Annotated in this window: 55 protein-coding genes and 1 tRNA gene; 32 read left to right on the plus strand and 24 right to left on the minus strand. The window is 31.5% G+C overall.

Annotation, left to right across the window (positions count from 1 at the left end):
• Window positions 1–298 precede the first annotated feature (298 nt).
• From OB7_RS07705 to OB7_RS07725, 5 genes are read right to left on the minus strand one after another with little or no spacing between them, the layout of a single operon-like run.
• Window positions 299–1,054: a hypothetical protein gene (locus tag OB7_RS07705; RefSeq protein ID WP_004100267.1), complete on the minus strand. Its 756-nt coding sequence runs from the start codon at window positions 1,052–1,054 to the stop codon at window positions 299–301.
• On the minus strand, window positions 1,041–1,976 hold the full coding sequence (locus OB7_RS07710; RefSeq protein WP_004100270.1) for an ABC transporter ATP-binding protein: 936 nt from the start codon (window positions 1,974–1,976) through the stop codon (window positions 1,041–1,043). Before OB7_RS07710 ends, OB7_RS07705 begins: the two co-directional genes overlap by 14 nt.
• Window positions 1,963–3,255: an MFS transporter gene (locus tag OB7_RS07715; RefSeq protein ID WP_114702951.1), complete on the minus strand. Its 1,293-nt coding sequence runs from the start codon at window positions 3,253–3,255 to the stop codon at window positions 1,963–1,965. Before OB7_RS07715 ends, OB7_RS07710 begins: the two co-directional genes overlap by 14 nt.
• Window positions 3,230–4,132 carry an SHOCT-like domain-containing protein gene (locus tag OB7_RS07720; RefSeq protein WP_114702952.1) on the minus strand — a complete coding sequence of 301 codons (903 nt, stop codon included), beginning with the start codon at window positions 4,130–4,132 and terminating at the stop codon, window positions 3,230–3,232. Before OB7_RS07720 ends, OB7_RS07715 begins: the two co-directional genes overlap by 26 nt.
• Entirely contained in the window at window positions 4,125–4,499 is a 375-nt protein-coding gene (locus OB7_RS07725; protein ID WP_012579780.1) for a DUF2089 domain-containing protein, read from the minus strand. The genes OB7_RS07720 and OB7_RS07725 overlap by 8 nt, the downstream gene beginning before the upstream one ends.
• 268 nt (window positions 4,500–4,767) lie before the next feature.
• On the opposite strand from OB7_RS07725, the gene OB7_RS07730 reads away from it, so the two are divergent.
• The 21 genes from OB7_RS07730 to ndk all read left to right on the plus strand — a co-directional run bounded on the left by OB7_RS07730 (window position 4,768) and on the right by ndk (window position 25,117).
• Window positions 4,768–4,843: transfer RNA gene (locus OB7_RS07730), tRNA-Thr, on the plus strand.
• A 56-nt stretch (window positions 4,844–4,899) separates the two neighbouring features.
• Complete coding sequence (gene obgE, locus OB7_RS07735) at window positions 4,900–6,204, plus strand: GTPase ObgE (RefSeq protein ID WP_004100287.1); 1,305 nt, start codon at window positions 4,900–4,902, stop codon at window positions 6,202–6,204.
• Window positions 6,155–6,781, plus strand: coding sequence for a nicotinate (nicotinamide) nucleotide adenylyltransferase (gene nadD, locus OB7_RS07740; RefSeq protein ID WP_012579781.1), 627 nt, complete (start codon window positions 6,155–6,157; stop codon window positions 6,779–6,781). The genes obgE and nadD overlap by 50 nt, the downstream gene beginning before the upstream one ends.
• Window positions 6,771–7,661, plus strand: a complete 891-nt coding sequence (locus OB7_RS07745) for a tRNA dihydrouridine synthase (RefSeq protein WP_012579782.1) — start codon at window positions 6,771–6,773, stop codon at window positions 7,659–7,661. Before nadD ends, OB7_RS07745 begins: the two co-directional genes overlap by 11 nt.
• 73 nt (window positions 7,662–7,734) lie before the next feature.
• Window positions 7,735–8,712: a polysaccharide deacetylase family protein gene (locus OB7_RS07750; protein ID WP_004100298.1), complete on the plus strand. Its 978-nt coding sequence runs from the start codon at window positions 7,735–7,737 to the stop codon at window positions 8,710–8,712.
• Between the two features lie 13 nt (window positions 8,713–8,725).
• On the plus strand, window positions 8,726–9,847 hold the full coding sequence (aspC, locus tag OB7_RS07755; protein ID WP_114702953.1) for an aspartate aminotransferase: 1,122 nt from the start codon (window positions 8,726–8,728) through the stop codon (window positions 9,845–9,847).
• A gap of 42 nt (window positions 9,848–9,889) precedes the next feature.
• Window positions 9,890–10,579 carry a 2-phosphosulfolactate phosphatase gene (locus OB7_RS07760; RefSeq protein ID WP_249031065.1) on the plus strand — a complete coding sequence of 230 codons (690 nt, stop codon included), beginning with the start codon at window positions 9,890–9,892 and terminating at the stop codon, window positions 10,577–10,579.
• 5 nt (window positions 10,580–10,584) lie between these two features.
• Window positions 10,585–11,481: a FecR domain-containing protein gene (locus OB7_RS07765; protein ID WP_114702955.1), complete on the plus strand. Its 897-nt coding sequence runs from the start codon at window positions 10,585–10,587 to the stop codon at window positions 11,479–11,481.
• Complete coding sequence (locus tag OB7_RS07770) at window positions 11,462–12,037, plus strand: MBL fold metallo-hydrolase (RefSeq protein WP_114702956.1); 576 nt, start codon at window positions 11,462–11,464, stop codon at window positions 12,035–12,037. Before OB7_RS07765 ends, OB7_RS07770 begins: the two co-directional genes overlap by 20 nt.
• 3 nt (window positions 12,038–12,040) lie before the next feature.
• A complete protein-coding gene (locus OB7_RS07775) occupies window positions 12,041–13,948 on the plus strand; it encodes a transglycosylase domain-containing protein (protein ID WP_114702957.1) in 1,908 nt (635 codons plus the stop codon).
• Window positions 13,941–14,489, plus strand: coding sequence for a hypothetical protein (locus OB7_RS07780; RefSeq protein WP_249031066.1), 549 nt, complete (start codon window positions 13,941–13,943; stop codon window positions 14,487–14,489). Before OB7_RS07775 ends, OB7_RS07780 begins: the two co-directional genes overlap by 8 nt.
• A 230-nt stretch (window positions 14,490–14,719) precedes the next feature.
• A complete protein-coding gene (locus tag OB7_RS07785; RefSeq protein WP_114702959.1) occupies window positions 14,720–16,402 on the plus strand; it encodes an ABC transporter substrate-binding protein in 1,683 nt (560 codons plus the stop codon).
• Window positions 16,403–16,420: 18 nt separating this feature from the next.
• Complete coding sequence (locus OB7_RS07790) at window positions 16,421–17,410, plus strand: ABC transporter permease (RefSeq protein WP_004100322.1); 990 nt, start codon at window positions 16,421–16,423, stop codon at window positions 17,408–17,410.
• The gene (locus tag OB7_RS07795) at window positions 17,410–18,252 is read left to right on the plus strand and encodes an ABC transporter permease (protein ID WP_114702960.1); all 843 of its coding nucleotides are present in this window, start codon (window positions 17,410–17,412) and stop codon (window positions 18,250–18,252) included. Before OB7_RS07790 ends, OB7_RS07795 begins: the two co-directional genes overlap by 1 nt.
• A gap of 22 nt (window positions 18,253–18,274) precedes the next feature.
• On the plus strand, window positions 18,275–19,231 hold the full coding sequence (locus tag OB7_RS07800) for an ABC transporter ATP-binding protein (protein ID WP_114702961.1): 957 nt from the start codon (window positions 18,275–18,277) through the stop codon (window positions 19,229–19,231).
• Window positions 19,224–20,141, plus strand: coding sequence for an ABC transporter ATP-binding protein (locus tag OB7_RS07805; RefSeq protein ID WP_114702962.1), 918 nt, complete (start codon window positions 19,224–19,226; stop codon window positions 20,139–20,141). The genes OB7_RS07800 and OB7_RS07805 overlap by 8 nt, the downstream gene beginning before the upstream one ends.
• Before the next feature lie 19 nt (window positions 20,142–20,160).
• The gene (locus OB7_RS07810) at window positions 20,161–21,135 is read left to right on the plus strand and encodes a glycoside hydrolase family 130 protein (RefSeq protein WP_114702963.1); all 975 of its coding nucleotides are present in this window, start codon (window positions 20,161–20,163) and stop codon (window positions 21,133–21,135) included.
• Window positions 21,136–21,157: 22 nt separating this feature from the next.
• Window positions 21,158–22,555 carry a beta-galactosidase BgaS gene (gene bgaS / locus OB7_RS07815; protein ID WP_114702964.1) on the plus strand — a complete coding sequence of 466 codons (1,398 nt, stop codon included), beginning with the start codon at window positions 21,158–21,160 and terminating at the stop codon, window positions 22,553–22,555.
• Window positions 22,556–22,574: 19 nt separating this feature from the next.
• The gene (locus OB7_RS07820) at window positions 22,575–23,579 is read left to right on the plus strand and encodes a LacI family DNA-binding transcriptional regulator (protein ID WP_114702965.1); all 1,005 of its coding nucleotides are present in this window, start codon (window positions 22,575–22,577) and stop codon (window positions 23,577–23,579) included.
• A gap of 47 nt (window positions 23,580–23,626) precedes the next feature.
• The gene (locus OB7_RS07825; RefSeq protein ID WP_249031069.1) at window positions 23,627–24,583 is read left to right on the plus strand and encodes a glycoside hydrolase family 5 protein; all 957 of its coding nucleotides are present in this window, start codon (window positions 23,627–23,629) and stop codon (window positions 24,581–24,583) included.
• 90 nt (window positions 24,584–24,673) lie between these two features.
• Complete coding sequence (gene ndk / locus OB7_RS07830) at window positions 24,674–25,117, plus strand: nucleoside-diphosphate kinase (RefSeq protein WP_114702967.1); 444 nt, start codon at window positions 24,674–24,676, stop codon at window positions 25,115–25,117.
• Window positions 25,118–25,137: 20 nt separating this feature from the next.
• On the opposite strand, the gene OB7_RS07835 is transcribed toward ndk, so the two are convergent.
• From OB7_RS07835 to OB7_RS07845, 3 genes are read right to left on the minus strand one after another with little or no spacing between them, the layout of a single operon-like run.
• Window positions 25,138–26,235 carry an ABC transporter permease gene (locus tag OB7_RS07835; protein ID WP_114702968.1) on the minus strand — a complete coding sequence of 366 codons (1,098 nt, stop codon included), beginning with the start codon at window positions 26,233–26,235 and terminating at the stop codon, window positions 25,138–25,140.
• Window positions 26,236–26,251: 16 nt separating this feature from the next.
• Window positions 26,252–27,409, minus strand: coding sequence for a vWA domain-containing protein (locus OB7_RS07840; RefSeq protein WP_012579793.1), 1,158 nt, complete (start codon window positions 27,407–27,409; stop codon window positions 26,252–26,254).
• Window positions 27,399–28,031, minus strand: a complete 633-nt coding sequence (locus tag OB7_RS07845; protein WP_004100347.1) for a hypothetical protein — start codon at window positions 28,029–28,031, stop codon at window positions 27,399–27,401. Before OB7_RS07845 ends, OB7_RS07840 begins: the two co-directional genes overlap by 11 nt.
• Window positions 28,032–28,667: 636 nt before the next feature.
• Between OB7_RS07845 and OB7_RS07850 the strand changes: the two genes are divergently transcribed.
• From OB7_RS07850 to OB7_RS07880, 7 genes are read left to right on the plus strand one after another with little or no spacing between them, the layout of a single operon-like run.
• A complete protein-coding gene (locus OB7_RS07850; protein WP_258167446.1) occupies window positions 28,668–28,925 on the plus strand; it encodes an NAD(P)H-dependent oxidoreductase subunit E in 258 nt (85 codons plus the stop codon).
• A 1-nt stretch (window position 28,926) separates the two neighbouring features.
• On the plus strand, window positions 28,927–30,531 hold the full coding sequence (locus tag OB7_RS07855; protein WP_114702969.1) for a [Fe-Fe] hydrogenase large subunit C-terminal domain-containing protein: 1,605 nt from the start codon (window positions 28,927–28,929) through the stop codon (window positions 30,529–30,531).
• Window positions 30,518–31,657, plus strand: coding sequence for a SpoIIE family protein phosphatase (locus OB7_RS07860; protein ID WP_114702970.1), 1,140 nt, complete (start codon window positions 30,518–30,520; stop codon window positions 31,655–31,657). The genes OB7_RS07855 and OB7_RS07860 overlap by 14 nt, the downstream gene beginning before the upstream one ends.
• A gap of 11 nt (window positions 31,658–31,668) precedes the next feature.
• Window positions 31,669–32,142 carry an NADH-quinone oxidoreductase subunit NuoE family protein gene (locus OB7_RS07865; protein ID WP_004100354.1) on the plus strand — a complete coding sequence of 158 codons (474 nt, stop codon included), beginning with the start codon at window positions 31,669–31,671 and terminating at the stop codon, window positions 32,140–32,142.
• 1 nt (window position 32,143) lies between these two features.
• Window positions 32,144–34,021: an NADH-ubiquinone oxidoreductase-F iron-sulfur binding region domain-containing protein gene (locus OB7_RS07870; RefSeq protein WP_004100355.1), complete on the plus strand. Its 1,878-nt coding sequence runs from the start codon at window positions 32,144–32,146 to the stop codon at window positions 34,019–34,021.
• A 15-nt stretch (window positions 34,022–34,036) separates the two neighbouring features.
• Complete coding sequence (locus tag OB7_RS07875; RefSeq protein ID WP_012579795.1) at window positions 34,037–36,013, plus strand: [Fe-Fe] hydrogenase large subunit C-terminal domain-containing protein; 1,977 nt, start codon at window positions 34,037–34,039, stop codon at window positions 36,011–36,013.
• Entirely contained in the window at window positions 35,991–36,635 is a 645-nt protein-coding gene (locus tag OB7_RS07880) for a redox-sensing transcriptional repressor Rex (RefSeq protein ID WP_012579796.1), read from the plus strand. The genes OB7_RS07875 and OB7_RS07880 overlap by 23 nt, the downstream gene beginning before the upstream one ends.
• 68 nt (window positions 36,636–36,703) lie before the next feature.
• Here OB7_RS07880 and OB7_RS07885 read toward each other — a convergent pair whose 3' ends face one another.
• From OB7_RS07885 to OB7_RS07950, 14 genes are read right to left on the minus strand one after another with little or no spacing between them, the layout of a single operon-like run.
• The gene (locus OB7_RS07885) at window positions 36,704–38,248 is read right to left on the minus strand and encodes a Mur ligase family protein (RefSeq protein WP_114702971.1); all 1,545 of its coding nucleotides are present in this window, start codon (window positions 38,246–38,248) and stop codon (window positions 36,704–36,706) included.
• Window positions 38,241–38,999 carry an alpha/beta fold hydrolase gene (locus tag OB7_RS07890; protein ID WP_114702972.1) on the minus strand — a complete coding sequence of 253 codons (759 nt, stop codon included), beginning with the start codon at window positions 38,997–38,999 and terminating at the stop codon, window positions 38,241–38,243. Before OB7_RS07890 ends, OB7_RS07885 begins: the two co-directional genes overlap by 8 nt.
• Complete coding sequence (locus tag OB7_RS07895) at window positions 38,996–40,099, minus strand: D-alanine--D-alanine ligase family protein (protein ID WP_114702973.1); 1,104 nt, start codon at window positions 40,097–40,099, stop codon at window positions 38,996–38,998. Before OB7_RS07895 ends, OB7_RS07890 begins: the two co-directional genes overlap by 4 nt.
• A gap of 12 nt (window positions 40,100–40,111) precedes the next feature.
• Entirely contained in the window at window positions 40,112–40,765 is a 654-nt protein-coding gene (locus OB7_RS07900; protein ID WP_004100365.1) for a 5'-methylthioadenosine/S-adenosylhomocysteine nucleosidase, read from the minus strand.
• Window positions 40,765–41,232 carry a chemotaxis protein CheX gene (locus tag OB7_RS07905; protein ID WP_114702974.1) on the minus strand — a complete coding sequence of 156 codons (468 nt, stop codon included), beginning with the start codon at window positions 41,230–41,232 and terminating at the stop codon, window positions 40,765–40,767. The genes OB7_RS07900 and OB7_RS07905 overlap by 1 nt, the downstream gene beginning before the upstream one ends.
• Window positions 41,217–41,993 (minus strand): ribosome biogenesis GTPase YlqF, encoded by a 777-nt coding sequence (gene ylqF, locus OB7_RS07910; protein ID WP_012579801.1) that lies wholly within the window; start codon window positions 41,991–41,993, stop codon window positions 41,217–41,219. Before ylqF ends, OB7_RS07905 begins: the two co-directional genes overlap by 16 nt.
• Window positions 41,994–42,695, minus strand: a complete 702-nt coding sequence (gene pyrH, locus OB7_RS07915) for a UMP kinase (protein ID WP_004100371.1) — start codon at window positions 42,693–42,695, stop codon at window positions 41,994–41,996.
• Between the two features lie 3 nt (window positions 42,696–42,698).
• Window positions 42,699–45,155, minus strand: coding sequence for an ATP-binding protein (locus OB7_RS07920; RefSeq protein ID WP_114702975.1), 2,457 nt, complete (start codon window positions 45,153–45,155; stop codon window positions 42,699–42,701).
• The gene (locus OB7_RS07925; RefSeq protein ID WP_114702976.1) at window positions 45,149–45,706 is read right to left on the minus strand and encodes a hypothetical protein; all 558 of its coding nucleotides are present in this window, start codon (window positions 45,704–45,706) and stop codon (window positions 45,149–45,151) included. The genes OB7_RS07920 and OB7_RS07925 overlap by 7 nt, the downstream gene beginning before the upstream one ends.
• A gap of 15 nt (window positions 45,707–45,721) precedes the next feature.
• Complete coding sequence (locus tag OB7_RS07930; protein WP_114702977.1) at window positions 45,722–46,954, minus strand: PhoH family protein; 1,233 nt, start codon at window positions 46,952–46,954, stop codon at window positions 45,722–45,724.
• Window positions 46,954–47,514, minus strand: a complete 561-nt coding sequence (locus OB7_RS07935; RefSeq protein WP_004100377.1) for a 3'-5' exonuclease — start codon at window positions 47,512–47,514, stop codon at window positions 46,954–46,956. The genes OB7_RS07930 and OB7_RS07935 overlap by 1 nt, the downstream gene beginning before the upstream one ends.
• A gap of 11 nt (window positions 47,515–47,525) precedes the next feature.
• Window positions 47,526–48,536, minus strand: a complete 1,011-nt coding sequence (fliG, locus tag OB7_RS07940; protein WP_004100379.1) for a flagellar motor switch protein FliG — start codon at window positions 48,534–48,536, stop codon at window positions 47,526–47,528.
• Between the two features lie 4 nt (window positions 48,537–48,540).
• Entirely contained in the window at window positions 48,541–50,145 is a 1,605-nt protein-coding gene (fliF, locus tag OB7_RS07945) for a flagellar basal-body MS-ring/collar protein FliF (protein WP_114702978.1), read from the minus strand.
• Window positions 50,146–50,156: 11 nt separating this feature from the next.
• Window positions 50,157–51,131: a lytic transglycosylase domain-containing protein gene (locus OB7_RS07950; protein WP_114702979.1), complete on the minus strand. Its 975-nt coding sequence runs from the start codon at window positions 51,129–51,131 to the stop codon at window positions 50,157–50,159.
• 54 nt (window positions 51,132–51,185) lie between these two features.
• Here OB7_RS07950 and OB7_RS07955 point away from each other — a divergent pair, with 54 nt between their 5' ends.
• Genes OB7_RS07955 through glmS form a run of 4 tightly spaced genes read left to right on the plus strand, consistent with a single transcriptional unit; the run spans window position 51,186 to window position 54,724 of the window.
• Complete coding sequence (locus OB7_RS07955; RefSeq protein ID WP_004100385.1) at window positions 51,186–51,737, plus strand: YceD family protein; 552 nt, start codon at window positions 51,186–51,188, stop codon at window positions 51,735–51,737.
• A gap of 25 nt (window positions 51,738–51,762) precedes the next feature.
• Window positions 51,763–51,945: a 50S ribosomal protein L32 gene (gene rpmF / locus OB7_RS07960; protein ID WP_004100388.1), complete on the plus strand. Its 183-nt coding sequence runs from the start codon at window positions 51,763–51,765 to the stop codon at window positions 51,943–51,945.
• Window positions 51,946–51,947: 2 nt separating this feature from the next.
• Window positions 51,948–52,931 carry a phosphate acyltransferase PlsX gene (gene plsX, locus OB7_RS07965; RefSeq protein ID WP_114702980.1) on the plus strand — a complete coding sequence of 328 codons (984 nt, stop codon included), beginning with the start codon at window positions 51,948–51,950 and terminating at the stop codon, window positions 52,929–52,931.
• Window positions 52,919–54,724 carry a glutamine--fructose-6-phosphate transaminase (isomerizing) gene (glmS, locus tag OB7_RS07970; RefSeq protein ID WP_114702981.1) on the plus strand — a complete coding sequence of 602 codons (1,806 nt, stop codon included), beginning with the start codon at window positions 52,919–52,921 and terminating at the stop codon, window positions 54,722–54,724. Before plsX ends, glmS begins: the two co-directional genes overlap by 13 nt.
• Before the next feature lie 96 nt (window positions 54,725–54,820).
• Here the strand turns inward: glmS and OB7_RS07975 are convergent, their stop codons facing one another.
• Together OB7_RS07975 and OB7_RS07980 are read right to left on the minus strand one after the other, a co-directional pair.
• Window positions 54,821–56,296, minus strand: a complete 1,476-nt coding sequence (locus OB7_RS07975) for a M16 family metallopeptidase (RefSeq protein ID WP_114702982.1) — start codon at window positions 56,294–56,296, stop codon at window positions 54,821–54,823.
• 12 nt (window positions 56,297–56,308) lie between these two features.
• Window positions 56,309–57,619 (minus strand): M16 family metallopeptidase, encoded by a 1,311-nt coding sequence (locus tag OB7_RS07980; protein ID WP_114702983.1) that lies wholly within the window; start codon window positions 57,617–57,619, stop codon window positions 56,309–56,311.
• Window positions 57,620–57,671: the final 52 nt, after the last annotated feature.

Consider the following 57,671-nt stretch of genomic DNA (forward strand, 5'->3'; position numbering starts at 1 on the left):
TCTTGAGCTTTATACTTTTTTTAATAATTTTTTCAATCTATAGTGTATTGTCTAAAAAGATATTTTCTTAGATACACTCATTTAGATTTATCAAAGACAATGTTAGAAAATTTATTGAGTAATTTTTGTTGTTAAACAATATTGAAGTGAATATTATTGGGCTACACCTCCTTGTTGGTGATGTTTAGTACAAAAACAATTTTAACAAGTGTAGCCCTTTTTTACTTTTTACATTGGCCAGGGTCTTTGATTTTTGCCAATCTTAAATCAAAAACTTGACTATATTAATAAATGGCTATTAATATTGTGAAATTTCACCTCTTTTTCTAACTACGTCTGCAAAGTAATTAAATAAGATAATTCCTACAAAAATATAAAGTAAAGAAGATGTTATCATATAAATCCAATCATTAAATCTAACAGAAGATCCTTCTATCAAATTACTTAGTATTTTCATATAACCATTTGCTGGAACAATATATTTTACTATTCCTTTGTAATCACCTAGCAAAAGACCTATAATAGCAAATTGTGCTATATTTAGTAATGCTTGAGTTCTTTTGAATCTAAGAGTTATACCCGCTAAAATAAGACCTATACCATAACCTTGAAGCATTAGCAAAATTAAAGTGATTATAAAACTCATTGGTATAATTAAAGGTATCCCGGCTATTTTAAAAACAACTATAAGTATTAAAAATTCAAAAGGAATCATTATTAAAAAATTAGAAAATTGGTAAAAAAGGTAGATTGTTGAAGGGCCAACTGGTGAAATAAATGCCTGTTCAATTAATCCTATACTCATTTCATTTATAATAGTCCACGACAAATCTGTAATGGTTCCCAAAAAAGTAAACCATACAATATAACCTATTGCAAGTGCTTGAATACTTTCTCCTAAATTTGCAGGATTTCCAAACTTTGTAACCCCCAAGACCATAAAGTAAAACAGCATTGTCATAATTGTGAAAAAAGATATTGTATTTAAATAATATCTTTTAAGTTCCGAAATTACCCTCAAAACGGTTCCTTTAAACACATTAAGATAGACCATTTTCATCACCTCTTACAATATTTACAAAAACTTCTTCAAAGTTCACCATAACACTTTCAAGGCGCTTTATTTCAATGTTTTTACTCTTAAAGTGTTCAAGGACTTCATATAATTGATCTATATTATCTATTTGAATGTTTAAAATCTTTTCTCCGTTTTCTTCGACAAGTGTTCCGAATTTTTTAAGCTCTTTATAACCATTATTGCTTAAAAAACTTATTTTAAATCTTTTTTTCTTGAAAGCATCCAAAAGTTTTTCTTTTTTATCACTAACAACGACCTTACCTTTATTTATAATCAACACATGATTTGCCACTTTTTCAACAAGTTGCATATCATGAGTAGATAAGAGTATGGTCTTTCCATCTTTTGCAAGTTTTTCAAGCATTTGTCTTACTTTTAATGAAGATTCAACATCCAAGCCGAGTGTTGGTTCATCTAAAAGAATTAGCGGAGTATCAGGCAGTAATGCTATTCCAATTGCTAACCTTTGTTGCATACCTCTTGAAAGTTTTCCAGCAAGTTCGTTCTTTTTTTCAGTTAACTCTACAAAATCCAAAATTTCAGAAATTCTACTTTTTAAGTATTTTCCTCCTAAACCTCTTATATGACCAAAGTATTTTAGGTTTTCATAAACTGTCATCTTCCAATGAATATTTCTATTTCCTTCTAAAACTGCAGAAACATATTTTAGTGCATGTGAAGGATGTTTGTGAACATCTATGCCGTTTATATAGATTTCACCTTCATCTGGAATTATAAGCCTTAATATCGACTTTATAGTTGTAGTCTTTCCCGCACCGTTTGGTCCTAGAATTGCAAAGATTTCTCCCTTTTCAGTCTCAAAACTAATTCCTTTAATTGCTTCTACTTTTTTCCCTTTTGAAACATAGGTCTTTTTAAGATTTTTAACCTGCAGCATCAAAATCCCCCCCAGCTTTTGGTTCATATACCTGTTGTGGTGCAATAACAAAGAAAACAATGGATATAGCTAGGGCTAAAAAGTTAACTACCAAAAAAAGAATATGTGCGGCCATAACATCAATTAAAAATCCATATATGACCGCACCAAGTGGTACCATAATCTGAGAAAAAATTTCAAGCGTTGAAAAAACTCTTGACCTTATTTCAGAGGGGGTCATGAGTTGCAAATTTGTTGAAATTGGGATATTTACCAAAGTATTAAATGTACCAACTATAAAGTAGATAATAGATGTAAGCCAGAAAAATTTCCATATGGAAAATTTAACAAGAACGTTTGGGAAAATCAATATTGTAAATGCAAAAATTGCTAAACTTTGAATAGATATTCCAGATATCATTAAAGTTTTGTTTTTTGCATTTTTTAAAAGGGACATTAGAAAGACGTTTCCTGCAAGCATTCCAATTGTAAAAAATGTTTGCACAAAACCATATTGTTGAGCACTCATTTTTACTATCTGCCTTAAAACATACGGCTCAACTACCTGGAATAATGGAGACATTAAAAAGTTAATTATCATTGCAAATGTAAATAGATATTTTAATCCTTCATTTTTAAAAATGAAAGTTAAGCCTTCCTTGAATTCACTAAAAAACGAAGAAACACTTAATTTAGACCTTTTAGAAAATTTTACTTTATATACAATAAACATTTCACTAATTGCCGATAGTACAAATGAAGTACCGTTAATTAAAAATACAGCAAATATTCCAAAAAGTCCATATATAATTCCACCTAAAATTGGTCCGATTATCATAGAAAAAGAATTAACACTACCAAGTACAGAATTTGCTGATCTTAGTTTATCCTCAGAAACTATATCAGGGATCATGGCTGTAGTTGCAGCTCCAAAAAAGCCATCAAAAACTGCAACAAATGCCTGAATAACAAATAAAATTAATATATTAAGACTATTAGTATATGAAAGTAATGCAAGAAAAAGTATTAAAAATCCGCGGACAAAGTCTGTGAAAACCATTATATTTTTTCTATTAAACCTATCTCCCAAGACCCCGGCAAAAGGGGCAACCGAGAGTCTTGGAAGAATACTAAGTAAAGTAAATATTCCCATTGCAGCTCCTGAACCTGTAACGTCTAAAATATACAAAGGAATTGCAATCATCTGTATTCCTGAACCTATTAAAGATACTAATCTTCCAACAATATAAAGCAAAAAATTCTTTGTAAAAAGTTTATTTGTTGAGTCTGTTCTCCTCACAGTTAAGCCACCCCGCATTCAATTTTCCATTTCCCCAGATAACTTCGCATGTAACATTTCCTGATGAAATAACTCCATTTAGTTCTATATTTTCAGCATGTACATTTCCTGAACTAATTGATCCATCCTGATAAACTGTTATATTCTCAGCCTTTACGTTTCCCGTTTTCACAGTTCCTTCAACTATTAATTCTTCTGTTTCAATATTTCCACAAGAAATGGTTCCAATAGCTCTTATCTTATCTGCTTTTAGATTTCCACAGGCTAATTTTCCTTTAACTATTACTTCTTCAGCTACAATATCATCATCGGTTTTAAATTCTTTACCTTCTTCTACAATCAATGTTTCAAATTTTTGAGTCTTTTTAGACTTTTTAAAATTTCCATTTTTAATTTCAAACCCTGACAAAAATGGTTTTAAAAATACTTTAAACAATCCCTTCAATAATAAATTGTTTACTCTTGTAAGTCCTCCCTTAACTTTTGGTGGAGTACCTTCTTCTTTACTTGCTACAATATTTAAACTTCCGTTTATAACTCCCCCGTTCCATTTTACCCTTGAGCCAACAATATTCATGTCCCCTTTTACTTCACCAGAAAATGTTAGTTTTCCCATAACAATCGAACAATCACCATTTACAATTCCTTTTATAACAGCTTCTCCATTTACGATATTAATATCACCTTCAAAAACCTCTCCCTCTTCTATTACTGTTATTTCACCTACTTTTGTCTCGACATTTTCGTCTGAACTTTCAAAATTTTCATCTTTATAATCTTCTCTTTGTTTTATTGCTTCAATAAGTGCTTCTGCCTCTTCAGTTGTAATTTCTCCATTTTTAAGAGCTTCTAAAACTTTTCTAATTTCTTCATTCATTTTTCTCTCCCCCTTTTCTCTTAATAATGTTTAAAGCATCTTCCACTGAAATCAATTTCTTCTTTAATTTTTCAAAAACATCATCTTGATCATCAACTTCAGAATCTCCTATTGGTTTAAGTCCCATTTTATCGAGTAGCTTTTCAAGTCTTCCACGAAGGGTAAAATATCCAATCCCTGTTACACGTTCCATTTCTTTTAAGTTTCCTCTACTTCTCAAGAACAAAATTATAAAATTCATATCCTCTTCTTCCAAAAATGCAAGTGGCGAAACTGTGAACATTCCAGAAACTGTAACATTATCATGCACACATTTTAGTTGAGTTACCTTCATTGGTTTTCCGCAAACCGGACATTTTGGTAGCATTCACTCTCACCTCCAAAAATTTTGAACAACGATTCAAAATTTTAAAATAATTAAATCGGCAATTTTTGCTTTTTAATACAAATGATATGTCCTATTGTTCTATTTCCTCTTTTCAAAATTTATTATACTCTTTTCAAAATTTTTTGTCAAATTGCAAAAAAATTTGATTATTATATGAAATATTTAAAAAATATATGTATTTTAATGCAAATTGCAGTTTATTGACAATAAATGTATTTTTGATAAAATTGCTATGAGGAGTAATAGCGCCAACGTAGCTCAACCGGTAGAGCGGCGCATTCGTAATGCGTAGGTTGCGGGTTCGAGTCCCGCCGTTGGCTCCATTCCCCCGTTGAAGGGGGAATTTTTGTTTTGGTAAAATAATTGTGAGGTGATATAAATGCAAAAGGCAGATTTTATTGACAGAATAGTTATATATGTAAAAGGTGGAAAAGGCGGAGATGGTTCTGCAAGTTTTAGACACGAAAAGTACGTACCAAAAGGTGGTCCTGATGGTGGAGACGGTGGAAATGGTGGCTACGTATTTTTAAAGGCTAATCCAAATCTTTCAACTCTTTTAAGTGTATCAGAAAAGAAAAAATACATTGCTGAGAATGGTGAAAATGGAAAAGGAAAGAAAATGCATGGAAGAAATGGAAAAGACGTTGTAATAGATGTTCCAGTTGGCACTGTTGTGAAAGACTTTGAAACAGGGGAAATAATAGCAGACCTTGACAAGCCTGGAATGGTTGTCTGTGTAGCTCGTGGAGGAAAAGGAGGTCGTGGAAACGTCCATTTTAAATCTTCTACGATGAGAGCACCAAAAATATCAGAAAGAGGTTTTGAAGGAGAAGAGAGAAAGTTAGTTCTTGAACTAAAACTTCTTGCAGATGTAGGACTTGTTGGCTATCCAAATGTTGGGAAAAGTTCATTTATATCAAAAATAAGCAACGCAAGGCCAAAAATTGCAAATTATCCGTTTACAACCACGATACCTAATCTTGGTGTTGTAACGGTAAATGAACTACAGTTTGTAGTTGCAGATATTCCAGGACTTATAAAAGGTGCAAGTAAAGGAGCAGGGCTCGGAAATGTGTTTTTAAGACATGTTGAAAGATGTAGTGTAATAGCGCATATCGTAGATATTTCGGGAATGGAAGGAAGAGATCCTGTCCAAGATTACTTTGACATTAGAAATGAACTTGAACATTTTAGCAGTGAACTTGCTCAAAAAGAAGAAATTATAATAGCCAACAAAATAGACCTCATATCCAAAGAGGAATTAGAAAAAAGACTTGAAAAATTAAGAAAAGAGACTGGAAAACAAATTTTTCCTACAAGTATAATAACAGGAGAAGGAATAGAAAAAATTGTTTACAAACTTGCGGAAATAGTTAAGGAAAGTAAAAAATTCCATACTCAATCGGAAGTTGTAAACGAACAAATTAAGCGTCCAAAGCCTCTCTGGAAAGAACTACCTGAAAGGTTCAATATTGAGATTATAAAAGAAGGCAATGACTTTATTGTTACCGGCACTTATGTCGAAGAATGGGCTAAGAGGTTGAATTTAAATCAAAAAGATGGTTATAGAAAATTTATGGAACTTCTAGAGAAAAATGGTCTTGAAAAGAAATTAAAAGAGGCAGGGATAAAAGATGGCGATACAGTTTGGGTTGCCCAAAGAGCTTTTGAATACAAAGAATAGTCTTGTAATATTTGGAGGATCATTTAATCCTCCTCACAATGGGCATATAATAATTGCACAATTAGTAAGAGAAATGTTTAAATATGCAGATATGCATATTGTAACAAGTTCAACACCTCCTCACAAGCATGTTGATGTTGATTTTAAAACAAGATTTTATTTAACAAAGAAAGCATTTGAAAAGGTAAAAGGTGTTGAAATAAGTGATATTGAAAATAAGCTTGGTGGTATAAGTTATGCAATTAACACTATAGAATATTACGAAAAATATTACGAAAGCATCTTCTTTTTGGTCGGAGAAGATGCTCTTTTTTCTATTGAAAAATGGTATAGATATGAAGATATTTTAAAAAAAGTAAAGATGCTTGTATATCCAAGATACAAAGACAAAACTTTATATGAAAGGGCAAATAATGTGCTAAAAGAACTTTCAAATTCTATATATATACTAGATCTTCCCCTTATTCAAATTTCATCAACGATTGTAAGGGAAAGGGTTAAAAATAAACAAAGTATATATGGTTTTGTCCCAGAAAGCATTATTGAATTAGTCGAGGAGGTATACGGTGATAGGTAAAATTGGTCTTGCTCCAATGGCCGGAGTAACTAACTGGAGCTTTAGAAAGCTCTGCTTTGGATTTGGGGCAGAGTTTGCATACACAGAGATGATAAGTGCTGAAAGTGTAATTAGAAATTTAAAAATAAACGAGTATTATTTTCCAAAACCTGAGGAGAAAGACAAAGTAGCAATCCAAATCTTTGGATCTGACCCATTTGTTATGGCGAAAGCTGCTTCAATGCTTGAAAATATGGGGGCGTGGATAGATATAAATGCAGGGTGCCCTGTAAAAAAAGTTGTAAAAAAAGGTGCTGGTAGCGCCCTATTAAAAGATCTAAATAGGTTAAAAAATATAATTATGCAAGTAAAGTCAGCTGTAAGTTGTAAAGTTTCAGTTAAGGTAAGGATAGGATTTGAAAAAGATGAATTTGAAAAAATATATGACACAGTTGTTGATGCTGGAGCCGATATGATCGCAGTGCACGGTCGAACCGCAAAACAAATGTACTCTGGAAAGGCTACGTGGAATATAAAAAACAAAGGTTATATTCCACTTTATATTAACGGAGATATACATTCACTTTCTGATGCAAAACGTGCTATGGAAATTTCAAAAGCTGATGGAGTATTGATAGCAAGAGCAAGTATTGGAAAACCATGGGTATTTAATGATAAACCCCCTTCATTGTCTGAAATTAAAAAGATCATTTTGTATCATATAGATCTTCTTTACAGTGAAATAGGAGAACGTGCTGCCCAAGAATTTAGAAAATTTGTAGCAGGTTATACAAAAAATTTACCAAATTCAAGACAATTTAGAGCAAAAGTCATGAAAATAAATGACGTGGAGACTTTAAAGAAAGCTTTCGAAGAATATCTTACATCTATTTCATTTTAGCGTTTCATTCTTAAAGATTTTAAATTGGAAGTGCGTTGAAAATCATAATAAAATATTAGTGAGGTGAAAATATATGAAAAAAATAGTCATTTTTCTGTTATTATTTTCATTTATTTCTTTTTCAAACATTGTTATATTTATATACCATCGCTTTGATGATGAAAGATACCCTACAACAAATACATGGACAAGTGAACTTGAAATGCATATAAATCTTGTCAAAAAGCTTGGGTATAAAATTTGGACGCTTAAAGATTTAGAAGACTATGTATATGGAAACAAAGAAGAAGAAAATGCGGTTATATTCACTGTAGACGATGGATATGTTACAACATATACAAAGGCATTTCCTGTTTTTAAAAAATATAATGTACCATTTTCTGTGTTTTTGTATTTTGGAGGAGTAGGTGTTTCAAAAGAATATTTAACATGGGATATGATAAGAGAGATGGCGGAGTGGGGTGTTGAATTTGGTCATCATTCAACAACCCACGAAAAATTTCCGTTACTGCTTAAAAAGATGGATCTAGAAAGTTTTAAAAAATACTTTGAGGATGATTTAGTAAAGGGTCAAAAAATTTGGCAAGAAAAAATGAATACATCTCTAAAGTATTATGCATACCCGTATGGATACTATAACGAAGAAATGATTGAAATATTAAAAAAATATGGTTTTAGACTTGCGTTTATACAGCTTTCTGGTCCATACAACAAACAAATTTCACCTTTTGAAATACCAAGAGAAGCGCTCCTTGAAGATTGGGCAACAGAGTCACATGTTCGATATGTTTTAAGTAGGCAGCCATTGATTTTGAAAGAAAAGCCATATTTTTGGAAAGATGGAAAGCTTTATGTAAAAGCTAAATTGGATCCTTTTTATTCAAATCCAGTTGTGTATATTAGAGAAAAAGGAATTGTTGAAAGTACTTTTAAAGATGGATATCTTCAGGCAGGTCCATTTGAAATAAACAATGATATAAACAGCTTGATGATAAGTGCAAGAGGAAAAGATAGAAAAGAATATGTAAGATACTATTTAATCATAAAGTAGGGAGGTCTTTCAAGTGAATATTATAGATGAAATATCGTCATCTAAAACACTGGAAATAAATGCTCTTGCATCAAAATTAAAAAGTGAAGGAAAGGATGTTATCAACCTAACAGCTGGTGAGCCAGATTTTCCAACCCCTGATGTTATAAAGCAAAAAGCACATGAGGCATTAGATATTAATTTTACAAGGTACACCGACAGTAAAGGAATTGTCCAACTTCGTGAAACTATCTCAAAAATTATGCAACAAAAAGGATTTAATTTTTCAAAAGACGAGATAATTGTAACAAATGGAGGAAAACAGGCACTTTTTAATGCAGTTTTATCTACTGTTGATAAAGATGAAGAAGTTATATTGATTTCTCCTTACTGGGTAAGTTATCCTCCAATGATAATGCTAGCTGGAGCAAGTATAAAAGTTTTAAATACAACTTTTGAAGAAGGTTTTGTTCCAAACATAGAAGAATTAAAAGCATTGATTTCGGATAAAACTAAGGCGATAATCATAAACTCTCCGAATAATCCAACCGGGGTTATCTATCCAGAAGAGGTATTAAGAAAGATTGCTGAAATTGCAAATAAAAATAAAATTTTTGTTTTAGCAGATGATGTTTACGATTCTCTTGTATACGATGGAAAATATACATCAATTGCAAATTTTGTTGACCCAGAATATCTTATATATATCAATGCATTTTCAAAATCTCATGCCATGACAGGTTGGAGAGTTGGATATATTGCTACAAAAAACAAAAAAATATACAAAAGAATAGCAAAAATTCAAGCTCATACAACTTCATCTGTAAATTCAATTGCACAATATGCAGCATCTTTTGCACTAGAAGCTGATACTTCATATATGTTTGAAGAATTCAAAAAAAGAAGAGATTTTACAATTGAAATGGCACAAAAAATTGGTCTTGAATTTGTAAAACCAAACGGTGCGTTTTACCTTTTCTTTAAATCTCCAATGGAAAATGATGAAGAGTTTTGTAAAAAGTTGCTTGAAGAAAAACTAGTTGCACTTGTTCCTGGAAGCGCATTTATGGCCCCAGGTTTTGTCCGAATGTCCTTTGCAAACTCTCTAGAAGCCATAAACGAAGCATTTAATAGAATAAAAGAGTTTTTAGAATAAGGGCCATTGGCCCTTTATTTTTTGTGGTAGAATATCATTGAGGTGATTAATTTGTTAGATGTAAGATTGGTCCCGACAAAAATTAAAGATTATCAAGCTATAGTTGTAATAGATGTCTTGCGGGCTACCACAACAATGATTACTGCTATTTCAAATGGAGCACAATTTTTAGTTCCAGTGGAAACAGTTGAACAAGCAAGAATTTATAGAAATGATGGTTTTTTACTATGTGGAGAAAGGGGTGGGGTAAAGCCAGAGGATTTTGACCTTGGAAATTCGCCTCTTGAATACACAAAAGATGTAGTTAAAGATAAAAAATTGGTTATAACCACCACAAACGGTACAAAAGCATTAGCAAAAGCAAGGGAGCATTCAAAAAATATAATTCTCGGTGCCTTTGTAAATTTTTCAAAAACTCTTGAATACATTAAAAAATTTGATGATATACTATTTGTATGTTCGGGAAATGACGGTGAAGAGTCCTTTGAAGATACTCAGGTAGCAGGTGCATTTATTGAAAAATTAGTGTTATTTAAAGAATATGAACTATCAGATAGTGCTTTAATATCTCTAAATTTTTGGAAATCAATTAAAATGCCAAATTTTACAGGAAAGCATTCTCGTGTACTAAAAGCGTATGGCTTTAAAGATGACATTATCTTTTCACAACAACTAGACATTTTCAACACAGTTGTGATTTACGATGGTGATAAGGTAATTAAAGGAGAGTAGGGGATATGAAAAAAATTATATTCTTGTTATCTTTAATACCTTTAATTTTGTTTTCAAATTCGTTTACATTGTTTACTGGAGAATCTACTACAATAAAAATTTTAAGCAAGGGAAATTTTAAAGTTTCGGTAATAGATGTACTAGGAGGTGTTTTACCAGAGGAAATTTTAATTGATGAGCTTTCTTTTAAAGATATTGCAACTATTACGTATATAGCGCCAATTGTTCCAATGGATACTTATTTAAAATTAAAGGTAAATGATAAAACTATTGACTATAACTTTAAAGTAGTTGAGCCTTCTTTTCCTCAAGATGCTACATTTGTAACGCTGGAAGAATTCAGTGGAAATGTAGCAATTTCCAAAGACGGTCAAAACTGGAGTCCTGTCTCAAAAAAGGAAAAATTATATGAAGGTATCATCTTAAAAACTCTTGATAACTCGTATGCAGTAATTTCTGGAAATTGGGGTAAGTTATATGTAAAACCAAATAGCACAGTGAAAATTTTGAGAAGTAGAAGCAATAATGAGGATTTTGACTTTATAGTGGAAGTAGAAAAAGGCGAAGTAATTGCAGATGTTTTAAAGTTTATAATGTCAAAATCAAGGTTTCAGATAAAGAAAGATTCTGTAACGGCAGGTGTTCGTGGAACAAGGTTTGGAGTCAAAGATAATAACTGGTTTGTCTTTGAAGGAACAGTTTATCTTTTCAATGGAAATAGACTAATAAGTCTTGGTGCAAAAAAACTTGTAAAGGTAATTGGAAATACGTTTGAAAATCCACAAGATTTTGAAGAAGAATTTGAAACATACATAGATACTTTTGACAAGCTATTTGAAGATTTAGAAGAGGAAATTGACAAACAAATGGAGGAGTGGGACATTGAACTACCAGGTATTTAAAACCTCTGGAGCTCTTGCGACCAATACATATGTCTTTGAAAATGAGGGCAAGACCTACGTTGTAGATCCTGGATTTGGTATTGGCAAATTTGTATCTGACAAAGAAGTATATGTTCTTTTAACCCATGGACATTTTGATCACATTATGGGACTTTCTGAATTAAATGTTAAAAAAATCTTTATTTCTAAAGAAGATAAAGAAATGTTAACTAATCCATCTTTAAATTTTTCACAGTTGTTTGGTCAGGGTTTTTCTTTTAATGGCGATGTTGAAGATATAGACGAACATTTTGAAACTATTAAAGCGCCAGGACATACGATGGGATCGAGGATAATTATAATTGATGATCTAATTTTTACAGGAGATACGGTTTTTTGTAGTACAATAGGTAGAGTTGATCTTTCAGGCTCAAGAGAAAAAATGATAGAAACGTTGAAAACTTTGAACGAAAGATTTTCTAAGATGGACAAAAATTTAAAAATTCTACCTGGTCATAATGAGCAATGTACCATTAAAACTCTTTTTAAAATAAATCCATACTTTAAAACGAGGTAGTAAATGAGATACGTTATAGCTTTCTTAATAGGTTTTTCACTAGTGTTTTTTTCACTGCTTTTTTTATACACAAATATCACTAAGAATCTTCCTGAGCCAGAAACTAAAATTCCATCCAGCCTTATTATAGAGTATGCAGATGGAACACCTTTTTATTTTCCAAGAGCCTACTGGTACAATCTAGATGAATATCCAGAAAAACTCATCACTGCGCTCATAATTTCTGAAGATGAAGACTTTTTCAATCATCCAGGTATAGATATCTTTGGAATGCTAAGGGGGATCTTTTATACCGTTGTAAAAAAAGATGTCCAGGGTGGGAGCACACTGACTCAACAGCTTGCAAGAAGTTTATATTTAACACAAGCAAGAACAATTGAAAGAAAAATAAAGGAAATATTTATAGCAATTTATCTAGAAAAGATAAGAACAAAGGAAGAATTACTTGAATTATATCTCAACAGTGCTTATATGGGAAATGGAATATATGGTTTCGGTACAGCCGCAAAGTATTATTTTAATAAAGATCCAAAAGATCTTAATCTTGCAGAGATTGCCCTGTTAGTCAATACTGTAAAATCTCCTGAAAATTTCAATCCTCAAGATTTAAAGGGAAGATATAAAAGAGCGGAAATAGTCCTAAAAAGGTTATTGAATGAAGGAGTAATTTCAACGAGTGATTATGAAAAATATGCTAAAATGCTTCCAAATGTACGCTCATACAACGTAATCGAATCAAAGTACATTGAAGAAGTCTTTTGGAGAGTTATAAGTGAACTAGAAGAAATAGGTTTTTCACTTGATACACTTAGAAAGGGTTTCACTGTTAAAACCACACTCGACAAAGACTATCAAGCTTTACTTGAAAAAAACTTAGGTAAGAACAATGCTGGAATAATTTTAAATTATAGAACTGGAGAAATATTGGGATATTATGGTAAAGGTGTTGATAATGGAAGAAGACAAATAGGTTCTTTAGTTAAGCCATTTTATTATTACAAAGCTTTACTAGAAGGTTTTAATCCAGACTCTAAACTTTTTGATTTACCTATTAAAATAGGAGATTGGACTCCAAAAAATTTTGAAAAAAATTATTACGGTCAAACTACTCTCAAGCAAGCACTTATTCATTCAAGAAATATACCATCAGTTAATCTGTATTTAATGCTTGGTGATATTGTTGTGCGTGATTTTTTGAAAAACAAGCTAAAAATAGATGGTTATTATCCAGAGGATTTAACACTTGCACTTGGAACAATTGAAACATCGCATGAGGAAATTGCAAAGGGCTTTTCTGGAATATTTAACAGTGGGGTTGTTGTAAAGCCTCACATTGTAGACGAAGTTATTAACTACAATGGTATTGTACAGTACAAAGCAAGTCCGAGAATAGTTAATGTAATTCCTTCCTCAAAAAGGAGCACTATGGAAGCAAGTTATTTGATGATTAATCTACTCAAAGATGTCGTAAAATATGGAACAGGTGTTAGAGCATACATAGATGGTAGGGAAATTGCGGGGAAAACTGGTACGGCGGAACAATTTGCATGGTTTATGGGTGCAGATGGCGAAAAAATGATGATTATTTCACAGAATGGAAAAGATCTACTTGGTGGAAGAGATGTTGCACCTATCTGGCGTAAAATTGCATTAAATACAGATATAGGGAAAACTCCTTTTGTAATAAGCTCAACATATAGAAAATTAAATGTAATTAGAAATGATCCTATGAAATACATTGACTATGAATACCTATACAACATGATAAAAGAAGGCACTCTGACAATTGAAGAGCTTGCAGATATCTTAAAAACTTTTGATGAAGATTCACTTCTTGAATTTCTTTCATACATGAATACGGTTTCTCAAGAGATTACAATAACTTTATGGAATATGCTTGGAGGTGGTTAAGTTGAAGTTCTTTTATAGTCTTAAAAAAGCAGATTTTGGAGAGTATGTAGTAATAGAAATTACAGATGACAAGAATATTGGGAAAGGAGCAATCATACCTGAAAGATCAAAAGGAGAAAATTATAAAACGATAATGGGAGCTATTGAAGAATACAGATATATTGTAGAAAAAGCTAATATAGAAGATGCATTTGAAATTCCATATAAACTTGAAAAGTATTTTCCAAATCATCCAAAGGTTATCTTTGCAATAGATGCAGCATTCAAAGAACTTTATTCTAAAACATACAATATTCCACTTGTTAAACTAATCGGTCAGGAAAACGTTCAAGAATGTAAGGAACCCATAGAACAAGAAAAGGTCTTTCCAGAAGAGTATGGATTTATTGATATAGTAAAGGTTTTACCAAAAGTTTATCTTGAAGACTCAACATTTGTTTTAACAAAATATCCTGAGGGGGAAATGTTTGAAGTTTTAAAGGCGCTTTCAACAAATTATAAATACGTGGAAGTTTTAAGTTATAAAGATAGGTTCATATAGAAAGTAAATATTACTTAATTTAGAGCATCCAATCTAGGATGCTCTATTTTTTTAAAATATATGGCTTTTTATGTTTTAACTTTTAAATTTTTTATTTTTCTTTATACTATCTTAACATTTCAGATTTTACAGGATTATAATTGTAAACATTTACATTGGTATAATTCAAATGTAGTCTTGTGTAGCAAGTATTTTAAGCCTATATTTATACTTTAAAAGGAGGGGGTAGTATGAAAAAGATTTTCACACTTTTGGTAATTTTGTCAGTATTTGCATTAGTCGTTTTTGCAGATGATGTTGTTTACAAAAGGGATGAAACATTGTATGCTGGAGGAGGTCTTTGGGCGCCACCATCAAACTGGAACCCAATTACTCCATGGAATGCTGTAACAGGAACTGTTGGTTTGATTTATGAAACACTTTTTGCATATGATCCTTTAAAAGACGAAATGATTCCTTGGCTTGCTGAAAGCGGAAAATGGACATCAAGTAATACCTATGAAATCAAAATTAGAAAAGGCGTAAGATGGCACGATGGTTATCCATTCACTTCAAAAGATGTGAAATTTACATTCGAAATTGCAAAAAAATACTCTGAAATTTCCTACAGCTCAATATGGACTTGGCTTTCAAAAGTAGAAACTCCTGATCCTTACACAGTTGTTTTCACATTTGATTCTCCAAGATACCATGAATGGACCTACCAACTTTATCAACTTCCTATCATTCCTGAACACATTTGGGCAAATCGCACAAAAGAAGAAATATTAAGTGGTTCAAATGAGAAATCAATCGGAACAGGTCCTTACCTATTTGAGACTTACAGTGATGATAGAATGGTTTACCTTAGAAATGAAGATTGGTGGGGAATTGATGTATTTGGAAAACCAAAACCAAAAAGAGTTGTATATCTAAGAGTTTTGAGTAATAATGTAGCACTTGGAATGATAATGAAAGGTGAACTTGATATCTCAAACTTCTTCCTTCCAGGTATCCCAACCTTGAAGAAAATGTACAGCACAGTACATACATGGTACGATAATAAACCATATATGCTTTCAGACAATACAGCTTTCTTATTCTTAAACACAACGAAAAAACCACTTGATGATCCAAAACTAAGAAGAGCACTTGCATTTGCAATAAATCCAGCAGTTATATCAGAAAAAGTATTTGAAGGGCAAGTTCTTACATCAAATCCTGTTGGATTCTTACCAGTTAAAGGTTGGATGAAGTTCTATCCAGAAAATGCAGTAAAAAAATATGGATTCAGGCCTGATAAAGAAATGGCTAAAAAATTACTTGATGAAGCAGGATACAAAGATGTAAATAATGATGGATTCAGGGAAACTCCAGATGGAAAGCCATTTAAATTTGATATAATTGTTCCATTTGGTTGGACAGACTGGATGGAATCTATAAAGATAATTGCAGCACAATTTAGAGAAATTGGTATAAATGCTGAAGCAAAATTCCCAGATTACAGTAAGTATTGGGAAGATTTAACAAGTGGAAAATTTGATATGGCTATAAATAACTTCAATAGTAATTTGACTGCAACTCCATGGACTATGTATAACTGGTTGTTCAATTCAAATATAGATAAATACATGTACAATGGAAACTTTGGAAGATATGTAAATCAAGAATTGTTTGATCTTATTACACAAATGAATATGACACCAATGGATGATATCCAAGCAAACAAGGAAATTACAGAAAAAATAGCAACTATATTCCTTAATGAAATGCCAGCAATTCCACTTTGGTTTAATGGTCTTTGGTTCCAAGCAAGTACTCAGGTATGGAAGAATTGGCCAAGCGAAAAGAATCCATATGCCTATCCAGTCACTTGGGCAGGAAGATGGCAAACTGGTGGAGTTATGATGTTATTAGGGCTTGATAATAAATAATTCTAAGAGGTGTATCAGATGAAAAAATACTTGAGAAATAAGATAATCATTTACATTCTTACTTTCATTTTCGCTGTAACTATAGATTGGTTGATTCCCAGGCTGATGCCTGGGAATCCCATACTCGTTCTTGTTTCAAGGTTTTCCGGTCTTCCTGATGCAGCAAAAGTTATGTACAGTTATCTTACAAAAGCTTTTGGCCTTGATCAACCACTATGGACTCAGTATGTGAATTTTTGGATAGCCTTCTTTAAAGGTGATTTAGGAATTAGCATTTATCTTTATCCAAAACCTGTACTTGATGTTTTAAAAAGCGCATTACCATATTCCTTGGGATTACTAATTCCTTCAATTTTAATAAGCTGGATTATAGGAAATAATCTTGGTGCATTTGCTGCAAGAAGAAAAAAGTTTGATTCATTTATGTTACCAGTAATGTATTTCTTAACTGGTGCACCATATCTTTGGCTTGGTATTTTGCTTGCATACTTTTTTGGTGTTGTTTTAAGATGGGTACCTATTGCAGGTGCTTACAGCTTTTCCTTAAGACCTCATTTTTCCTGGACTTTTATAGCTGACTTTTTAAAACATTGGATTTTACCATTTTTATCACTTTTCATTGTCCAATTAGGTGGTTGGGCTATTGGTATGAGAAATATGGTTATTTACGAACTTGAAAACAATTACGTAAGGTTTTTAGAAACAATGGGAGTTAAAAGAAGCCTTATAAAAAAATACACTTTTAGAAATGCAATACTTCCTCAGGTAACTGGTCTTGCACTTCAACTTGGTACAGTAATTGCAGGACAAGTGGCAACTGAAGTTGTATTTTCTTACCCAGGAGTTGGATATATATTAACGCAAGCAATCTTAAACCAAGATTATTTCCTAATTCAAGGATGTTTCTTATTTATAATCATTGGTGTTCTTGTTGCAAATTTCACGGTCGATCTTGTGTATATGATTCTTGATCCAAGAATTAGATATTCTTACGGTGGTGAAGCATAATGAGGGAAATAATGTTTTTTGCATTTAGGAATAAAAAATTAAATATTGGGCTTTCAATTGTTTTATTTTTCCTCTTGCTTGCAATTTTTGGTCCCTATATATCAAAATATAAAGATCCACTAGAATATGTTGGTATGGGATACCAACCTCCAAGCAAAGAATTTTGGCTTGGTACAACAACCTTTGGTCAAGATGTTTTTACCCAACTTGTATTTGGTCTAAGAAGCTCATTTTTTGTAGGTTTGATTGGTGGAGGACTTGCAACTTTTGTGGGGCTAATTGTAGGTTTTTTTGCAGGATACGAAGGCGGAATTATTGATGAAATTTTAATGATGTTTACTAACATATTACTCGTTATTCCAACTCTTGCTCTATTAATTATAGTTGCATCTTATTTACCATATAGAGGAGTCTTTATACAGAGTGTAATAATAGGTCTTACTGCATGGCCTTGGACTGCAAGGGCCGTAAGATCTCAGACATTGTCGTTGAAAATGAGGGAATTTGTAAATCTTGCCAGAATTACAGGAAGATCTCATTTAAAAATAATCATTTATGAAATACTTCCAAATATGCTTTCATATGTTTTTATGGTATTTATATTACAATTTGGTGGTGCTATCCTTGCAGCTGTTGGTCTTGATTTTATTGGTCTTGGCCCAACTCAAGGAATATCTTTAGGATTAATGATGCAAAATGCAGTTCTATGGAATGCAATTCAGCTTGGAATGTGGTGGTGGGCAATTCCACCTGGATTGGTTATAACCCTCATTGTAGGTGCTTTGTACTTTATGAATACAGGGCTAGATGAAGTATTTAATCCAAAATTAAGAGAAATGTAAGCAAAAAGAGTTGGTATAGAGAATGCTTGCCGTTAACGGTTTGAAATTGTACTATAAAACACTAAAAGGCTATGTTAAGGCTGTTGATGACGTTAGTTTTGATCTTAAAGACAATGAAATTTTGGGACTTGCTGGTGAATCAGGTTGTGGTAAATCAACTTTAGTAAATGGCCTTATACTTTTAAAACCTCCTTTAAACTATTTTGGAGGAAACGTAATTTTAGATAATGAACTTTTACCAATAAACGATTTTGAAAAGATGAATGATTTTAGGTATAAACGATTATCAATAATTCCTCAGTATGCAATGGATGCTTTAAACCCAACAAGAAAAATAGGTGTTTATATAAAAGAAGTATTAAAGAGTAAAGGTATAAACTACGACAGTATACATGATAGATTAATAGAGAGGTTAAAATTTGTAAATCTTCCAGAAAGAGTTTTAAAAATGTATCCTATTGAACTTTCAGGAGGTATGAAGCAAAGATTGGTAATGGTTATAAGCACGTTACTTAATCCCTCATTGTTAATAGCAGATGAGGTAACTTCAGCTTTGGATGTATCTTCACAAAAATCCGTTTGTTTAATGATTAAAGGTTTCAAAGATGAAGGGATTGTAAAATCATTAATCTTTGTAACTCATGATCTGTCAGTCTTATATCAAATTGCTGATAGAATAATGGTAATGTACGCAGGAAAAGTTGCCGAAATAGGTACCACACAGCAAATAATAGAAAATCCTGTACATCCTTATACCAAAATGCTTCTTTCTTCACTTCCGGAGGTTGGAATCAGATATACAGATACAAGATTAAAAGGAATACCAGGAAGACCTCCACAACTTTTAAATCCTCCAAAGGGTTGTAGATTTAAAGATAGATGTCCATTTTATTCGAGTCAATGTGATAATGAACCACCTAAAGTTCAAGTAGAAGATAATCATATTGCTTACTGTTGGAAGGTGAATAAAAATGATTGAAGTTACAAACTTGACAAAAGCCTATAACATTGGTTCGTTTGGTAAAGAAAAGTTTTATGCGGTTGATAACGTTTCTTTTAAAATAGATGACAATCAAATAGTTTCTTTGATAGGAGAAAGCGGAAGTGGAAAGACAACTATAGGAAAGTTGATATTAAAACTTATAAAACCAACGTCTGGTGAGATTCTTTTCCAAGGAAAGAATATTAAAAATCTTAAAAACAAAGAATACTATAGGTATGTGCAGGGAGTTTTTCAGGATCCGTTTAGTTCGTACAATCCTATATTTAAGATCAACAGAATTTTTGATATGGTAAGAGAAGAGTTTTATCCAAAAACTGACAAAGATAAATGGAATGAAAAAGTAGAAAAGGTCATATCAGAAGTAGGATTAAATCCAAAAGAAATTCTTGGTAAATTTCCACATCAATTAAGTGGAGGACAACTTCAAAGATTATTAATTGCTCGTACTCTATTAATGGAAACAAAGTTTTTGGTTGCTGATGAAATTATAAGTATGCTTGATGCTTCAACAAGGATAGATATATTAAATATTTTGATTGATTTAAAGGAAAAGGGACTTTCGGTATTATTTATAACTCATGATTTATCACTTGGATATTATACAAGTGATAAAACAATAATTTTATACAGAGGATCAATAATGGAATATGGTGATACGGAAAAGGTTTTTAATAATCCAGTACATCCTTACACTATAATGTTGATGAATTCAGTTCCAACTATGAATAAGAAATGGACAAAGGAAGAACTCATTGCAGAAAGTAGACGAACTCCTCCAGGATACTGCAAATTTTACGATAGATGTCCTTTGGCGGATAAAGAATGTAAAAATGTTCAGCTAAAAAAGGTTGAAGAAGAACACTACGTTGCTTGTGTAAAAAAATAGACTAAGGAGTGATAGTAGAATGAAAATTTTTGCGGGAAAACTTTCAAATATTCCTTGGCAGGAAAGACCAAAAGATTCAAGTGAGATCATTTGGCGATATTCAGATAATCCAATTATTAAAAGAGATCAAGCAAAGGATGCTAACAGTATATTTAACAGTGCAGTTGTTCCATTCAAGGATACATTTGCAGGTGTATTTAGAGTAGATGATAGGGCAAGAAATATGAATATAAGAAGGGGATTTAGTAATGATGGAATCAACTGGAAGATAGATGACAAACCAATAGAATTTATTCAGGAAACAAGAGATGAGTTAAAAAGTGAATACAAGTATGATCCAAGAGTTACTTTTATTGAGGACAGATACTGGATAACCTGGTGTAATGGTTACAATGGCCCAACTATTGGTGTTGGTTATACATTTGACTTTGAAAAATTTTATCAAATGGAGAATGCATTTTTGCCTTTTAATAGAAATGGAGTCCTTTTTCCAAGAAAAATAAATGGAAAATATGCAATGCTCAGCAGGCCTTCTGATAACGGACATACTCCATTTGGTGATATATTCTATAGCGAAAGTCCAGATATGATACATTGGGGTGTGCATAGACTCGTTATGAAAAGTGGTTATACGCCATGGCAATCTCTTAAAATAGGAGCAGGACCTTCTCCAATTGAAACGGATGAAGGTTGGCTTTTATTTTACCACGGTGTTTTGCTCTCCTGTAATGGTTATGTGTACAGCTTTGGTGCTGCATTACTTGATTTGGATAAACCATGGAAAGTAATTAAGAGGTCAAAGTCTTACCTTTTATCACCGCAAAAACCGTATGAATGCGTCGGTGATGTACCAAATGTTGTTTTTCCTGTTGCTTGTTTAGTAGATTCAGAAACCGGTAGATTAGCTCTATATTACGGAGCAGCTGATACGGTTGTTTCCCTTGCTTTTGGATACGTACATGAAATTATTGACTGGCTAAAGTATGAAAACTAATTATAGATTTGGAGGGATTAAAATGTTTTCTAAAGACTTTTTATTTGGAGCATCTTTGTCTGGATTTCAGTTTGAAATGGGAAATCCAAATAATGAAGAGGAATTAGACAAAAACACAGATTGGTTTGTTTGGGTAAGAGACTTAGGAAATATAATTAATGGAAAAGTTAGTGGAGATCTTCCTGAATATGGTGCAGGATATTATACTAATTACAAGGCAGTTCACAATCTTGCAAAAGAATTTGGAATGAATGCTTTAAGAATTGGAATAGAATGGTCAAGAATTTTTAAAGAAAGCACAAAAGATATTAGCCCAGATGATCCTAACATGTTAGAAAAACTTGATCAACTAGCTGATAAAAAGGCGATTGAACATTATAGAGATGTATTAGAAGACATAAAAAGTAAAGGACTTGTAGCTATTGTTAATTTGTCGCACTTTACTTTACCACTTTGGCTTCATGATCCAATAAATGTACACAAAGGAAAGGAAACAAAAAAGCTTGGTTGGGTAAGTGATGATGCACCAATAGAATTTGCTAAATACGCAGAATACATCGCATGGAAATTTAAAGATATTGTTGATATGTGGTCTTCAATGAATGAACCTCACGTGGTAAGTCAGCTTGGTTATTTTCAAACAAGTGCAGGTTTTCCACCAAGCTATTTTAATCCTTCATGGTATCTAAAAAGTCTTGAAAATCAAGCTTTAGCACATAACCTTGCTTATGATGCTATAAAAAAACATACAGACAAGCCAGTTGGAGTTATTTATTCATTTACGTGGTATGATACAGTTAATAATGATGAAGAAATATTCGAAAGTGCAATGTTTTTAAATAACTGGAATTATATGGATAGAGTAAAGGATAAAATTGACTTTGTAGGTGTAAATTATTATACAAGGGCTGTTATAGACCGACTTTTGGTTCCTATAAAAATTGATAATTATGAATTAAATTGGTATACTCTTAGTGGTTATGGGTATTCATGTGTTGAAGATGGTTTTGCAAATTCAAAAAGACCTTCAAGCGAAATTGGTTGGGAGATATATCCAGAAGGGCTTTATAATATTCTCAAAGAAATATACAATAGATATGGAAAGCAAATCTATATAACGGAAAATGGTATAGCAGATTCAAGCGATAAATACAGAAGCTTTTATATTATTTCCCACCTTTATGCAGTAGAAAAAGCAATAAACGAAGGAGTACCAGTAAAAGGATACCTTCACTGGTCAATAATAGATAATTATGAATGGGCAAAAGGTTATGGTAAAAGATTTGGACTTGCCTATACAGATTTTGAAAGAAAAACTTATATTCCAAGACCTTCTATGTATATTTTAAGAGAAATAATAAAAGAAAGAACTATTGATAAGTTTAAAGGATATGATCCGTACGGATTAATGAATTTTTGATTAAAAGAGGGTGAGATTTTTGGTAACTATAAAAGATGTTGCAAAACATGCAGGTGTTTCTATAGCAACAGTTTCAAGAGTAATAAATGGCGCAAAAAATGTAAGTGATGACACTAGAAAAAAAGTTATTAAAGTTATTAAAAAGCTAGGGTATAAACCCATGCCATCACTGAGGAATCGCTCAGAACTATTTTATACTCTAGGAGTTATGGTCCCTGATTTAAAGGGATATCATTATAATGAAATACTTATGGCAATTGAAGAATACGCATTTGTTCATGGCTTTGAAATAATGGTTTCAGTTCCTAAAATGTCTCCAGAAGAAGAAAAACATGTATTAGACCAATATTTCAAGAGAAAAATAGATGGTATTATTCTTTGTGAATTGTTTGGGGATACCGACTACTTAGAACCATTTATTAACAGTGGTGTTCCCATTGTTGCATTAGACTATTATATTGATGAAATTCTTTGTGATTCTGTCAATATCGATAATGTTTCAGGTGCACGTAGTGCAATGAAATATCTTTACAATATGGGGCACAGGAATATTTTATACATAAGAGGGGTTGAAAAATCTCCTGCATCTAAAAATAGAGAAAAAGGTATAGAAAAATTTTTAAGAAAGCATAAAGATGTACAAGTATACTTTTCAGAACATAGTGGATATAATCCCAACGACGGATATGAGGCAGTAGAAAGTTTTTTAAAAAAATACGGTTTAAAATTTACAGCCATTTTTGCTGTAAATGACTGGGCATCGATTGGTGCTTTAAGGGCATTGTACGATCATGGCCTCAGGGTTCCAGATGATGTTTCAATAATTGGATACGATAACGGTCCATTTTCTGAGTACTTATGCCCACCTCTTACAACAATACATCAACCAAGACGGGAAATGGGGTTAACTGCTGCACAACTTTTAATAGAAAGAATACTTGGAAAAGGCCCAAAGATACCAAGAAATGTTGTTCTTCCTACAAAATTAATAGAGAGAATGTCTGTAAAGAAGGTGGAACCATGAGGAACTTTTTTAAAGTCTTTACATTAGTTTTGGTGGTGATTTCTGTGATGCTGTTTGGTGAAAATAAAAAACTTACGGCATTTGATTACAATAAAATGATAGGTATTGGAATTAACATGGGAAATGCGCTTGAAGCACCATTTGAAGGTGCATGGGGAGTGGTTATAAAAGATGAATATTTTAAAATAATAAAAGAAAAAGGATTTGATTCAGTTAGAATACCTATTAGATGGTCAGCGCATATTTTAGATAAACCACCTTATACAATAGAAAAGGATTTTTTAGAAAGAGTAAAACATGTAGTTGATAAGGCTTTGGAAAATGATTTGGTTGTAATAATTAATTGCCATCATTTTGAGGAGTTATATGAAAACCCTGAAAAGTACGGAGAAGTTCTTTTAGAAATTTGGAAACAAGTATCAGATTTCTTTAAAAATTATTCTGACAAGCTTTATTTTGAAATTTATAACGAACCTGCAAATAATTTAACCCCAGAAAAATGGAATGATTTGTATCCAAAAGTTTTAAAAGAAATCAGGAAAACAAACCCAACAAGAATTGTAATAGTAGATGTGCCTCATTGGGGAAATTACAATTACATCAATCAATTAAAACTTGTAAATGATCCATATTTAATCGTATCTTTTCACTATTATGAACCATTCAACTTTACTCACCAAGGTGCTGAATGGATAAACCCGCGCCTTCCAGTGGGGGTTAAATGGAGTGCAAAAAGTTATGAAATAGAACAGATAAAATCACATTTTGAATATGTAAATTCTTTTTCAAAAAAGTACAATGTTCCAATATTTTTAGGGGAATTTGGGGCTTACTCAAAGGCAGATATGGATTCTCGAATCAAATGGACAAAAGCGGTTAGTCAAATTGCTAGAGAATTTGGATTTTCAATTTGTTATTGGGAATTTTGTTCTGGTTTTGGGCTTTACAATAAAATAACAAATACTTGGAATGAAGGATTGTTAAACGCTGTTTTTGGAAAATAAAATGATTTATATTTGCTTTTTAATCCAGCCAATATGGCTGGATTTTTTGTTGTATAATATTAATGTACTTATTAAATTGGAGGTGTAAATATGGAAAGAACTTTTGTGTATTTAAAGCCAAATGCAGTAAGAAGAGGTTTAGTTGGGGAAATAATAAAAAGATTTGAACAAAGGGGAATAAAAATAGTAGCATTAAAACTTTTATGGATGAGCAAGCAACAAGCAGAAAAATTGTATGAAATGCACAAAGGTAAAAGCTTTTACAACGATTTAATGGATTTTGTAACAGGCGGACCAATCGTTGCAATGATAGTTGAAGCGCCACGAGTAATCGAAATGGTAAGACATATAATTGGAGATACAGATCCGTTAAAGGCAGGAACCGGTACAATTAGAGGTGAGTTTGCGCTTACAATAACTAAAAACTTAATTCATGCTAGTGATTCAAAAGAGAACTTTGAGAGAGAATACAAAATATTCTTTTCTGATGATGAAATTATAGACTACTACCTTGATGTTCAAGATGATATTTAAAATAAGTGGCCAAGTGCCACTTATTTTTTTGAAAATTCCTTTCTAATTAACAAGAGCATAACAATAAATGTTGCGATTGATAAATATAAAAGGTATAAAAAGTCGCTTTTTATACTAACGCCATTAAGTTGATAATTTCTAATAGCATAAGTTAATCTATATGCTGGAGTGAAACTGGAAAGTTTGAACATGAATTTTGGAAGTGTGGTGACTGGCGTTATACTTCCGCTTGTAAAAAAGAAAAACATTGACAGAGAAACGCCAAATATATTCGAAATTGCCCTGTTTTGAGAAAGACAAGACATTATTAATGCAAGTGATGCATGAAATACTATTCCAACAATGGATAAAGGTAAGAATATAGAAAGTTCTATCTTTATTCCCAAAAAATATCCTGCTATGTAAACAGCTATTGACACAAATAGTCCTAGCAGGAACAGTGCCAAAAATTTGTTTAATCCATATACATGCCATTTTTCATTATTTACTTTGAATATTGAAATTAATCCAAGATCTCTGTCATTAACAACCGTTAATACACCAATAGATAAAATTATAAAGATCACTGATAAAAATAAAATAGCGGGGGAAAATAAATAACCAAAATCAGTTTTAAAGTTTTTTGTTTTGGGGACAAAACTTGGAGCAGGCGTTTCATTGCTAACAAATAAATACCTTAAAACTTGTGGATTAAAAAATGGTGAGCCGCTTAAATCATTAAATACAGAATTTAAAACATTATAAATTCCAACAGAAAGTTGTAAATCAACAGGGCTAGGGATAAAGTCAATATTTACCTTTTCGCCTTTATATAGTGCATCTGTAAAGTTTTCAGGTATAACCATTACGGCATTTAGCTCACCATTTTGTAGAAACCGCGAGTAATCTCCATCTACGTAAGTTAGGGTTCCTCCTTTAAAAAATGACATAACAAGCTTAATAGTAAACTTTGATAGAGGTGAATTATCTAGATTATATACTCCTAGCTTGATACTAGTAACTCCAAATCCGTTAAAAAATATTATACTTGCTATTGTTAAAACAACTGGTAATAAAATAATTAGAATTATATTTAAAGGTTTTCCAAGAAGCCTTTTAAATTCATACCATACTCTCACAGACAATCTACCCCTTTTACTTTAAAATTACTATTGAACTTCTTCCATATATTCTTACTGCATCTTCTATGAAATCAGGATTATGCTTTGAAGATAGAACAAATAGAACTCTTCTTTTTACAACAGGTACATCAACATGGCCATCTGTAAATATAATAATCCCTTCAACATTGTGCGATTGTGCTAAATCAACTGCCGGTTGTAAGTTTGTCTCTCCTCCACCATATATTTCTAAATCTTTCCATTTTCCTGAAGAATACTCCGTAACCATAGTAACTGCCTGGTCAACTTGTATTAAAAGAAGTTTTGAATCGTATTTTGCTATTTTTTCAATTTCAGTTAGAAACTGATTTAATTCTTCTTCAATAATACTCGCGCTTGTGTCTACAATAACGGCAAGTTTTGAGTTGTATTCATATTTCCAGCCAGGTTGGTCATCATATCTTCTGTTTGGCCTTAAAGGTGTCCTATATTTGTCTCCCTTTATACTAGCATTTGAAAATCTTCTTATTAAAGTCTCCCAGTCAAGAGTTGATTTTTGAAGTGATATGTTGATATTTTGTTTCAGTCCCGATTCAAGTTCTTTTCCAAACATGTTGAATGCTTTTCCTACTTTGTCTTTAGTTATTTCTATTATCATTTCTATTGGTAAATCTGATTCAAAGTTATGATCATCCAAAGAATCTGGCAGAGCTTCTATATCAAAATCTCCTTTTTTTTCAAATTCCTTCATCATCCAATCAAAATATTCCTCAGCGGTTTTGTTAATCATAAATGGTGGTGGTGCAGCAAACATATATTCATTATCAACGCCATGGCCTTCTTGAATCAATACGTTTAATGGAACACTTCTTGCATCGAGTTCTGGAATATATTGATTGATAGCAGCATCCATTGCAAGATCCCATATCTTTTTTTCTCTATTATTTTTTGGCTTTATCCTAAAATGCTGATTTATAATGTGCATAAGTTCGTGTAATATCAATGATTCAACAAACCAAATTGGTTTTTTGTTTATCTTTTTGTTGTATAAAAAAAGAATTTCACCATTTTTGGTGAATTTAATTGACATTGTTTTAACATTATTGTCTTCTTTTAAAACAACTCCTAAAAGAAGGTAAGCATAGAAAGGACTTTTTTTCATTAAATTTTGAAAGGCTTTTTCAATAACCATTTACTTCTACCTCTATTCCAAAGCTAACGAGCTGATCATTGAAAAGTGGCAATGAAAGATAATCAATCCATCTATACTTGAAACTCATTCCTAGAAAGATTCTAATATCTTTCATAAAGTATGATACAAGTAATTCAATGTTGTACCTAAAAATATCTTCAGTATTAAAAATAGAAGGAAAACCAGTTTCGCTTCCAGGATCATAGTATAAATATACAGCGGAATACTCAAAATTAAAATCTAATCTAATATTTTTTGTAAAATAATATGCCGGAGCCATACCAACGTATATTCTTCCGGTCTCAGTAGTTTCATCGTAATTTTCTGGCGCGTGGAAGGAAGTTTTTACAAAAGATTTAAAGTAAAAATTGTTAATAGAAGTATCAAAGAATACTTCTAGTAAACTATTTGAATTGTTTAACAAATAGCCTATATTTATACCATAGTCTAAGAATTCAGAAGGAACAATCAAGCCAAACTGAGAATAAGGATAGCCTATCCTTATTCTAAAATTTTCTATTTTTTCAGAAAACCATACTCCTTGAGAAGTTGAGAATCCAAATTTCATTGAGAAGGAGAAAATAGAGATAGATATAAGAATAATTGTAATTAATTTTTTCAAAAAAAGCCCCTCCTTTACCAAAAAAATTATATCATAAATTATAACCCAATGGAAATTTAAAAACAAAAAAGTTTAGAATCTACCTATGAGGAAGTAATTGATTTAACATAAAGGTTAACTAAAGATAGGTAAAAAAAAGATGAAAAAAAGAAAGTAACTAATTAACTATCTAAAAAATAAAAGGGAAAGAATGATATTTTCAAAAAATTAAGAAAAAAACAAGTTTCAAAAAGCTAATTAAAAATATTTCTTTGAAGAGGAGTGAAAACCTGACAATTCCTCAAGTTTTGAATAGCTCTTGGGTTTATCCCGTTTAGAATCTACCTAGAGCAATAGAAGAAAACCTCTATCTAAGTTTAGCTATTTAAAGTGCTATTTATGTTTAAAATATGTCTATGAAGAAGAAATAGTTTTAAAATTTGTTTTTGAAAAATAAGGCAACCAATATCATATTTGAATAATAAAAAGGAGGGCTTTTGGCTCTATTTTTGTTTAATATATATTAATAAATTTGATTTTTTTCAAAAACAAGGCTTAAAAACAGAAAAATTAATTTTAAGTGACTGTATGCTAAAAAATTCACGTGTTGACATATTTGAATTATCAGGTTAAAATAATCGTGAAAATAATAACGTTATATTTTTCACGAATAAAATAGGTGATTATATGGTTATAAAAATTTGTATGGGAAGTTCTTGCCATTTAAAGGGTTCGTATGAAGTAGTAGAGAAAATCAAAGAGATGAATCTTGAAGGTGTTAAGTTGTATGGTTCGTTATGTTTTGGAAAATGTGCTAATGGAATAAACATTGAGATAGATGGAGTGTTGATTTCTAGTGTTACTCCGGATAATGTTAAGGAAAAAATTGAAAAATTCCTAAAAGAAGGGAATTAATATGGAAAAGTATATTATTTCAAATCAAGCTAATTGTAAATATTGTTATAAATGCCTTAGGAATTGTCCTGTAAAGTCTATATCGTTTTCTGATAATATTTCGAAAGTTATTGATAGTGAATGTGTATTGTGTGGTAAGTGTATTGAAGTTTGCCCGCAAGATGCAAAAAAATATTTATTTGAATATGAACGATTGAAATATTTTTTTGGAAAGAAATTCTTGGTATCTGTTTCTCCTTCGTTTTTTTCTCACTTTGATGAACCTTTCAAAGTTATTTCTTATTTAAAGAAAAATGGAGCTATTATTAGTGAAACTTCAATTGGAGCTGAATTAGTTTCCAATGAGTATAAAAAGCTTTCAGGAATAAAGATTAGCACAGCATGCCCAGTGGTGGTTGATTTAGTTGAGAAATATTATCCTGAAAAAATTAAATATTTATCACCGGTAGTTTCTCCAGCAATCGCACATGCAAGGTTCTTAAAGCAATATTTTGGAAATTATCCCCTAGTTTTTATTGGTCCTTGTATAGCTAAAAAGCGTGAGCTTGAGGAAGAATATGATTTGGTCTTAACATTTGAAGAACTTGAAAAATTTTTAGAATCTGAAAAGGTAGATATATTTGATTTTGAAGATGATTTTCCACAGGAGCCGCATCCAAAATTAGCAAGATTTTATCCTATTTCTGGTGGAATATTAAAAACTCTTGGAGAAACTTTTGAACAAGTTTTTAATGTTGAGGGAGTAAAGAATATAAAAGATTTTTTAGATAGAGTTGATGATATAGATGGGAATTATTTTGTAGAAATGTCTGCATGTATTGGAGGGTGTATAGAAGGTCCTGCATCAAGAAAAGATATAAGTCAGCTTGAAAAAAGAATAAGATTATCTCAAAATATTAAAAAAATTCCCGAAGGACTGGCAATAGAAAATGTTGAATTAGATTTAAAAAGAGAGTTCAAGGATAAAAAACATTATCACAATTACACAGAACAACAAATTCAAGAAGTTTTATTCTCGATAGGTAAAACAGACAAATCTAAGGAGTTAAATTGTAGTGCGTGTGGGTATGATACTTGCAGAGAAAAGGCAATTGCAGTTCTTGAAAAGAAGGCTGAAAAGGAAATGTGTATAACTTACCTTATAGATAAAGTTTCTACTGTCAGTAATATGGTTGTAGAAGAAACACCAAACCTTATATTAATTGTAAAAGATGGAAATATAAATTACAAAAATAAAGCAGCTCGCCTTACTTTTATGAGTTTATCTAACAAAAAGTTATGGGAAATTTTAAAAGATGTAGAGCAAAGTGAATTCAAGGAGATAGCTTTAAATAACAAAAATTTGAAGTTTTTCGTTAAAAAATTTAGTTTACCAGAGGATAGTGGTGAAGTATTTATTTTAACAGATGTTACAAAAGAGCTAGAGCAAGAAGAAAGGGTAAAGATAATAAAGAAGCAGACAATTGAAAAGATTGAAGAGGTTTTAAATAAACAAATGCTATTAGCTCAAGAAATTGCAAGCCTTTTAGGAGAATCTATTGCAGAAACAAAGTCTCATTTTACGGAATTTAAAAGATACATGGAGGAAGAAAATGATTACTTGTGAGATAAATTATGCGTCGAAGAATAAAAAAGGCGAATGGGTCTGTGGAGATTCTATAAAGATAAAAAGAAACGAAGAAAAGTGCGTAGTTAGTGTTTCAGACGGCTTGGGAAGTGGTGTTAAAGCAAATATATTATCAACGTTAACAGCTACGATGGCAACGACGATGGTTTTTAATGATGTACCTATAAAAGAAGTTTTTACATCTATTATATCTACACTTCCCACATGTAAGGTAAGAAAAATAAGTTATTCAACGCTTGCTACATGTTTAATAGACTACAAGAAAAAAAGGTGTACTATTTTTGAATATGAGTTTCCTTTGATTTTTTATTTTAGAAATGGCGAGCTTTTAAATTTAAAAAAGATTGTGAAAAAAGTAGAAAATAAAAAATTGACAGTTAGTGAAATAGATATCAAAATAGGTGACTCGATATTTTTAATGACAGATGGAATATCTCAAGCAGGAATGGGAACTGATATGTATCCATTTGGATTTGGAGAAGAAAATATAATTTTTGAGTTAAAAAATCTTTTAAAAAACAAGGTAGAACATGAAAATATTGTCAAGCATATGATTAGATTAGCAGAAAAGCTCGATAGGTATTCAAAAGGTGATGATGCATTAATAGCAGGTTTGAAAATAAGGGAGAAAAGAGTTTTGACCATAATGGTGGGGCCCCCTGAAGACGAGAGTAAAGATAGAATAGTTGTTGAAAAACTTTTAAATTCAAGAGGTAAGAAGGTTATATGTGGTGGAACAACTGGTCAAATAGTTGAAAGAATAACAGGAAAAAATATAGATGTAGACGTTAGAACAATTTCAAAAAATTCGCCGCCAATAGGGTATATGGAAGGAGTAGATCTTGTAACAGAAGGAATAATAACCTTAACACAAGTTTTTAGATATTATGAGAATCAAATAGAAGAACTTGGTATTGGGGCAAAAAAATTAATTGAGATGTTAGAAGATGCAGATGTAATAAATTTTCTTGTGGGAAGAGCAATAAATCCAGCACATCAAAATCCATTATTTACACACGATATTTCTTTAAAATTTAGGCTGATAAACGATATTTCGAAGATACTTGAAAAAAGAGGAAAAATAATTAATCTCGAATATTTTTAGGAGGTGCAGTGATGGAAAGAAATTTTGAAAAAGTTGAAGAAATTTTAAAAAAACATGGATATGAAAAAAAGAACTTAATAAAGATACTTCTTGACGTGCAAAAAGAGTACAGACATATTCCAAAAGAAGTTGTGAATTATCTTTCAGTTGCACTTGATATACCTCCTGCAAAGATATTTGGTGTTGCAACCTTTTACGCACAATTTTCACTTAAACCAAAGGGAGAATATACTATTTTAATTTGTGATGGAACAGCATGTCATATGGAAGGTTCTATGAGCCTTATAAAAGCAATTGAAGAAGAAGTTGGAGTAAAGCCTGGGGAGGTTACTCAAGATCTTAAATTTAGTTTAGATAAAGTTGGTTGTCTTGGAGCATGTGCACTTGCACCAGCAATGGTTATTAATGGTGAAGTTTATGGAAATCTCACTCCTGAGAAAACAAAAGAAATTTTAAGAAAACTTAAAGAAGGAGATGATAGATAATATGTTTAAGACAATTCAAGAAGCATTAAGCTATATAGAAAAACAACAAGAACTTAGAGAACAAAGATTAAAAGATAAGTCAATATATGTTTGTGTTGGAACAGGTTGTACTGCAAATGGTTCAAGAAAGGTATACAAGAAATTTGTTGAAGTTATTAGAGAAAAAGGTCTTGATGTGAAAGTTGAAACAATAGATGATGATGAAAGTGATGTAGTAAGGAAAACAGGGTGTTGTGGACTTTGCTCGCTTGGGCCACTTGTAAAAATAATGCCAGAAGGAATTACATATTCACATGTAAGGTTAGATGATGTTGAAGAAATAGTTGAAAAAACTATAGAACGCGGAGGACTAATTGAAAGGCTTCTTTTAACGGATTCAGTTACAGGCCAAAAAATAACCAAGCTTGAAGATGCAACATTCTTTAAAAACCAAACCTTCTACATTATGGAAGGTATTGGTACGAGTGAATGTGAAAAGATAGAAGATTATATGGGACGTGGTGGATACAAATCACTTTTAAAAGTTTTATCCTCAATGAAACCAGAAGAAGTAATCGAAACGGTTAAGGCATCTGGACTTAGAGGTAGAGGTGGTGGAGGATTTCCAACTGGACTAAAATGGGAATTTACATACAAAGCAAAAGGTGATAAGAAATTTGTTGTTTGTAACGCAGATGAGGGTGACCCAGGTGCGTTCATGAATAGAACACTTCTTGAAAGGGATCCACATTCAGTTTTAGAAGGAATGATAATTGCAGCATATACAGTTGGAGCTCAAAAGGGATATGCCTATATTCGTGCAGAATATCCGATTGCTGTAGAAATGTTTAATAAAGCAATAAATGATGCAAAGAAAATGGGATTACTTGGAGAAAATATTCTTGGAACTGGTTTTTCTTTTGATCTAGAAGTAAAAGAAGGAGCCGGTGCATTTGTATGTGGAGAAGAAACGGCACTTCTTGCTTCAATTGAAGGAAAAAGAGGGGTTCCAAGACCAAGACCACCATTTCCTGCACAAAAAGGACTATGGGGTTATCCAACACTCATAAATAATGTCGAAACATATGCAAATATTGCAAAGATAATTAGAGATGGTGTTGAAAATTACAGAAAACGTGGCGTAGAAAAATCACCTGGAACGAAGATGTTTTCTGTTACAGGTCCTCTTAAACTAACTGGAATTATTGAAATAGAATTTGGAACAACAATAAGGTACGTTTTAGAAAATATTTGTGGAGGAACAGTAGAAGGTAAGAAACTAAAAGCAATTCAGATCGGAGGACCATCAGGTGCATGTTTGCCAGAAAAGTATTTTGATTTGCCACTTGACTACGATACGTTGAAGTCTGTTGATGCAATGGTTGGTTCAGGAGGTATTGTTGCTATAACTGAAGATAGTTGTATGGTTGAAGTTGCAAGGTTTTTCCTAGACTTTACCAAGAGGGAATCATGTGGAAAGTGCGTGCCTTGTAGAGAAGGAACAATGCAATCTTATACAATTTTAGAGAAATTTACCCAAGGAAAAGCAACACATGAAGATCTTGAAAACCTTGAGAGCCTTGCAAAAATAGTAAAAACAGCTTCTTTGTGTGGACTTGGAAAAACTGCTCCAAATCCAATTTTGAGTACTTTAAAACACTTTAGAGATGAATATATGGAACATATTAACGGAAAATGTCCAAGTGGAACCTGTACGGCACTCAGAAAATACGTTATTAATCCAGAGCTTTGTAAGAGCTGTAGCCTTTGTGCAAGAGCATGTCCACAAGGAGCAATTAGCGGTGAGAGAGGTAAACCATATGTAATAGACCAGGAAAAATGTGTAAAATGTGGTATTTGTTTCGAAAAATGTAAATTTAACGCAATAGAATTGGTTTAATGGGAGGCGATCGTAGTGAAGATAATAGTTAATGGAAAAGAAACTATAATAAAGGATGATTCAAGGAATCTTTTAGAGGCATTAAGAGATATTGGAATAGAGATACCAAATCTTTGTTATCTTTCTGAAACTTCAATTTACGGCGCCTGTAGGATGTGTCTTGTTGAAATAGATGGTCAAATAATGACTTCTTGTTCTATAAAACCATATGAGGGTATGAATGTTAGAACACATACACCTGAAATATACGAAATGAGAAGAGGAATTCTTGAGCTTATTCTTGCATCACATAACAGGGATTGTACAACATGTGAAAGAAATGGAAATTGTAAATTACAAAGATATGCAGAAGAATTTGGAATAAGAAAAATAAGATTTGACAAACTTGACAAGTCAAATATTATAGATTATTCATCAATAATTATAAGGGATAATTCAAAATGTATTCTTTGCGGTGACTGTGTTAGAGTTTGTGATGAAATTCAGTCTATAGGTGCAATAGACTTTGCATTTAGAGGATTTGAAGCACAGGTTATGCCAGCATTTGGCGATGAACTTTCAACAACAAATTGTGTTCTTTGTGGTCAATGTGTGGCTCATTGTCCAACTGGCGCTTTAACATTTAGAAACGACCTTCAGAATGTATACAAAGCAATGGAGGAAGGTAAATACATTATAGGTATGATGGCACCTGCGGTTCGTGCATCGATTCAGGAAGAACTTGGAATGGAAGATGATGTTGTTGTAGCAGGAAGAATTGTTAACTTTTTAAAATCGATAGGATTTAAAAAAGTGTTTGATGTTGCATTTGCTGCAGATCTTGTAGCATATGAAGAAGCTCATGAATTTAAAGAAAGACTTGAAAAAGGTGAAAAACTTCCACAATTTACATCCTGTTGCCCTGGATGGGTAAAATTTGCAGAACATAATTATCCTGAATATCTTAACAACCTTTCAACTGTAAAATCTCCGCAACAGGCATTGGGAAGTATTATAAAGAAATTCTATGCAAAGGAAATAGGAGTAAACCCAGAAGATATTTATCTTGTGTCTATAATGCCATGTACTGCTAAAAAATTTGAAGCAGAACGTGAAGAGCTTGTTGGTGAAGTTGATGCAGTAATTACAACAAGAGAATTATCACAGTTAATAAGATCAAGTGGTTTTAACTTGAAAAATGTTCCACCAGTTCCATTTGATAGGCCATATGGATTATCATCTCAGTCAGGTTTAAGCTTTGGAAAAACTGGTGGAGTATTTGGAAGCGTATTGAAAGTATTAGAAAGCGAAATTGAATTTGACGATATAAAGACTGAAGAAATTGAAAAAGGTATTCGTGTTACTAAAGCTACAACAAAAGATGGTAAGGTAATAAGCGGAGTAGTTGTATTCGGTCTTGGCAATACAAGAAAAGTTATTGATTCGATTAAAAATGGCAAGTTAAAAGTGGATATAGTTGAAGTAATGGCTTGTGACTATGGCTGTATTGGTGGTGGAGGGCAGCCTTATCCAAATGATGCAAGAGTAAGAACGAAAAGAGCAAAAATTTTAAATGAGGTAGTGGGTATAGATGTTTTGATTTCACCAAATGAAAACTATCATATGCTTTCATTGTATGAAAGATATCTTGAAAAACCATTAAGTCATGTTTCCCATGAAGTATTGCACACAACATACAGAAATAGAAAAAGAATAAACGATGAAGATATCGAAATATTACCTCTTCCAGTTGAAGAAGATAAAAAAACAACGGTTAAAGTATGCCTTGGAACATCCTGTTACTCAAAAGGTTCATATGATATACTTTCAGACTTAATAGATGTAGTAAACAAAGAAGAATGGGCCAAAAATGTTGAAATAAAGGGCACCTTCTGTGTTGAAAACTGTGGTAAGTCTCCAAATGTTGTGATTGATGATACAATAGTAAGTGAGGCTACCACAGAGAAAGTGAAAGAGGTGCTCAAAAAACATGTCAAATCTGAAAAAGGATAGGAAACCTTTGGAAATACCAAAACCAACTTTTGAAAGATTAAAAAAGTATCTTGCATTGCTTTTGCAAGAAGAAAGTGAGTATATTTCGTCTGAGGGTATTGCTGAAAAATTGAATATTACACCTGAACAAGTTAGGAAGGATTTTACTTACATTAACATTAAAGGAAAACCAAAGGTTGGCTATCATATCCCTCCACTCATAAACGAGCTGAGTGAACTTTTTGGAATTGGGGTCATGGATAACATCATAATAGTTGGAGCTGGAAATCTAGGAAGTGCTCTTGCAAAGTACGCTGGATTCAAAAAAATTGGTGTTAGAGTAGTAGCTATCTTTGATAACGACCCAGTTAAGATTGGAAGCTTTGTGGGAGAACTCTCCGTTCTCCCTTTTTCTGAAGAAAATTTGAAGAGAGTTATAAAACGTTTTAAAGTAAAGATAGGTGTTATATGTGTTACTGAAGAGAGCGCTCAAGAAGTTGCAAATGTGCTTGTAAGAAATGGCATAAAAGCTTTATGGAATTTTGCACCAGTTACTTTAAAAGTACCACCAGGAATAGTTTTGGAAAATCAAGATATAACTACGGGTGTTTTAACAATAAAACACCTTCTTGAAAAAAAGTGAAAAAGTGAAAAAGCCAACATGGACACCACACCATCCCATCCCCCCAACCTCCCATTGGGGGGATTTAATTAATTATAATTATCTGGAAGGTCATTTTCAAATAACACTACATCGCCGGGTTGTAAGAAAGTTTTAAATTTTTCTATAACCTCGTTGAGATCTTCCACAATGAATATTTTACCTTCAAAGTTTGAATCAATCAATCCTTTGTAAATTTTTTCTGTTCTTTTTTCTCCTATTAAGAATACAACATCTACATATTTAGCTATTTCTTTTCCTATTTTGTAATGTTCTTCATCTTCCTTCTCACCAAGTTCTACAAATCCTGGAGTTACAAGGATTTTTCTTTTGTTTTCAAAAAGTGAGAGATATTCGAGTGCCATTTTAAATCCTTTTGGATTTGAATTAAATGTGTCATCTATAACGGTTATAGTATCGTTTCTTACTATTTCAAGTCTGTGTTTTGGTTTTACAATATTTTTTGCCCTTTCTATTACTTCTTCTACTGGGACTTTTAGTTCAAAGCTTGCAACTATAGCAAGAAGAAGGTTTCTAATATTTTCGTATCCGTATACATTAGTTTCAAAGTAAAATTTTTGATTATTTGGAGTAATAATTGCAAAGTTAGCTCCATCTTTTGAAATTTTTAATTCTTCTACTTTATACTGTGCATTTTTTTCATTGATTGCACAGGTAATTATTTCTTTTTTGGTGTCTATATTTTCTAAAACATTTTTAATATTTTCGTCGTCTATGTTTGCAATTATTTTTTTTCCTGAGCGCTCATCAAGAATAAAGTTTTTAAAGTTTTGAATAATATTGTCCAGACTTTCAAATTCTTCAAAATGTTGAATCCCAATTGAGGTTAGAATAGATATTTGAGGTTTTATAAGTTCTAACAATTTAGAATAGCCATAATTATCATTTTCGGCAAGTTCAACAATAAAAACTTCATGGGATTTATCTAATTTTTCACGTATTGTTTTTGTTATTCCCATTGTTGTATTGTAACTTTCAGGCGTCATTAAAGATTTATAATGCTCGGCTACAAGATGGTGGAGATAGTACTTTGTACTGGTTTTTCCATAACTTCCTGTAACTGCAACTGTTAAAGGGTTAAGCCTTGATATTTTTCTTTTTGCATCTTTATAGTAATGTTCATTAATTAACCTTTCTATTGGTATTAAAATTCCATTGGTTATGTAATAAAAAAGAGAATTGAATAAGACAAACGTAAATGTTATGATTTCATAGATTATGTTATTATATATAAATGTTAAAGACAAAAAAATTGCGAATAAGAAAAATGAGGTGTACATTAACCTTCTAAGTCTTTTTGTAAAAACTAATCTTTTCTTTTTCTTTTTCAAAAGAAATAGCTTTAAATCAAGAAATATTGATATTAATAATATTAAAGAAGCAAATAGTGGGTGGAAAAAGTATAATATAAAAGATGCTATTAGTAGAATATTAATTATGTATTTATTTATGTGAGAAAAGATCCACCTTATATATTTTTTTTCTGAGTATTCTTCCAATTGTAGCATGTGAAGTGAGTAAAGAGATCTAATAACAAAATTAGCAGCTAAAAGTGATAGAAATACCTTATCCATTGTTGATCTCTCCTATAAACTTTTTTAAATCATATAGAAAACTATCAAAATTTTCCAAAAAAGGAAAATGCCCTGCGTTTTCATAAACTATTAATTTTGAATTTTCAATATACTGGTTGAATTTGATTCCTACTTCTACTGGAACTGCATCGTCGTTTTTTCCAAATATTATTAAGGTATCCTTTTTGATCTTTTTTAATTCTGTAGATATATCTTCATTGATAACATTTTTTAAAATTTCTCTCATAATACCTTTTGATGATTTATAATCTTGTGAGCCAAATTTATTTCTTAGTTTTTCAAGACTTTTTTTTAGACCAAAGGTATAAAAAATTTTTGCAAGTAGTTTATAAGTAAAAATTTTAAGTCTAGTCTTAAATTTTTTCTTAGTCTTAATCCCAGGTGAGGAAATTATAACAACTTTCTCAAGCCAGCATGGGTTTTTGCTTGCAATTAATGAAGCAATTTTTCCTCCAAATGAGTGTCCAACCAGTATTAAACTATCTAAATTTAACTCGTTTATAAAGCGTTCAATTAAGTTAGCATAATCATAGCTTGAATAAATTGAGTTTGGAAGAGAGCTTTCACCAAATCCTGGTAAATCAATTAAAAATGACCTGCATTTTAGTTCTTTTGCAACGGGCAAAAAAGAATTTAAATTTGCTCCCCAACCGTGTAAAAACAGGATGTTTTTTGTGCCATTTTCAATAACTTTGTAGTTTATTGTAATATCTGAAATTTTTTTCTTCATTTTTCCACCTTTAAGTCGAATAGATTTGTATCTATGGAGTATATTTTGGATTTTTTGTCTTTAAAAGCTTCAAAAGCAATTGAAATCATGTTATCAATTACCTGAGAAAATGTGAAACCGCTCATTTGCCATAGATAGTATGAAAGTGCACCAGGAATGCTATTAACTTCGTTAACGTATATTTTATTATCTTTAGATAGCAAAAAGTCAATTCTTATATTTCCATGACATTCCAGTGCATTAAATGTATCACGCGCTATAGATTTTATGGTATTTTTTAAATTTTCATCTATTGGTGCGGGAATTATATGATTTGAAAATTTTTTACCTTTTTGAACGTATTTTTCGTTGTAATCAAAAAAATCTTTTTGTTTTTTTATTTCTTCTATTTCTGATACAACTATGTTTTTATATCCCATTACTGCACAATTTAACTCTCTAGAATCTATCCACTTTTCAACTATAACTTTGTCATCGAAAGAAAAAGCAGTTTCAATTGCTTCTTCTAGCTCGCATTTATCATTTACTTTTTTTACTCCAATACTTGAACCAAGCCTTGCAGGCTTAACTATCATTGGATATTCAAGAACTTCTTTACAATGATTTAAAAAGTCATTTGTGTAATTTTTTTTGTTTGTGTATAGAAAATCAACTACAGGAATATTTTTTTCTTTTAAAATAAGTTTTGTTATAACTTTATCCATTGTGTACATTGAAGAGTACATTCCACAACCCGTATAAGGAACATTTAGAAATTCGAGCATTCCCTGGATGCTACCATCCTCACCGTTGCTTCCGTGAAATGTTAAAAGACAGACATCGATAGTAATTTTTTTTATACTGCTATGTAAGATTAATTTTCCATCTTTTGCAGAAATAGATAAAATTTGTTTTGCTTTTTTTTCAAGTCTTTCAAGATTTTTAAAATTTTCAAGGTCTTCGAGAATCTTTCCCGTTAGCCATTTTCCATCTTTGGTAATATATATGGGAATTATATTGTATTTGTTTTTATCAACAAAATTCAGCACTTGATGTGCTGTTATTATAGAAATCTCGTGCTCTACGCTTTTTGAACCAAAGAATAATCCAACGTTTATCATATCTACCTCCAATTATAGAAGATGTTTTTCAAGCATTTCAGCAACTATTGCTGAAGGGAACGGAGCAAGTTTTTTAAGATTTTGTTGTATTTCAATAGTACTTCCTTCAACACTTCTGTCAAGTGCAATTTTTATTGCACAAAATTCAACATCGTTTTCATAACAAACCTTTGCAATTGCAGCACTATCCATATCAACTAATTCAGCTTTTGTTTCGTTGAATATTCTTGTTTTTTCTTCTACTGAATCAACAAATATATCTCCACTTGCGATTGGTCCAAGTATAACCTTGTTATACACGTCGGATATACGTTCGATAAGTGTTTGAGAGGCTTTAATTTTTTTAATTTGCTTTTGTCTAAATTTTATATCATGTTCAATATATTCTGTTCCACAGACAATATCGCCAATTTTTCTTTCGCTGTTAATTATTCCAGCGCCTCCGCAATGTATAAAGTATTTTGGATGAAAATTATCAATAAGTGCTTGGGCCATCATTGCAGATTCTACTTTCCCTATAAGACCGTAGACAAGGAGGACTTCGTTGGCACCTATAAGTCCTCTCATATATGGCCTTTTGAGAATTTCTCCGTTTTCCAAGACTGGCATTAACTCTCTAAATGCCCCCACTATTTCTTCGCGCAAAACACTTGTTATTACTATCATTATTTCCCCCCGCTTCTGATTACCATATGTATTTCAAAGTCTCCTTCTGAGAAAATATTCAAAGGAAGTTTTAGTATAACACCTTCAGCCGTAATTTGTATTTCTTTTCCTGTTATAACTGTTGGAGGTGTTATGTCAACTTTATAATTGTTTTTTTCAAGGTTCATTGCTATTGAACCACTTGCCATATTTCCAAGTTCCCCTAATGCACTTAACGCAAGTTCGTCAAGATTGTCATATGGCATCCCCATCATTTTACTTACAACGTTTTTTGCGGTTTCTTCATTAAATGAGTAAATTAAATTTCCATCTATATCTCCGTTAAAACCTATAACTGTGACTATAGGATATTTTGGTTCTATACCCTTTGCGATCTCTGGTTTTAAGACCTTAGGTTCTACCTGTAATACCATGTTAAAAGTTGAATTAACCGCAGTTATTAAAGAATTTATTATCTTTGCATCCATAGTTGCACCTCCTTATCAAATGTCATTCTTCCAAATTTACCTTCAGCAACAGCCTTAAAAAAGTTGTTTTTTGCCCTTTCAAAATCTACAAGTCCACCTTTTGCTAGATATCCGCGCTTTTTTCCAAAATTTTCTATAAATTCTTCAAATGTTTCTTTAATATTTAATTCATTACTAAAAATTTCATACGCACGTGTAATTATATCATATTTATCAACCGATTCTACAGGAATACTACCAATTAAAAGTAATTTTGCGGTCACATCTTTATTAAAAAGTTTTGAATATAGTATTCCAGGAGTATCAAGTAGCTTTACTTTACCAAGGTTTATCCATTGAAGACCCCTTGTAATTCCAGGAGCCATTCCTGTTTTTGCAAGTTTTCTTCCAGAAACTTTGTTTATTATAGATGATTTTCCAACATTTGGAACACCAGCTATTAGTATCCTTGTCTCTTTTAATTTTTCTTTTGAATAGGTTTTAATAAACTTTTTAATTTTTTCAACGGACTCTTTCTTTGAAAATGTTATAACAGGATTGGTTTTGCTAATTTCCTTAACCCAGAGGTTATTGTATGTTTCATCTGAAAGGTCAGCTTTGTTTAAGACAAACAAAACATCTTTATTGGAGAATATATTTTCTTCAAAGGCAGTAGTTGCAAGGGGTGCTCTTGCGTCTAGAATTATCATTATAGTATCGACAGCTTTTAGGTATTCTTTTATTTTTCTTTTTGCCTTACTTATATGACCAGGATACCACATTTATTTTGGCACCACCAAAGTACCAACATTTTCTTCTCTAATTGCACGCAGTAAATTTCCCTTTTTGAAGAAGTCCATTACCAAAATTTTCATGTTATATCGTCTACAAATTGAAAATGCTTCTGTATCCATAATTTTTAATTCTTTTTCAATTGCCTCGTCAAAGGTCAATTTATCAAATTTTATTGCATCTTCGTATTTTTTTGGATCCTTATCAAATATTCCTGAAACTTTTGTGCCTTTAATTAATATATCTGCTTTCATTTCAACGGCTCTCAAAGCTGCAGCAGTATCAGTTGTAAAGAATGGGTTACTTGTACCACCTGCAAAGATTACAAGGTATCCTGCATCAAAATAAAGATTTATATCATCATAATGAATGGGCCTAATTGATGGAAGAGAGGTAACCTGTGAAACTACAACAGTTCTTAATCCGTGTTTTTCAAATAGGTCTTTTAGGTATAACGCGTTGATTACGGTGCCAAGCATTCCGATTTGATCTGCAATTGTGGGTGACAATTCTTTCATTTCTCTTCCCCTGAAAAGGTTTCCGGCCCCTATTACTATCCCAATATTTGTACCGTATTCCAGAACAGACTTTAATTCATCAATAAGGTAAATAATTTTGTCAATATTGAATCCTTTTTCACCTTCACCGCTAAGTACCTCACCGCTTAATTTTAGAAGAACCCTTTTGTACATCTTTTATCCCTCCAATATCATGACTTCTTTAAATTTGGCTTTAAGTCTTTCATCGCTTGTTAATAGGATTATCTGTCTTCTTTTTGATTCTTCGTCTAATATTTCCAGAGTTTTTTGTAACCTAGTATTGTCATATCTTATAAGTGCGTTATCTATTACAAGGGGTAAATTATGCTCAGACATAGTTCTATATAGCGCTATTTTATATGCAAACAACAATTGATCAAATGTTGCAGCGCTTAAAAATTCATTTGGATTAAGTTTTTCACCATTAATGTTCAATCTAACTGATAGGTTTTCTTCAACTATTAATGGTAAGGGTTCGTTTGTAATAGAAAGAAGTATTTTGGTAAATTCTTCTTTAAATTTCTTACCATAAGTTTCAACGTATTCTTCAAGATTTTTTTGAAGAATTTGTTTTGATACTTCAATGTTTGAATAATATCCTTTTAGAGTTTCAAGTTTTCTTGAAAGTTCATCTCTCTTTTTTAAATTTTCAAGTATTTCACTAAATTCTGGAGCTTTTTCAATATCTTCTTGTAGATCCTTTTCATATGAATTTAGTTCATCTCTTAATTTCTCGGTTTCATAGATTTTTGACATTATATATTCCGGATATATTTCTTCAGAAAGAATATTTTCAAATTTTTCAATTTCAGAATCTATTTTTGTTATTGTTTCTTTAATCTTCAAATATTCATTGTAGATATTCTCAAAGTCTTTGATTTCATCAATAGAAATTTTAAGATTATCCAGCATTTTATTTAAGCTGGTAAAGCTTTCTTCTCTTTTTGCTTTCATTCTTTCCAATTCTTCGTTTAATTTATCAATTTCTCTTTCAATGGAAGATTTTGAAAGGAGTAGTTTTTGGATATCATTGTATATTTTTTCAAGGTATGCAATACCTGAGTCAATTATTTGGGCTGCGCTTCCCAAGTTAAAGTCTTTTAACTCTCTAAGTATTTCAGATTCTAAGTTTTTAAATTCTTCACTAACTTGATTATATTCTCTTTTTCTGGTTTTCCATTCTATGAATTCATAGTATTTCTGTCTTAATTCCTTTATTGATTTTAGATTATAGTCCTTTAAAATGCTCAAATAGTTTGGACGTATCATTTTCTTCTTTGTAAGCTCTTGAATTTCTGCTTTTACATCATCAATTTTTGATTCTATTTTTCTCCAAAGAATTGTTTCAAATAAGCCTATAAAGCCGGTAAATGCTGCTCCAAAAAATAACCATGTATTTATATTTCTCATAGCAAATCCAAGAAGCAATGATATTATGGCAGCAAAAAAGAATACAAACGAAAAGTCTTTGTGGACTTTTATAGATGAATTCAATTTTTTTAATACTTTTTCGTTTTCTTCGATTTTATTTTGAATCTTTGCTTGATTTTCTCTATAAATTGCTTCTTGCTTTTCAACTTCTTCAATTATCTCTTCATTTTCCGTAAATAACTTCCAGAGAGGATTTTCTTCTAATATATTTTCAAGTTTTGCTTTCTTTTCATCGTATAACTTCTTTAAAAGTGATAAATTTTTGATCTTTAAATGTACCTTTTCAAGGTCTTTTTCATTTTCTATATTTAAGTTTTTCATTTTTTCATTAAGGGCATTTTCTATTGAAGAAAAGTTGTTTTCAAGTTCTTCAAGCTGAGAAGAAATTGATTTGATGTTGTTTTCTAAAACCTCAATTGTTTCCAAGAGTTCTTTTGCTTGAGAAACTGTATCTCTGTCAATCTTTGAAAATTTGAGATATTCTTTGAGGTTTAAGTTAAGTTTATCTCTTTCAGTTTTTAAAGAATTAATTTTTTCGGTTATTTCTTGAATATATTCTCTTTTTAAGTTTGATATTTCTTCTTCTTTTTCTTCTAATATTTGCTTTAACTGCTCACTCTTTCTTTTTAGTTCATTTTTTTTCAATATTTTATTGTTATAATTTTTTATTTTTTCCTTTACTGACTCAATGTAGCTATCAATTTCAGATATTTGTTTGCTTATATTTTCAATACATAATTGAATTTCATTTGCATACTCATCAGTTTTGTTAATTGCATCTGTTAGTTTTAAGCCCCATTCATTTTTTTGCATTCTTTTTTTCATGTAACTTATTACAAAAGTATCTTTTTCCTTTATTGTATCCAGTTTTTCATCTTCCATTATAAATCCAATAGTTTCTAAAAGTTCTCTGTCAACTAAAGAGTTAAATTCACCGTTGAGAAAGTCGACTTTAAAATCTCCTTCGTCGGTTGAAATTTCTCCGCCAAATTCAAAATGATTCCATGGCTCGTACTTCTTTATTTCATTTCCTGGCTTTGAAAGAGAATTTAATAAAAAATATGCAAGTGTTGTTTTTCCAGATGAATTTGGTCCAAAAATAACATTTAAGCCTGGCTTAAATTTTATTTCTTTATTTTTTAGTTTTCCAAATCCATTTATTTTGACTTTTTTGATCAACATACTTTATCACCTCTTAAAACCTTTAACAAGAAAGATTTTGTGGTGTCGTCTTGGGTAAGATCTGTTACTTTTCTTTCAAGAAGATTTTTGTATTCTAGTTTTTCAAAATCTCCTATTACAATATAATCTTCAGCTAATTTTTCATACGTTTGTTGGTCAACAACTTGCTTTAAAACAATGATATTTTTTGAGTATTTCTTTTCAGGAAGATTTGAAAGATCAGAAGGATAAAAAATTCCAATTGTTTCAGTTTCAAATTTTTGCTTTTCATTATCTATTTGTATAATTGGTATATTGTTTATAGGTGAGGAGTTAAAATCAAATTCTTCTTCAGTTATACTGTAGTTTTTAAAATATGCAGAAAGAATTTCATTTACCTTATCATACACTCCAAAATCTCCAAGAATGTTTGAAAACACAAAATGAGCATTTTCGTATTGCTTTGATAGTTTGTCAAGAAGATTTATTTTTGCTTGAAAAATAAGATTCCAGAGAACACTTATTCCAAATGGAACACTGAATAATTCTAAATTAGAAACTTTTATTTCCATATATCTAAAACCCCCTTAGAGAAGATTTGCTGCTTCACTAGCAAGTAGTGAACGTTCGCCTTTTTTTAGAACAACGTGTGCAGATAATTTGCTATTTAAGAATTTTGTTGCAGCGTATACAAGTCCGTTGCTGTCTTTGTCAAGGTAAGGTGTATCTATTTGATATGGATCGCCGAGGAGAACAACTTTTGTATTTTCTCCTGCTCTTGTAAGAATAGTTTTTATCTCATGTGGTGTCAGGTTTTGCGCTTCATCAATAATGATGAATTGATTAGGAATTGATCGGCCTCTAATATATGTTAAAGCTTCTATATCTATTATTTCCTTTTTCATAAATTCTTTCATATTTATGTTTGAAATTTTGAAAAGATATTCAAGATTATCATATATTGGTGACATCCATGGTTTCATTTTTTCTTCAATATTTCCTGGTAAATACCCTATGTCTTTCCCTCCCATAGCGACAAGGGGTCTTGCAACAATTATCTTTTCGTATTTTTGTTCTGTTACAGTCTTTTCAAGAGCGCAAGCCAGTGTAATAAAGGTTTTACCAGTTCCAGCTATTCCAATCAATGAAACAAGTTTAATATCATCATTTAGTAATGCGTCCATTGCAAAAAATTGCTCTCTATTTCTTGGTTTTACATTCCATGCTTGAATATGTTTTTTCATTTCAAGTAAATTTTCTCCATCATATCTAAAATATTTATCTCTGGAAATTATATAGGAATTAGGAAATAAATTTGATTTATCGAGCATATCAACGTTGGATGTTTCAAAATAACCAGGGTTTAGTGTTTCAAGGTCTGATCTATCAGTTAGATAATCTTGAGATGGGATTCCAAGAGCATCGGCTTTGACCCTTAAATTAATATCTTTTGAAACTAAAAAGGTAGGATTCTTGGAGTTTTTCATAACGTGTAGTGTGTAAACTAATATCCAATTGTCGATGTATTTTTCATACAAAAAATCTATATTTTCGTGATCGCTTTTTTTTAGCGAAATTACCTTTAAAGTCCCGCCATTTTTTAATTTTATACCTTCTGAAAGTTTTCCAAGTTTTCTTAAATTGTCTAACTCTCTTATAGCATCTCTTGCGAATTTTCCAAGTCCCCCAGAATGTCTTTTCAAGTTATCTAATTCTTCTAAAACTGGAAGAGGTATTATTACATTATTATCTTCAAAAGAATAAATTGATTGTGGATCATGTATTAAAACATTGGTATCTAAAATAAAATTTTTGACCATTACCTATCCCCCCAAATTCTTATAAATTCGTTTATGTTATTGTAGCCTATTTTTTCGTAAAGTTTTAAGAAGACCTTCGCTGTTAATATGGCATCTTCAAGAGCGCGGTGCGGTACTTTATCTGCTATTTTAAATTCTTTTACAAGGCTTTCCAAGCTTCTTTTTTTATTGTACAGTACCTGTGAAATTTCAAGTGTATCAATATATCTAAAATTTATAGGGAACTCACCTATTTCTTTTGTAGCAATATCTATAAAAGAAAGGTCAACATATGCGTTATGCATTACAAAAATAGTTCCTTTTGCATATGCTCTAACATTTGAAATAATATTTTCAAGAGATGGAGCATCTGTTATTGCATCATTAGATATTCCGTGTATCTTTTCAGTAAGAGCAGGTATCCTTATATTCGGGTTTACAAGAGAGTGGTAGATCCATTTTTTTACGATTTTATTTTTGTATACAGGTACAATTGCAATCTCGATTATCCTATCACCAAAATAAGGATTTAATCCCGTTGTTTCCGTATCCATGACACAGTATACATTTTCATCTAACATTAAGTTTCCTCCTAAACTATTAGTTCTTCTCCTCCACCTCTTGCAATAACAATTTCTCCTGCTTCCTCAAGTCTTCTTACAACGTTAATAATTTTTTGTTGTGCTTCTTCAACATCTTTAATACGAACTGGCCCCATAAACTCTAGTTCGTCTTTTAATAATTGAGCTGCTCTCTTTGACATATTGTTGAATATCTTTTCTTTTAGTTCTTCAGAAGCTCCTTTTAGTGCTACAGCAAGGTCTCTTGTATCAACTTCACGCAAAACAAGTTGTACGGATCTATCATCAAGTTTAAGCAGATCTTCAAAGACAAATAACCTTCTCCTAATCTCTTCTGCAAGCTCAGGTGATTCATAGCCGAGCTTTTCCATGATGGATTTTTCAGTGGCTCTATCGATGTTGTTGATAATTTCAGCAGCAGTATCTATACCGCCAACCTGACTTAATGTTTGAACACCAAGACCACTGAATTTCTTTTCAAGGTTCTTTTCAATCTCTCTAACAACATCAGGTGAAGCTCTATCAAGCAAAGCAATTCTTTTAACGACTTCTGCTTGAATTTTTTCTGGCAGTGCAGATAAAACTTTTGCTGCAAGTGGTGGATCTAAAAAGCTTAATACAAGAGCTATAGTTTGAGGATGTTCCGATTGCAAAAAGTTAACAACTTGCATGGGATCTGCAAGTCTCATAAACTCAAATGGTTTAACTTGCAGGTTAGAAACAAGTCTTTCTATTACTTTCATTGCCCTTTCTGGGCCAAATGCCTTTATGAGCATTTCTTTTGCATATTCAATTCCACCTGATAGTAACATTTCACGAGCTTTTGAAAGTTCTTTAAATTCTTGTAAAACTTCTTGCTTTTCATCGTCTTTAACATTCCCTAAATTTGCAATTTCTATTGTCAACTGTTCTACATCTGATTCGTCAAGATTTTTAAGTACATTTGCAGCATTTTCAGGCCCCATTAAAACAAGTAAAATAGCGGCTTTTCTTTTTCCAGGTATACTAGTTTTCTCGGCCATATGTTCACCCTCTTTCCGAAATCCAGATCTTTATTATAGATGCTACTTCTTCTGGTGATTTTACTGCAAGTTGTTTTGCATAATTTCTAAGCTCTTCAATAACTTTTTGAGCTTCTGAAAGTATTTGTTCAGCTTCTTCGCCTGTTTTTTCTTCCATAACCTTTTGAACTTCTTCTTCAAGCATTTTATATCGTTGCAAGACGAGCTTTCTTGATTTTACTTTCTTTAATTGTAACAAGAATCCATATGTTCCAAAAAATACAAGAATTGTAGCAATTAAAAGTAAAGTTGCTTTGTAAAAAAACTCTTTTTGTTTTGTTTGTTGTTCTATTATTTTTGAAAATTCTTCTTCCATTTCTCTATTGAATGGAATAAATGCAAGAGAGTATGAAATTGCGGATGGGCTTGAATTTGCAGCTATACTTTTTTCTATAACATCTGAAACCATTTTATTTATTTCATCTTTTGAGATTTTGTTGAACACTGTTGAGGATGAATCTATAATAACGGAGAGTGATATGTTTTCTATCTCACCTTCGTTATTTTGAACAATGTTTTCAACTATTTGATTTAGCTCATAATTTGTAATTTGATGATTTTTTTCATATAGGGTAATGTTTGAGCCTTCAATGCTTTGATAATATGTAGTTGGTATATTTGATTCAGTTCCAACTGGACCACCATCTGCAGGAGCAGTGGTACTTTTTTCACTTTCAGTTTCTTGGCTTCTGATAAGTCCTCCCTTTGGTGTGCTGTATGTAGTTATTGTTTTTTCTGCCTTTTGCCAATTCAATTTTACATCCGGAATAACTTCTACTGTTCCAAAGCCAAACACTGTTTCAAGTGCAGGTTGAATCTTTTTTTTGTAGTAACTTTCTAATTGCATTTTTAACTCCACTTTTGTTGAAGCAGCAACTGTATTATCATCGAAGTTTACTAAATCACTTAAAGCCCGTCCATAGTTGTCAACAACCTTAACATTTTCAGGCTTCAAGCCTTCTACTGCACCAGTCAAAAGGTAGATGATTCCTTTGATTTGTTCTTTTGAAAGAGTAACACCTGGATCAAGTACTAACTGGACAGAGGCTCTTGTTTCTGCCATTTCACCACGAACATAGTATGTATATTTTGGCAAAGTAAGGTGTACCCTTGCAAATTTTACTCCATTGATTGTTGCAATTGTCCTTTCTAATTCACCTTGTAATGCTCTCTGATAGTTTACTTGTTTGTCAAAGCTTGTGGCACCAAAACTACTTTGGTCAAGTAATTCAAATCCTTTGGATGAAGAACCCAAAGCCCCGCTAGATGCTAGTTTCATTCTTACTTCGTATACGTTATAAGATGATGGAATAAATATTCTATTTCCAGCCTCTACTTTGTAAGGTATTCCTTGTGATTCAAGCTGCTGAATGATAGCTCCAGCATCTGTTTCGTTATTGGCTGAGATTAAGAGAACATACTTTGGAGCATTTAATATTACTGTTAAAACTACTGCAATTAAAATTGCCACTAAAAGTGAAAGCATAGTAATTTTTTGATTCTTTTTTAAACCTTTCCAAAAATCAGGAAACTTAGAAAATGAATCTAAAAATTTTCTAAACCATTCCAACTTAAATCACCTCATATTGTTATACTAAGGAATAAATTATCATACTCTGGTTCGAATCCAAAGTTTATCCTCCAGTATTTATTTCCATACCCTATAGAGATAAAAAAGTTACTTAAACTAAATCCTTTTGAAAAATCGTAGTATATCTCGTAGCTTTCACCTATAGGTCTAAAATGAGAATAGCCAATTATTGGGCCAATGGATATATCATTTTCATAATTTAAATTATACCCCAAATTATATCCAATTACAAAAGAATCAAAGTGATTTATTCTAATGTAGGATTTTGTCCCCAATTCAATTGAGAAATAACCTTTTCTAAAATGAATATTTGAAGAAATATCAAAATAAACTATTCCTAAATAATCAAAAATGCCACCAAAAGAAAAAGCAGTGTAAGTTTGACTGGAATTTTCTGTGAGCGTTCCTTGTAAATATAAAACGTATCGGTCGTATAAATAAGACTTTCTACTCACAGTTCTTGAAGCAGAAATTACTTTGTTTGCATATGCATTGCCTTGCTCTATATATTTTCCTTTTTTGTAATTTGTCTCACCTATGTTATATATAGCCAATACTTTATAGATATCGTTGTATTTTTGATAATAGTATCTTATCATCCTATCTGCACCCAGGAGTGCTTGCTGAGGATTCCATGCGTTGAATACTCCATAATCAATTGCGGCATCAGCTTTGAATTGAGCTACTCCCATTGCACCTACGTTAGAAAGTGCATGTATATTAAAACCAGACTCAATATATGCAAGTCCTTTTACTATTTCAGGGAATCTCATGGTTTCAGTAAAGTTATCAAATGAAACAATTTTGTAAACAAAGGGATTATATATGGAAATTTTACCACCTTTGTTATAAAATTGTAATTGTAGACCAACGTTGGATTTTGTTATATAATTTAAAGGATCAAATAAAAAAGATAAAGTTATTGTTGAGATAAATAAAATGACCAGAAAAAATATTTTCTTCATACACTTCCCTCCCATTATATAATACCATAAAAATGAAAAGATGAGGTGAATTAAATGAAATGGAAAATAAAAATAAAGGATATAATTGCTAAAAAAAATGTTAAGATTGAGGACTATTATGAAAGTGAATACATTGAATTACACACAGGAACGTATAAAGTAATTGATAAAAGATTTAAAGTAAAAATTTCTATAGTTTTTACAGATGATACAATTGTAGTTGGAGGATATGTTTCCGGGAAAGTTGAAAGACCATGTGATAGATGTCTTGAAATGACTGTAATGCCTTTGGAAGGAACGATAGAGGCTGTGTATGACTTAAAAAATGAACCAAATTTTAAAAATTCTGAAATAGAAAATTTGAAAAATGTGATATACTACAAAGGAGAAGAAATAGATCTTGAGGAAAGAATACTTGAAGCACTTGTTGTTAGTGCTCCTGATGTTTTTGTTTGCAAAGAAGATTGTAAAGGGTTATGCCCTTTCTGTGGTGAGAATTTGAATGAAAATCCAGATCATGTTTGCAAAGAAATGGAAGTATTTAATATAGATCCAAGATTTGAAAAGCTTTTAAAACTAAAAGAAGAAATGCAAAATAAGAATTGATATAAATTAAAAGGGAGGGATTTATATGGCAGTACCTAAGCAAAAAAGGTCAAGAAGCAGAACACATCACAAGAGGGCAAAAATATACAGAGCATTTTCAGTTCCTGTTTCCGTATGTCCAAATTGTGGTGCACCAAAACTTCCTCACAGAGTTTGTTTAAATTGTGGACATTACGGTAAAAAACAAGTATTTGAAGTTGCAGAATAATTATGAAAAAAATAGCGATTGATTTAATGGGAGGAGATTATGCGCCAGCGGAAATTTTAGCTGGTGCTCTTTCCTTTGCAAAAGAAAATGAAGATGTGGAACTTTATCTTGTAGGAATTGAAGAAAATTTTAAAGATGTGCAACTACCAAAAAATTGTGTAAAGGTAGTAACCGACGATTTTTTGCCAATGGATGTAAAACCCACAGAAGCGGTTAGGCGAAGAAAAAGCACAATGTATGTTAGCTGTCAACTTGCTAGAGAAAAGAAAGTTGATGCAGTTGTTAGTGCTGGGAATACTGGTGCACTTTTGGCGTGCGCAACTTTTGTAGTAGGAAGAATTAAAGGAATTGAAAGGCCTACCCTTGCAGTACCAATTCCGACTAAGAATGATTTTTGTGTTTTAGCTGACGCAGGAGCAAATATAGATGTAAAACCTTCTAACCTTCTCCAGTTTGCCATTATGGGGGTTGAATATGCAAAGTTGCTTGGAAAAGATAATCCTACTATTGGGCTTTTGAATGTTGGAACGGAAGAAAATAAAGGAACGCAAAAAGAAAAAGAAGCATTCCAGATTTTAAAAGAAAGATTTGGTAATCAATTTGTTGGGAATGTTGAAGGGAACGATTTAAATGCAGGGAAAGTAGACGTTGTTGTTGCAGACGGTTTTCATGGAAATATAGCTATGAAAACCATGGAAGGTGCTGCAAAAATGATTACAGAACTTATAAAGTCTGAAGTAAAAAAGAATATAATATCTGCCTTGGGTGCTCTTTTAATGAAACCTGTATTTAGTTCTTTGAAAAATAAACTTGATCCAAAAAAATATGGAGGAACATTCTTTATTGGTGTAGAGGGAGTAGTAGTAAAGGCCCATGGTAATTCAAATAGGACTGCTATATTTAACGCGTTAAAGGTTGCAAAAAAAGGAGTAGAGGAAAAACTTCCTTTGAAAATTAAGGAGGCACTTTTAAAATGTGCGGAATAGTAGGAATAATTGGAACGGAATTTAGTATAAAAGAACTTGTTGATGATTTGCAAAAGTTAGAATATAGAGGTTATGACTCTGCAGGAATAGCTTTTTATAAAGATGGAAGTATTGTTATTCAAAAGGCTACCGGAAAAATATCAAATTTAAGAGATCAAATTACAAATTTTAACACTTCAGTTGGTATTGCTCATACTAGATGGGCGACACATGGAGCGCCTACTCATGAAAATGCCCATCCTCATACGGATTGTACTGGAAAAATTGCAATTGTTCATAATGGAATAATAGAAAATTATGCAGAGATAAAAGAAGAGTTAAAGAGAAAGGGACATAAATTCAAATCAGAGACTGATACGGAAGTTATTGCACATTTGATTGAAGAAAATTTTGAAGGGGATCTCTATAAAGCAGTCTTAAAATCTGTGAAAATGCTTAAAGGTGCATATGCTATAGTTGTTATGCATTCTGACATGAAGGATACTTTAGTTGCAGCAAGAAAAGGAAGCCCTCTAGTATTGGGCAGGGCAGAAAATAAAGTTATTTTAGCTTCAGATGTTACACCAATTATAAAATATACAAAAGACGTAGTTTTTTTAGAAGATGGGGATGTTGCACTGTTAAAAAATGGAGAGTATAAAATTACAGATGTAAATGGAAATATTGTTCTAAGAAAAGTTTATCATATTGATTGGGACGAAGCTTCTGCGGAAAAAGGTGGATACAAGCATTTCATGTTAAAAGAAATAAATGAAGAACCCGAAGCAATAGAAAGTGCATTTGTAGGTAGAATTACTAATGAAGGCCCAATACTTACGGAATTAAAAGAGTTTAATTTAGAAAAAGTTGAAAAAATAAAACTTGTTGCTTGTGGAACAAGTTATCATGCTGGGCTTGTTTTCAAATATTTCTTAGAGAAGCATTCAAATATTGATGTAGAAGTTGATGTAGCATCAGAATTTAGATATAGAAACATACATATAGATGATAAAACGTTGGTAATTGCAATTTCTCAATCTGGTGAAACTGCAGATACTCTTGAATCTGTTAGACTTGTAAAATCAAAAGGAGCAAGAGTGGTTGCAATTTCTAATGTAGTAGGTTCTACCATTACCCGAGAAAGTGATGTTACAATTTTGATGAATGCTGGTCCAGAAATTGGTGTTGCTGCTACTAAAACTTATGTGAATCAACTTGTTGTTTTATACATTCTTGGAATGTATATTTTAAAAGAACAAAATATGTGGAATGATGAACTTGAAAAAGATTTCGAATTTTTGAAAAAAGCACCAGAAATTTTCAGAAAATTGTTGAACGATATAAACTTAGAAGAATATGCAGCATATTACAAAAATTACCATCATTTTATGTACATAGGTCGCGGAATCAATTATCCATCTGCTTTAGAGGGCGCTTTAAAATTGAAAGAAATTAGTTATATTAATGCCACTGCATATCCTGCTGGTGAGTTAAAACATGGTCCAATTGCTTTGCTTGACCCAACATTTCCTGTTTTTGCTATTGCGCCTAAGGATAGATTGTTTGAAAAAACAAAAAGTAATATTGAAGAGTCAAAGGCAAGAAAGTCAAGAATAATTTCTGTAACTAATGAATCAAATAAGGATTTGGAAGGTATTTCGGATGACATAATTTATGTTCCAGATAGTCCGGAAGACATGTATCCGCTTACTATTTCTCCTGTTATACAGCTTTTTGCATATTTAATTGCTGATATGAGAGGTTATGATCCTGACAAACCAAGAAATCTTGCAAAGAGCGTTACTGTTGAATAAGCTTGAAAAGTAACAGGTAGCAAATATATGAGGAATTATTTTTTATTTTTAAATCAAAGCCCCCCAATAGTTTTACTATCGGGGGGCTTGTTTTTGTTATTTGTTTTCTATAACTTCATAATCTTTAATACCGTTATTTTCTAGATTTTCTATAATCTTTTCTTTATTTCCAACTATGATAGTTACAAAGTTATTTGGATATGTAAATCTTGAGAATGCCTTTTGAACATCTTCAGCACTAAGGGAGTTATACATTTTTATAAATTCATTTATATAATTTTCATTGATTTTCCTGATTTCTACATCAAATGCAACACTATCAAGAACAGTGATTTTGTCCTTATAAGCATTTGGGAATAATGCGTTATAAAGATTAACTTCATTGAATAATTCTTCGGAAGTTAATGGTTCTTTATAATATTTTATATCTTCCATAATTTTCTTAACATCTTTTATTAAATCTGCTAATGCGTCATATCGTACAGTGGTTGTTACATAGAAATTTCCTAAGTAACTTCCGGTGGAAAAGCTTGAGTTAATTCCATAGACATAGCCTTTTTCAGTTCTTAACACTTTCATCAATCTAGATTTAAATGCACCACTACCATAAATTCTGTTTGCCATTAAAAATGCAACTCTATCGTATAGTTTATCTTTAAAGAATTCAAAGTTTGGAAATCTGTATCCCATTTTTATTTTTGCTTGGGTAGAGTCTTGTCTGTCAACAACTACAATTTTTGGAGTAGTTTTTAAAGAAGAATCATATACAAACAATGGTTCTGAAGATGCTGTATTTTTCCAATTTGCAAAGTATTTTTTTATTAATTCTTTTACATTATCGATTTCAAAATTTCCTGCTATTGAGATTATAATTCGGTTAGGGCTAATTGTTTTATAATAAAAGTTCCTAAGCTTTTCAGGAGTTAAAGAAGAAATGTTAGCATAAAGTAATTCCAAATTGTCTGAGAATGAGTACGGATGATCTTTACCAAAAATGTTTATTGAATAGTACATATTTAATAAACCATCTTCCGTTGTATAACTTTGACCAATACTTTGTAGATATTCTTTAACTATCCTTTCAAAATGACTTCCTTCAAATTGTGGTTCGATTAATTCAGATGCAAGAGCTTCAAAGAGAGCTTCTAAATCTTCTGAAAGGGAATTTGCAGAGATAGTGTAATAATCGTTATTCGCAGAGAAAGAAATTTCTAAACCATTTAATTCTTTGAAATCAATTAATTCTGTCTCACTGAATTTTTTGGTAGCAGTATTCATTATATCTAACATTACTGATGAATAACCAGCCGTTTCAATTGTTTCGTTCATTTTTCCAAACTTAATGTATCCTTTTATTTCAACAATAGGGAGAGTAGTATCTTTTGAGATGTAAAATACCATACCGTTATCCAATTGTACTCTTTCATATTCAGGTATTTCTATTGTAGGAATTTTATTTTTTGCACCAGCAAGTTTATCGAATAATTCTTTAGAAAATTCAACTGCGAATAAATTAGCAGAGAAGGCAAGTATAATTAGTATATAAATTAGATTTTTAAATATTTTTTTCATTCTCTATCCCTCCTATTTTTTAGGTACTATGTAACCAACATATCTATTTTTGCCGTAGAAGTATTTTTTAGCTACTCTCTGTATATCTTCACTTGTTAATTGATTTAATTTTTCGAGTTTTTGTTTGTATAGCTCAGGATTATCAAATCTTAGTTTACCAAGAACAATTTCAGAAGAGAATTCTTTTAAATCTTTTTGTGCAAATATAAGTGATTTAATCATTTGTTTTTTTACCTTTTTCAATTCTTCTTCGCTAATTCCTTCATTAATAATCCTTTCAAGCTCTTTATCTATTCCATCTTTTATTGCATCTAAATCTTCTTCTTTATAACCGAATGCATATATTACTGCCATTCCAGGTATTCTTAGATCATAAATAAAACCACCAGTACCAAGGATGAGTTGCTTATTAAAGTAAAGTTCTTTATTTACTCTTGAATTTTTACTATTTAGCCATATATCTAAAAGTGCTTCAATTGCAGGAATATCTTCGTGATCTGCCTTTGGAATAGTGTAAAGTTCCATTAATAAGGAAAGTCTTGTCATTCTTGGTAGTTTAAGTATAGTCTCGCCTTCAATTTTTGGTTCGACATATTCAGGTCTTTTAACTTGCTCTGGGGAATATTCTCCAAAGTATTTTTCAACAAGTTTGATTGCTTCTTCTGGGTTTACATCGCCACTAATTGAAAGTATGGCATTGTTTGGTGCATAGAACATTTCATAGAAATTTCTTACATCCACGTGTGTAATTCTTTTAAGATCTTCCATGAAGCCTATAACAAAGTGACCTAATGGAGTTCCTTTAAAAGCATTTGCTTGTAATTCTTCCCAACCTGATTGAATGTAATTGTTTTCTATTCTCATTCTTCTTTCTTGTTTTACAACTTCTTTTTCTCTATAAAAATCATCTGGATCGATTTTTAAATTCCTCATTCTATCAGCTTCTATTGCAAGAGCAAGTTCGAGCTTTGCAGAGGGTACTAATTCATAATAAACGGTATAGTCATAGGAAGTAGCAGCATTATTAGAACCACCAACTGAAGTTATTAAATCATCAATTCCACCTTTTGGTAAAGCATTTGTTCCATTGAACATAGTATGTTCTAGTAAATGTGCTATACCAGTTTTTCCTTCTTCTTCATCGATTGAACCAACTTTATACCATATCTCTACTTTTACAAGTGGAACACTGTGATCTTCAAAAATAAAAACTTTTAAACCATTGTTAAGAGTGTACTCGACAAAATTAACATTTGGAATTTCTACTGCGAACAAAAATAAAGCAAAAATATATAGCATCAATAACAACAACAGTCTTTTCAACTTAATCCCCTCCTTAAGTTAAAGTTTGAAAAAGTGAAAAAAATCCTATATC

It is taken from the genome of Thermosipho africanus Ob7, from assembly GCF_003351105.1.
In the GTDB taxonomy this organism is placed as follows: Bacteria; Thermotogota; Thermotogae; order Thermotogales; family Fervidobacteriaceae; genus Thermosipho; species Thermosipho africanus.

What these genes read in the sequence shown, in the direction of transcription:
- glmS (WP_114702981.1), top strand. Translation starts at nt 52,919, where the DNA reads ATGTGCGGAATAGTAGGAATAATTGGAACGGAATTTAGTATAAAAGAA.
- OB7_RS07885 (WP_114702971.1), bottom strand. Translation starts at nt 38,248, where the DNA reads ATGGATAAGGTATTTCTATCACTTTTAGCTGCTAATTTTGTTATTAGA.
- OB7_RS07905 (WP_114702974.1), bottom strand. Translation starts at nt 41,232, where the DNA reads ATGGATGCAAAGATAATAAATTCTTTAATAACTGCGGTTAATTCAACT.
- OB7_RS07865 (WP_004100354.1), top strand. Translation starts at nt 31,669, where the DNA reads ATGGAAAGAAATTTTGAAAAAGTTGAAGAAATTTTAAAAAAACATGGA.
- OB7_RS07855 (WP_114702969.1), top strand. Translation starts at nt 28,927, where the DNA reads ATGGAAAAGTATATTATTTCAAATCAAGCTAATTGTAAATATTGTTAT.
- pyrH (WP_004100371.1), bottom strand. Translation starts at nt 42,695, where the DNA reads ATGTACAAAAGGGTTCTTCTAAAATTAAGCGGTGAGGTACTTAGCGGT.
- OB7_RS07895 (WP_114702973.1), bottom strand. Translation starts at nt 40,099, where the DNA reads ATGATAAACGTTGGATTATTCTTTGGTTCAAAAAGCGTAGAGCACGAG.
- OB7_RS07810 (WP_114702963.1), top strand. Translation starts at nt 20,161, where the DNA reads ATGAAAATTTTTGCGGGAAAACTTTCAAATATTCCTTGGCAGGAAAGA.
- OB7_RS07900 (WP_004100365.1), bottom strand. Translation starts at nt 40,765, where the DNA reads ATGATAGTAATAACAAGTGTTTTGCGCGAAGAAATAGTGGGGGCATTT.
- nadD (WP_012579781.1), top strand. Translation starts at nt 6,155, where the DNA reads ATGGCGATACAGTTTGGGTTGCCCAAAGAGCTTTTGAATACAAAGAAT.
- OB7_RS07935 (WP_004100377.1), bottom strand. Translation starts at nt 47,514, where the DNA reads ATGTTAGATGAAAATGTATACTGTGTCATGGATACGGAAACAACGGGA.
- OB7_RS07705 (WP_004100267.1), bottom strand. Translation starts at nt 1,054, where the DNA reads ATGGTCTATCTTAATGTGTTTAAAGGAACCGTTTTGAGGGTAATTTCG.
- OB7_RS07800 (WP_114702961.1), top strand. Translation starts at nt 18,275, where the DNA reads ATGCTTGCCGTTAACGGTTTGAAATTGTACTATAAAACACTAAAAGGC.
- OB7_RS07805 (WP_114702962.1), top strand. Translation starts at nt 19,224, where the DNA reads ATGATTGAAGTTACAAACTTGACAAAAGCCTATAACATTGGTTCGTTT.
- OB7_RS07775 (WP_114702957.1), top strand. Translation starts at nt 12,041, where the DNA reads ATGAGATACGTTATAGCTTTCTTAATAGGTTTTTCACTAGTGTTTTTT.
- OB7_RS07710 (WP_004100270.1), bottom strand. Translation starts at nt 1,976, where the DNA reads ATGCTGCAGGTTAAAAATCTTAAAAAGACCTATGTTTCAAAAGGGAAA.
- OB7_RS07880 (WP_012579796.1), top strand. Translation starts at nt 35,991, where the DNA reads ATGTCAAATCTGAAAAAGGATAGGAAACCTTTGGAAATACCAAAACCA.
- OB7_RS07955 (WP_004100385.1), top strand. Translation starts at nt 51,186, where the DNA reads ATGAAATGGAAAATAAAAATAAAGGATATAATTGCTAAAAAAAATGTT.
- OB7_RS07950 (WP_114702979.1), bottom strand. Translation starts at nt 51,131, where the DNA reads ATGAAGAAAATATTTTTTCTGGTCATTTTATTTATCTCAACAATAACT.
- bgaS (WP_114702964.1), top strand. Translation starts at nt 21,158, where the DNA reads ATGTTTTCTAAAGACTTTTTATTTGGAGCATCTTTGTCTGGATTTCAG.
- OB7_RS07795 (WP_114702960.1), top strand. Translation starts at nt 17,410, where the DNA reads ATGAGGGAAATAATGTTTTTTGCATTTAGGAATAAAAAATTAAATATT.
- OB7_RS07825 (WP_249031069.1), top strand. Translation starts at nt 23,627, where the DNA reads ATGCTGTTTGGTGAAAATAAAAAACTTACGGCATTTGATTACAATAAA.
- OB7_RS07975 (WP_114702982.1), bottom strand. Translation starts at nt 56,296, where the DNA reads ATGAAAAAAATATTTAAAAATCTAATTTATATACTAATTATACTTGCC.
- OB7_RS07870 (WP_004100355.1), top strand. Translation starts at nt 32,144, where the DNA reads ATGTTTAAGACAATTCAAGAAGCATTAAGCTATATAGAAAAACAACAA.
- rpmF (WP_004100388.1), top strand. Translation starts at nt 51,763, where the DNA reads ATGGCAGTACCTAAGCAAAAAAGGTCAAGAAGCAGAACACATCACAAG.
- OB7_RS07925 (WP_114702976.1), bottom strand. Translation starts at nt 45,706, where the DNA reads ATGGAAATAAAAGTTTCTAATTTAGAATTATTCAGTGTTCCATTTGGA.
- OB7_RS07725 (WP_012579780.1), bottom strand. Translation starts at nt 4,499, where the DNA reads ATGCTACCAAAATGTCCGGTTTGCGGAAAACCAATGAAGGTAACTCAA.
- ylqF (WP_012579801.1), bottom strand. Translation starts at nt 41,993, where the DNA reads ATGTGGTATCCTGGTCATATAAGTAAGGCAAAAAGAAAAATAAAAGAA.
- OB7_RS07790 (WP_004100322.1), top strand. Translation starts at nt 16,421, where the DNA reads ATGAAAAAATACTTGAGAAATAAGATAATCATTTACATTCTTACTTTC.
- OB7_RS07890 (WP_114702972.1), bottom strand. Translation starts at nt 38,999, where the DNA reads ATGAAGAAAAAAATTTCAGATATTACAATAAACTACAAAGTTATTGAA.
- OB7_RS07920 (WP_114702975.1), bottom strand. Translation starts at nt 45,155, where the DNA reads ATGTTGATCAAAAAAGTCAAAATAAATGGATTTGGAAAACTAAAAAAT.
- obgE (WP_004100287.1), top strand. Translation starts at nt 4,900, where the DNA reads ATGCAAAAGGCAGATTTTATTGACAGAATAGTTATATATGTAAAAGGT.
- OB7_RS07720 (WP_114702952.1), bottom strand. Translation starts at nt 4,132, where the DNA reads ATGAATGAAGAAATTAGAAAAGTTTTAGAAGCTCTTAAAAATGGAGAA.
- OB7_RS07765 (WP_114702955.1), top strand. Translation starts at nt 10,585, where the DNA reads ATGAAAAAAATTATATTCTTGTTATCTTTAATACCTTTAATTTTGTTT.
- OB7_RS07785 (WP_114702959.1), top strand. Translation starts at nt 14,720, where the DNA reads ATGAAAAAGATTTTCACACTTTTGGTAATTTTGTCAGTATTTGCATTA.
- plsX (WP_114702980.1), top strand. Translation starts at nt 51,948, where the DNA reads ATGAAAAAAATAGCGATTGATTTAATGGGAGGAGATTATGCGCCAGCG.
- OB7_RS07750 (WP_004100298.1), top strand. Translation starts at nt 7,735, where the DNA reads ATGAAAAAAATAGTCATTTTTCTGTTATTATTTTCATTTATTTCTTTT.
- OB7_RS07930 (WP_114702977.1), bottom strand. Translation starts at nt 46,954, where the DNA reads ATGGTCAAAAATTTTATTTTAGATACCAATGTTTTAATACATGATCCA.
- ndk (WP_114702967.1), top strand. Translation starts at nt 24,674, where the DNA reads ATGGAAAGAACTTTTGTGTATTTAAAGCCAAATGCAGTAAGAAGAGGT.
- OB7_RS07860 (WP_114702970.1), top strand. Translation starts at nt 30,518, where the DNA reads ATGATTACTTGTGAGATAAATTATGCGTCGAAGAATAAAAAAGGCGAA.
- OB7_RS07840 (WP_012579793.1), bottom strand. Translation starts at nt 27,409, where the DNA reads ATGGTTATTGAAAAAGCCTTTCAAAATTTAATGAAAAAAAGTCCTTTC.
- fliG (WP_004100379.1), bottom strand. Translation starts at nt 48,536, where the DNA reads ATGGCCGAGAAAACTAGTATACCTGGAAAAAGAAAAGCCGCTATTTTA.